This window comes from Streptomyces sp. NBC_00341 (assembly GCF_041435055.1).
Taxonomy (GTDB): domain Bacteria; phylum Actinomycetota; class Actinomycetes; order Streptomycetales; family Streptomycetaceae; genus Streptomyces.
Window position 1 is genome coordinate 798,945 of record NZ_CP108002.1, and the last position, 57,671, is coordinate 856,615.

The 57,671-nt window shown below is 69.9% G+C and carries 43 protein-coding genes and 1 pseudogene (2 of these 44 cut by a window edge); 26 read left to right on the plus strand and 18 right to left on the minus strand.

What is annotated here, in order from left to right:
* Positions 1-1,233, minus strand: partial view of an RICIN domain-containing protein gene (locus OG892_RS03545; protein WP_328867944.1) — the 5' portion only. It extends 213 nt beyond the left edge of the window; the window shows 1,233 of its 1,446 coding nt (coding positions 1-1,233); it begins with the start codon at positions 1,231-1,233; its stop codon lies beyond the left edge, outside the window.
* A gap of 388 nt (positions 1,234-1,621) precedes the next feature.
* Between OG892_RS03545 and OG892_RS03550 the strand changes: the two genes are divergently transcribed.
* The 7 genes from OG892_RS03550 (at position 1,622) to OG892_RS03580 (ending at position 10,427) form a co-directional block, all read left to right on the plus strand.
* Positions 1,622-2,605: a LacI family DNA-binding transcriptional regulator gene (locus tag OG892_RS03550; RefSeq protein WP_327340481.1), complete on the plus strand. Its 984-nt coding sequence runs from the start codon at positions 1,622-1,624 to the stop codon at positions 2,603-2,605.
* A gap of 414 nt (positions 2,606-3,019) precedes the next feature.
* A complete protein-coding gene (locus OG892_RS03555; protein ID WP_073736132.1) occupies positions 3,020-3,946 on the plus strand; it encodes a carbohydrate ABC transporter permease in 927 nt (308 codons plus the stop codon).
* A 3-nt stretch (positions 3,947-3,949) separates the two neighbouring features.
* Positions 3,950-4,939, plus strand: a complete 990-nt coding sequence (locus OG892_RS03560) for a carbohydrate ABC transporter permease (protein ID WP_371628432.1) — start codon at positions 3,950-3,952, stop codon at positions 4,937-4,939.
* Between the two features lie 62 nt (positions 4,940-5,001).
* Entirely contained in the window at positions 5,002-6,333 is a 1,332-nt protein-coding gene (locus tag OG892_RS03565) for a sugar ABC transporter substrate-binding protein (protein ID WP_371628433.1), read from the plus strand.
* A gap of 332 nt (positions 6,334-6,665) precedes the next feature.
* On the plus strand, positions 6,666-7,709 hold the full coding sequence (locus OG892_RS03570; protein ID WP_073736135.1) for a substrate-binding domain-containing protein: 1,044 nt from the start codon (positions 6,666-6,668) through the stop codon (positions 7,707-7,709).
* A 97-nt stretch (positions 7,710-7,806) separates the two neighbouring features.
* Positions 7,807-9,393 (plus strand): sugar ABC transporter ATP-binding protein, encoded by a 1,587-nt coding sequence (locus OG892_RS03575; RefSeq protein WP_371628434.1) that lies wholly within the window; start codon positions 7,807-7,809, stop codon positions 9,391-9,393.
* Positions 9,390-10,427, plus strand: coding sequence for an ABC transporter permease (locus tag OG892_RS03580; RefSeq protein WP_073736136.1), 1,038 nt, complete (start codon positions 9,390-9,392; stop codon positions 10,425-10,427). Before OG892_RS03575 ends, OG892_RS03580 begins: the two co-directional genes overlap by 4 nt.
* Positions 10,428-10,510: 83 nt before the next feature.
* On the opposite strand, the gene OG892_RS03585 is transcribed toward OG892_RS03580, so the two are convergent.
* The 7 genes from OG892_RS03585 to OG892_RS03615 all read right to left on the minus strand — a co-directional run bounded on the left by OG892_RS03585 (position 10,511) and on the right by OG892_RS03615 (position 18,857).
* The gene (locus OG892_RS03585) at positions 10,511-12,499 is read right to left on the minus strand and encodes a hypothetical protein (protein ID WP_371628435.1); all 1,989 of its coding nucleotides are present in this window, start codon (positions 12,497-12,499) and stop codon (positions 10,511-10,513) included.
* Positions 12,500-12,572: 73 nt separating this feature from the next.
* A complete protein-coding gene (locus OG892_RS03590; protein ID WP_371628436.1) occupies positions 12,573-13,244 on the minus strand; it encodes a ThuA domain-containing protein in 672 nt (223 codons plus the stop codon).
* An 83-nt stretch (positions 13,245-13,327) separates the two neighbouring features.
* Entirely contained in the window at positions 13,328-14,299 is a 972-nt protein-coding gene (locus OG892_RS03595) for a hydroxyacid dehydrogenase (RefSeq protein ID WP_371631571.1), read from the minus strand.
* Positions 14,300-14,359: 60 nt separating this feature from the next.
* Positions 14,360-15,322 carry a carbohydrate ABC transporter permease gene (locus OG892_RS03600; protein WP_371631572.1) on the minus strand — a complete coding sequence of 321 codons (963 nt, stop codon included), beginning with the start codon at positions 15,320-15,322 and terminating at the stop codon, positions 14,360-14,362.
* 8 nt (positions 15,323-15,330) lie between these two features.
* On the minus strand, positions 15,331-16,227 hold the full coding sequence (locus OG892_RS03605; RefSeq protein ID WP_073736138.1) for a carbohydrate ABC transporter permease: 897 nt from the start codon (positions 16,225-16,227) through the stop codon (positions 15,331-15,333).
* Positions 16,228-16,338: 111 nt separating this feature from the next.
* Positions 16,339-17,643: an ABC transporter substrate-binding protein gene (locus tag OG892_RS03610; RefSeq protein WP_073736139.1), complete on the minus strand. Its 1,305-nt coding sequence runs from the start codon at positions 17,641-17,643 to the stop codon at positions 16,339-16,341.
* A 113-nt stretch (positions 17,644-17,756) separates the two neighbouring features.
* Positions 17,757-18,857: a substrate-binding domain-containing protein gene (locus tag OG892_RS03615; protein WP_079193456.1), complete on the minus strand. Its 1,101-nt coding sequence runs from the start codon at positions 18,855-18,857 to the stop codon at positions 17,757-17,759.
* 242 nt (positions 18,858-19,099) lie between these two features.
* On the opposite strand from OG892_RS03615, the gene OG892_RS03620 reads away from it, so the two are divergent.
* Positions 19,100-22,531 (plus strand): GH92 family glycosyl hydrolase, encoded by a 3,432-nt coding sequence (locus OG892_RS03620; RefSeq protein WP_371628437.1) that lies wholly within the window; start codon positions 19,100-19,102, stop codon positions 22,529-22,531.
* Between the two features lie 82 nt (positions 22,532-22,613).
* Here OG892_RS03620 and OG892_RS03625 read toward each other — a convergent pair whose 3' ends face one another.
* Complete coding sequence (locus OG892_RS03625; protein ID WP_328867935.1) at positions 22,614-23,219, minus strand: class I SAM-dependent methyltransferase; 606 nt, start codon at positions 23,217-23,219, stop codon at positions 22,614-22,616.
* A 224-nt stretch (positions 23,220-23,443) separates the two neighbouring features.
* Here OG892_RS03625 and recA point away from each other — a divergent pair, with 224 nt between their 5' ends.
* Together recA and OG892_RS03635 are read left to right on the plus strand one after the other, a co-directional pair.
* Entirely contained in the window at positions 23,444-24,520 is a 1,077-nt protein-coding gene (recA, locus tag OG892_RS03630) for a recombinase RecA (RefSeq protein ID WP_073736148.1), read from the plus strand.
* A gap of 42 nt (positions 24,521-24,562) precedes the next feature.
* Complete coding sequence (locus tag OG892_RS03635) at positions 24,563-25,813, plus strand: DUF6357 family protein (protein WP_371628438.1); 1,251 nt, start codon at positions 24,563-24,565, stop codon at positions 25,811-25,813.
* Between the two features lie 138 nt (positions 25,814-25,951).
* On the opposite strand, the gene OG892_RS03640 is transcribed toward OG892_RS03635, so the two are convergent.
* The gene (locus OG892_RS03640; protein ID WP_371628439.1) at positions 25,952-26,281 is read right to left on the minus strand and encodes a hypothetical protein; all 330 of its coding nucleotides are present in this window, start codon (positions 26,279-26,281) and stop codon (positions 25,952-25,954) included.
* A 154-nt stretch (positions 26,282-26,435) separates the two neighbouring features.
* Here OG892_RS03640 and OG892_RS03645 point away from each other — a divergent pair.
* Positions 26,436-27,409: pseudogene (locus OG892_RS03645) on the plus strand (IS5 family transposase).
* A 41-nt stretch (positions 27,410-27,450) separates the two neighbouring features.
* Here the strand turns inward: OG892_RS03645 and OG892_RS03650 are convergent.
* Positions 27,451-27,897 (minus strand): secondary thiamine-phosphate synthase enzyme YjbQ, encoded by a 447-nt coding sequence (locus tag OG892_RS03650; protein WP_073736152.1) that lies wholly within the window; start codon positions 27,895-27,897, stop codon positions 27,451-27,453.
* Between the two features lie 92 nt (positions 27,898-27,989).
* Here OG892_RS03650 and OG892_RS03655 point away from each other — a divergent pair, with 92 nt between their 5' ends.
* From OG892_RS03655 to OG892_RS03680, 6 genes are all read left to right on the plus strand, one after another.
* Positions 27,990-28,073 (plus strand): putative leader peptide, encoded by an 84-nt coding sequence (locus OG892_RS03655; protein WP_311307964.1) that lies wholly within the window; start codon positions 27,990-27,992, stop codon positions 28,071-28,073.
* 215 nt (positions 28,074-28,288) lie between these two features.
* Positions 28,289-29,191, plus strand: a complete 903-nt coding sequence (locus OG892_RS03660) for an ABC transporter permease (protein ID WP_371628440.1) — start codon at positions 28,289-28,291, stop codon at positions 29,189-29,191.
* Positions 29,164-29,943: an ABC transporter ATP-binding protein gene (locus tag OG892_RS03665; RefSeq protein WP_073736154.1), complete on the plus strand. Its 780-nt coding sequence runs from the start codon at positions 29,164-29,166 to the stop codon at positions 29,941-29,943. The genes OG892_RS03660 and OG892_RS03665 overlap by 28 nt, the downstream gene beginning before the upstream one ends.
* A 55-nt stretch (positions 29,944-29,998) precedes the next feature.
* Positions 29,999-31,027, plus strand: coding sequence for an ABC transporter substrate-binding protein (locus OG892_RS03670; protein ID WP_073736155.1), 1,029 nt, complete (start codon positions 29,999-30,001; stop codon positions 31,025-31,027).
* Positions 31,024-32,232 carry an LLM class flavin-dependent oxidoreductase gene (locus tag OG892_RS03675; protein ID WP_327335560.1) on the plus strand — a complete coding sequence of 403 codons (1,209 nt, stop codon included), beginning with the start codon at positions 31,024-31,026 and terminating at the stop codon, positions 32,230-32,232. The genes OG892_RS03670 and OG892_RS03675 overlap by 4 nt, the downstream gene beginning before the upstream one ends.
* Positions 32,233-32,284: 52 nt before the next feature.
* Positions 32,285-33,388: an NAD(P)-binding domain-containing protein gene (locus tag OG892_RS03680; RefSeq protein ID WP_073736157.1), complete on the plus strand. Its 1,104-nt coding sequence runs from the start codon at positions 32,285-32,287 to the stop codon at positions 33,386-33,388.
* A 70-nt stretch (positions 33,389-33,458) separates the two neighbouring features.
* Here OG892_RS03680 and mltG read toward each other — a convergent pair whose 3' ends face one another.
* The 3 genes from mltG to OG892_RS03695 all read right to left on the minus strand — a co-directional run bounded on the left by mltG (position 33,459) and on the right by OG892_RS03695 (position 37,791).
* Positions 33,459-34,298, minus strand: a complete 840-nt coding sequence (gene mltG / locus OG892_RS03685) for an endolytic transglycosylase MltG (protein WP_371628441.1) — start codon at positions 34,296-34,298, stop codon at positions 33,459-33,461.
* Between the two features lie 390 nt (positions 34,299-34,688).
* Positions 34,689-35,831 (minus strand): FAD-dependent oxidoreductase, encoded by a 1,143-nt coding sequence (locus OG892_RS03690; RefSeq protein ID WP_371628442.1) that lies wholly within the window; start codon positions 35,829-35,831, stop codon positions 34,689-34,691.
* Positions 35,832-35,985: 154 nt separating this feature from the next.
* Complete coding sequence (locus OG892_RS03695) at positions 35,986-37,791, minus strand: ABC transporter ATP-binding protein (RefSeq protein ID WP_073736160.1); 1,806 nt, start codon at positions 37,789-37,791, stop codon at positions 35,986-35,988.
* Between the two features lie 221 nt (positions 37,792-38,012).
* On the opposite strand from OG892_RS03695, the gene OG892_RS03700 reads away from it, so the two are divergent.
* The gene (locus tag OG892_RS03700) at positions 38,013-38,456 is read left to right on the plus strand and encodes a MarR family winged helix-turn-helix transcriptional regulator (protein ID WP_073736161.1); all 444 of its coding nucleotides are present in this window, start codon (positions 38,013-38,015) and stop codon (positions 38,454-38,456) included.
* A 42-nt stretch (positions 38,457-38,498) separates the two neighbouring features.
* Positions 38,499-41,438 (plus strand): FAD-binding and (Fe-S)-binding domain-containing protein, encoded by a 2,940-nt coding sequence (locus OG892_RS03705; RefSeq protein WP_073736162.1) that lies wholly within the window; start codon positions 38,499-38,501, stop codon positions 41,436-41,438.
* Here the strand turns inward: OG892_RS03705 and OG892_RS03710 are convergent.
* Complete coding sequence (locus tag OG892_RS03710; RefSeq protein ID WP_371628443.1) at positions 41,429-42,169, minus strand: hypothetical protein; 741 nt, start codon at positions 42,167-42,169, stop codon at positions 41,429-41,431. The two genes, OG892_RS03705 and OG892_RS03710, sit on opposite strands and share 10 nt — an antisense overlap.
* 263 nt (positions 42,170-42,432) lie before the next feature.
* On the opposite strand from OG892_RS03710, the gene OG892_RS03715 reads away from it, so the two are divergent.
* Genes OG892_RS03715 through OG892_RS03730 form a run of 4 tightly spaced genes read left to right on the plus strand, consistent with a single transcriptional unit; the run spans position 42,433 to position 49,650 of the window.
* The gene (locus OG892_RS03715; protein ID WP_371628444.1) at positions 42,433-44,283 is read left to right on the plus strand and encodes an ABC transporter transmembrane domain-containing protein; all 1,851 of its coding nucleotides are present in this window, start codon (positions 42,433-42,435) and stop codon (positions 44,281-44,283) included.
* A complete protein-coding gene (locus OG892_RS03720; protein WP_073736165.1) occupies positions 44,280-46,061 on the plus strand; it encodes an ABC transporter ATP-binding protein in 1,782 nt (593 codons plus the stop codon). Before OG892_RS03715 ends, OG892_RS03720 begins: the two co-directional genes overlap by 4 nt.
* A 53-nt stretch (positions 46,062-46,114) precedes the next feature.
* Entirely contained in the window at positions 46,115-47,863 is a 1,749-nt protein-coding gene (locus tag OG892_RS03725) for an ABC transporter transmembrane domain-containing protein (RefSeq protein WP_371628445.1), read from the plus strand.
* Positions 47,860-49,650 carry an ABC transporter ATP-binding protein gene (locus OG892_RS03730; RefSeq protein WP_371628446.1) on the plus strand — a complete coding sequence of 597 codons (1,791 nt, stop codon included), beginning with the start codon at positions 47,860-47,862 and terminating at the stop codon, positions 49,648-49,650. The genes OG892_RS03725 and OG892_RS03730 overlap by 4 nt, the downstream gene beginning before the upstream one ends.
* A 12-nt stretch (positions 49,651-49,662) precedes the next feature.
* On the opposite strand, the gene OG892_RS03735 is transcribed toward OG892_RS03730, so the two are convergent.
* Positions 49,663-50,535 carry a methylenetetrahydrofolate reductase gene (locus OG892_RS03735; RefSeq protein ID WP_328867923.1) on the minus strand — a complete coding sequence of 291 codons (873 nt, stop codon included), beginning with the start codon at positions 50,533-50,535 and terminating at the stop codon, positions 49,663-49,665.
* A gap of 106 nt (positions 50,536-50,641) precedes the next feature.
* On the minus strand, positions 50,642-52,231 hold the full coding sequence (locus OG892_RS03740; RefSeq protein WP_371628447.1) for an MFS transporter: 1,590 nt from the start codon (positions 52,229-52,231) through the stop codon (positions 50,642-50,644).
* Between the two features lie 163 nt (positions 52,232-52,394).
* Between OG892_RS03740 and OG892_RS03745 the strand changes: the two genes are divergently transcribed.
* On the plus strand, positions 52,395-53,387 hold the full coding sequence (locus OG892_RS03745) for an Lrp/AsnC family transcriptional regulator (protein ID WP_371631573.1): 993 nt from the start codon (positions 52,395-52,397) through the stop codon (positions 53,385-53,387).
* A gap of 9 nt (positions 53,388-53,396) precedes the next feature.
* Here OG892_RS03745 and OG892_RS03750 read toward each other — a convergent pair whose 3' ends face one another.
* A complete protein-coding gene (locus tag OG892_RS03750; protein WP_073736169.1) occupies positions 53,397-54,188 on the minus strand; it encodes a metal-dependent hydrolase in 792 nt (263 codons plus the stop codon).
* A gap of 182 nt (positions 54,189-54,370) precedes the next feature.
* Between OG892_RS03750 and OG892_RS03755 the strand changes: the two genes are divergently transcribed.
* Both OG892_RS03755 and OG892_RS03760 read left to right on the plus strand, forming a co-directional pair.
* Positions 54,371-56,884: an RNA helicase gene (locus OG892_RS03755; protein WP_073736318.1), complete on the plus strand. Its 2,514-nt coding sequence runs from the start codon at positions 54,371-54,373 to the stop codon at positions 56,882-56,884.
* 46 nt (positions 56,885-56,930) lie between these two features.
* Positions 56,931-57,671: the 5' portion of an acyl-CoA thioesterase II gene (locus OG892_RS03760; protein WP_073736170.1), read on the plus strand. The gene runs 141 nt beyond the window's last position; only the first 741 of its 882 coding nucleotides appear in the window; the start codon lies at positions 56,931-56,933; its stop codon lies off the right edge, out of view.

A 57,671-nucleotide genomic window follows, 5' to 3' on the forward strand; every position in this document is an offset into this window, starting at 1 on the left:
GTCCGCCGTCGACGCACCGGCGATGTCGAGGCACTTCCCGCTGTGCCGGGCCATGATCTGGACGTAGCCGGTGCCCAGGTCCTTCAGCCAGAAGTCCTGGTTGACGCCCGCGCCGCATCCCCACTGGATCAGTTGGGCACCGTCCGCCGAGTCGTAGTTCGACACGTCGGCGCACTTGCCGCTCTGGTACCCGGTCAGCGTCTCCCAGGTGACGTCCATACCGCCCACGGTCCCGGCGGCGGTGTCGACGGTGACCTGCGGGGAGTAGTCCATCGTCATGCTGGTGCTACTGGGGAACGTCAGCGGCAGCCAGACGTACTGGGAGTCGGAGACCGTGCCGCCCATGGCGTTGCCCCAGCGGTCCCCCATGTAGAGGTATCCGGTGCCCTCGGTGCCCTGCACCGGCAGGACGTACGCGGTCTGGCTCCGGTAGGCCGTGGCGTCGCCCACGTCCTTCAGATCGCTCCACGAGCCGGTGATGCTGGTGGCGGTGGCGTACTTCTGCTGGTTCGGGGACCAGCCGGTGGCGCCGGAGGTGAGGAGGAAGTAGACGCCGTCGCGCTCGAACATGGCGGGGGCCTCACGCGACTGCCCCGCCCAGAGCTTCTGGACCTGGGACTCGACCGCCGTGTAGTCCGCGGTCAGCCGGTACACGTGCAGGTCCGCGTTCTCGTTGGCGGCCGAGATCATGTAGCCGGTGCCGTCCTTGTCGACGAAGGTCGTGATGTCCCGTGACATGTTGCCCAGCGGCCGGAAGCTGCCGCGCCAGGTGTAGTCGCCGTCCACCGTGGAGGACACCGCGACCGCGGCTCGGGCCTCGCCGTAGTCGGAGGCGTTCTCCTTGTGCATCCACATCACGAACTGCTTGGTGGTGCTGTTGTAGACGACTTTGGGGCGCTCGATGTTGGCCTGGTCCAGTTCCGGGTCCGAGGCCTCCGTCAGGACGTTCTTGCGGAACTCCCAGTTCTTGAGGTCGGTCGAGCGGTAGGCGGAGACGTACCGGAAGGTGTTGTCGGCGTTGCGGTTCTCGCCGAACCAGTAGTAGTACGCGCCGACCTTGAGTACGCCACCGCCGTGGGCGTGCACCGGACTGTTGTCCGATCCGGTGAACTGCGTCCCGTTGGTGATGGTCACCGCGGCGGCGTGGGCGGTGCCCACGGAGCTGAGCAGAGAGAGGAGAAGGGCGGCGAGGGCGGCGAACAGAGCCGCCCTTCCGGGGATCTTGTGTCGCATGTCGCGATACCTCGTGGTGTTCGTCGGACCGGGCGCTCCGCGCGGTCTGCGAGATCTCGGACCGCGTGGGGCCCGGAGCGTGGGGGAGTCCGAAGGGCCGGCCGGTGGGGAGTTGTGGCCTGCCGATCAGGACCGTGCACGATCACCGGCCTACGCAATGTTTTCGTAAACACGATGTGTCCGGAAGTGTGTGAGGGCCGCGGGATACTGTCAAGGAGTCGGGCAGAGAAGGGCCAGGTTTTTGACCCGGCGGTGTGTTTGCGTCAACATTGCAGAGCGGGAGCACACCAGGTGCGCACTCGCGATGGGCCTCGAGAGAAGGCGGTCGGCTGTGGCGGAGAAGGCGACGAGAGCACCCCGCTCGCGCACGCCCCGGAAGTGGCCCTCGATGGCCGAGGTCGCGGCGAAGGCGGGGGTGTCCTCCCAGACCGTCTCGCGCGTGGCCAACAACCACGACAACGTGGACGCCACGACGCGCGCCAAGGTCCTCGACGCCATGCAGGCACTCGGATACCGCCCGAACGCGGCGGCTCGTGCGCTGGTCACGGGCAAGTTCGGGGCGCTGGGCGTGGTCAGCTTCGACGTCGGCGCGCACGGGAACGCCCGGACGCTCGCCGCCATCGCGGACGCGGCACGCGAGGCCGGCTTCTCCGTCAACTTCATGGGAATCCGCGCACAGACCGAAGCCGCCGTGCAGCAGGCCTTCCGCCACCTGATGCTCCAGTCCGTCGACGGGATCGTGCTGATCGAGTCGCAGATGCTCGACACACCGTCGCTGCGCCTGCCGCCGACCATGCCGATCGTCGTCGCGGACGGCGACACCGGGCACCGCTACCCCCATGTCGACTTCGACCAGGCCCGCGGCACCCGGAGCGTGGTGGCCCACCTGCTGGAGATGGGCCATCGCACGGTGCACCACGTCAGCGGCCCGCGGGACTCCTTCGCCGCCCGGCGGCGCGCGGAGACCTGGGAGCGCACCGTCGTCGCGGCCGGTGCCCCCCTGCACCCCGCCCTGTACGGGGACTGGAGCGCCGAGTCCGGCTACCTGGCCGGCCGGACGCTGGCGAAGATCCCCGATGTCACGGCCGTGTTCGCGGCCAACGACCAGATGGCACTGGGGGTGCTGCGCGCCATGCACGAGGCCGGGCGCAAGGTGCCGGAGGAGGTCAGCGTGGCCGGCTTCGACGACGTCCCAGAGGCCCGGTTCTTCGAGCCGCCGCTGACCACGGTCCACCAGGACTTCGACGTGGTGGGGCGGCATTGCGTGACCCTGCTCCTGGAGCAGATCGAGCGCCGCGCGGGCGGCCCGCACCGGCTCGCCGTCGAACCCACTCTCGTGGTCCGGGCCAGCACCGCGCCGCCGCCCGCCTGACCGGCGCACGGCCCCGCAACGGCCCGCCCGCGCATGCGCGGGCGGGCCGCACTCCGTCGCGCCCCTGAGCCCCGGCCCCGCTCACGGCGGCGACATGAACAGGGTCCGGGCTCACGGCTCCGCGCACCCCCTCGCATACCGGCGCCGCACCCCTCGTCCGGATCCGGTGTGCCGGGCGCTCGCCCATCGCCCGGCACGCCCCGCGGCACGGCCAAGCCCTCGGCTTTCGCCCAATTCCCCTTTGTTCGCTACCGCACCGTGCTTGACGCCCGTCTCGGGGTGGTGCCACCATCAGCTATCGATGATTACGTAAACATGGTTCATCGGCCCAGTCTTCTCCCGGCCCGTCGGCCCTGAGGTTCCCCCTCCCCCGCCCCGTTCCCGACCGGTCGCTCAACGACGCAAGGAACCACCATGACGCTCCTGTCGACGTCCGCCCAGGCAGTCCGGCCACCCCGGCCGAGGCGGCGCCGCCCTCTCGGGCGGTACGGCCTGACCGGATGGGGATTCGCCGGACCGTTCGTCGCGGTCTTCGCACTCGTCTTCCTCGCGCCGATCGGATACGCCGCCTATCTGAGCCTCTTCCGGGACCGGATGATCGGCGGCAGGTCGTTCGTGGGCATGGACAACTACCAACAGGCACTGACCGACCCGCAGTTCTGGGAGGGGCTGGAGCGTGTCGGCCTCTTCCTGGCCGTCCAGGTGCCGATCATGCTGGGCATCGCCCTGCTGGTCGCCCTGGCGATCGACAGCGGCAGGCTGTACGGGAGGTCGTTCTTCCGCGTCGCCGTCTTCCTGCCCTACGCAGTACCTGCCGTCGTCGCCAGCCTCATGTGGGGCTTCATCTACGGCACGCAGTTCGGGCTGGTCGGCAACATCAACGACACCTTCGGCCTGTCACTGCCCGACCCGCTCTCCCCCTCACTGGTGCTGGCCTCGATCGGCAACATCGTGACCTGGGAGTTCGTCGGCTACAACATGCTGATCTTCTACTCGGCCCTCAGGGTCGTGCCTCGCTCGCTCTACGAGGCCGCGGCCATCGACGGAGCCGGCGAATGGCGGATCATCTCCGCGGTCAAACTCCCCGCGATCCGAGGGGCCCTGGTGATCGCCACGATCTTCTCCGTCATCGGCAGCTTCCAGCTGTTCAACGAGCCCAGCATCCTGCAGAAGCTCGCGCCCAACGCGATCACCAACGACTTCACCCCGAACCTCTACACGTACTCGCTGTCCTTCGCCGGACAGCAGCACAACTACGCCGCGACCGTGGCCATCGTGATGGGCGTGATCACCGCGATCATCGCCTACGCGGTCCAGCTGCGCGGCATGCGGAAGGGCTGACCCATGACCACCTCCTTCACCACCGACTCAACCGGGTCCTCCCCTTCCTCACCCGGACACCGCGCCTCCCGTACGACGCCGCCGGCCACCGCCCGTCCCCGTACCGGCGGCTCCGCACGGAAGTCCCGGCGGCCTCCGCACACGCCGCTCAACCCACGCCCCAGCATCCCGCTGACCCTGGTCACCGGCGTCGTCGTCCTCTACACACTGGCCCCGCTGCTGTGGCTCGTCATCAACGCCACGAAGAGCCAGCGGGGGCTCTTCGACTCGTTCGGCCTCTGGTTCGCCGACGACTTCAACCTCTGGGACAACATCACCCGGACGCTCACCTACGACGACGGCGCCTTCGTCCGCTGGTTCCTCAACACGCTGCTGTACGTCACGGTCGGAGCCGGGGGCGCCACCGTCCTGGCCGTTCTCGGCGGCTACGCCCTGGCGAAGTACGACTTCCCCGGCCGGCGCGCCGTGTTCGCCGTGGTCATCGGCGCGGTGGCGGTCCCGGGTACGGCTCTCGCCGTCCCCACCTTCCTGATGTTCAGCAACATGGGCCTGACGAACACCCCCTGGGCCGTGATCATCCCGTCCCTGATCTCGCCCTTCGGGCTCTACCTCATGTGGGTCTTCGCCTTGGAGGCCGTCCCCGCCGGGCTGCTGGAGGCCGCGCGGATCGACGGATCCAGTGAGCTGCGCACCTTCTTCACGATCGCGCTGCCCCTGCTGATGCCGGGGACCATCACCGTCCTGCTGTTCTCGATGGTCGCGACGTGGAACAACTACTTCCTGCCGCTGATCATGATCAAGGACCCCGACTGGTATCCGCTGACCCTCGGCCTCAACGCCTGGAACGCCCAGGCCCAGACGGCGGGCGGCGAAGCCGTCTTCGACCTCATCATCACCGGCTCCCTGCTGACGATCGTGCCGATCGTGGCGGCCTTCCTGCTGCTCCAGCGCTACTGGCAGTCCGGACTGGCCGCGGGCAGCGTCAAGGAATGACGCCGCCTCCCGTTCCTCCCCGCCCCTCCTCTCCGCCGCATCACCGACCAGGAGCACATCCCATGAGAACGCACTCCACCCGCAGGCTGCTCGGCGCGCTCGCCGTCGCCTCCGCTCTCGCGCTGACCGCCACGGCCTGCGGCGACTCGGACTCCGACGCGGCAGACAGCTCGCCCAAGGACGTCAAGGCAGCGCTCGAGAAGGGCGGGAAGGTGACCGTGTGGGCCTGGGAGCCCACGCTCAAGAAGGTGGCGGCGGACTTCGAGAAGAAGTACCCCGAAGTCGACGTCGAACTGGTCAACGCGGGCACCGGCGACAAGCAGTACACGGCTCTGCAGAACGCGATGGCCGCCGGTTCCGGTGCCCCCGACGTCGCCCAGGTCGAGTACTACGCCCTCGGCCAGTTCGCCATCGCCAAGTCCGTCGAGGACCTGGCTCCCTACGGCGCGAAGAAGTACGACAAGACCTTCACGCCCGGCCCGTGGAACGCGGTCACGCAGGACAAGGCGGTCTACGCCCTGCCCATGGACTCCGGCCCCATGGCCTTCTTCTACAACAAGAAGGTCTTCGACAAGCACGGCGTCAAGGTGCCGACCACCTGGGACGAGTACGTCGAGGCGGCCCGCACCCTCCACAAGGCCGACCCCAAGATCTTCATCACCAATGACACCGGGGACGCCGGAGCCACCACCAGCCTCATCTGGCAGGCCGGCGGACGCCCCTACAAGGCCGACGGCACGAACGTGGGCGTCGCCTTCGACGACGCGGGCACCAAGAAGTACACCGCGACCTGGCAGAAGCTCCTCGACGAGAAGCTGGTCGCGCCGATCAGCTCGTGGAGCGACGCCTGGTACAAGGGCCTGGCCGACGGCTCCCTGGCCACCCTCTCCATCGGCGCCTGGATGCCGGCCAACCTCACCTCCGGAGTCCCGGCGGCCTCCGGCGACTGGCGGGTCGCACCGCTGCCGCAGTGGACGAAGGGCGACCGGACAAGCGCGGAGAACGGCGGCAGCTCGCTGGCCGTGCCGAAGGCCGCGAAGAACAAGGAACTCGCTTACGCCTTCACCCAGTTCGCGACCACCGGCGCCGGTGCGAGCAGCCGCGTCGCCGAGGGCGCCTTCCCGGCCACCCGCGCCGACCTGGAGTCGAAGGCGTTCCTCGACACCCCGTTCCCCTACTTCGGCGGGCAGAAGGCCAACCAGGTGTTCGCCGAGTCGGCCCGTAACGTCGGTGCGGACTGGTCCTACCTGCCCTACCAGGTCTACGCGAACTCCGTCTTCAACGACACCGCGGGCAAGGCGTACGTCTCCTCCACCACGCTCTCCGACGGACTGAAGGCCTGGCAGGACGCGAGCGTCAAGTACGGCAAGGACCAGGGCTTCACCCTCGACTAGTCCGGCCGCCGATTCCGGCTGCCTGTTTCCTCCGCGCTCTCGGAACGCCTGGGCGTGCCATCGGCATCGATGGCATGCTCAGGCGAACTGAGAGCTTTTTCCTGCCTGTTCACAGATTCGGCCAGTGAACATCACAGGCGTATTTCAACCCGTCCCGCCTCTTGACGCCGAGGTCAACGCGTTATGTTATGCAGTTAAACGTTTGAATGTGTTTGATTTCGACGATTCCGGTTCCCTCCCGAGGCACCCTCAGCTCGCAGCCTCTTTCTCTCTCGAACCGGCCTCCGCGCTTCTGTGCAGCGGCGGCCGCTGTCAGCACAAAGGAGCCCCTGATGTTCCGTTCCACCTCCAGCCGCGCGGCCGCCGCCACCGGTCTCCTCCTGACCCTCGGCCTCACCTCCGCGTGTTCCTCTGGCAAGGAGGCCACCACCGACGACCAGGGCGGCGGCAAGGTCAAGGGCGCCATCTCGCTCACGTATCTGCAGAAGCAGGGTGACCAGGAGTACTTCATCGGCGAGGCCGCGGGCGCGAAGGCGAAGGCGAAGGAACTCGGCATCGGCCTCAAGGTGGTCAACCTGGGCAACGACGCCAACAAGACGGTCAGTGAAGTGCAGTCGGCGATCGCGCAGAAGACGAGCGGCGTCATCATCGTCGTTCCGGACCCGGCCGTCGGCCCACAGGTCGTACAGACCACGAAGGAGGGCAAGGTCGCGCTGCTGACCTCCGACGACCAGATCTGCGCCACGGGACCCGACCCGGCCAAGTGCGGCAAGGACGATCTCGTCCCGCGGATCGGGTTCAGCGGCGCCCAGATGGGCGGGGAGGTCGGCAAGCGCGCCGCCGCCGAGTACAAGAAGGCCGGCTGGAAGGCCGCGGACACCCGCATCATCTCGGCCTGGAAGCAGGACGTGACCGTCTGCGGCGACCGGGTGGCAGGGGCCAAGAAGGCGTTCCAGGCCGCCGTTCCCGATGTGAAGACCATCAACGTCCCCACCGACAACACCCCCACCGGCGCACAGGACAAGATCGCCGCGACGATCACCGCGAACTCCAAGGTGAAGCACTGGGTCGTCTGGGGCTGCAACGACGAGAACGTCATGGGCGGCGTCACCGCGCTCGCCAACGCGGACGTCAGCCCGGACAACGTTATCGGTGTCGGGCTCGGCGCCTATCTCGCCTGCAAGGAGTGGGAGTCCGACAAGCCGACCGGCATGAAGGCGGCCCTCTTCATCAACGGCAAGGACGTCGGCGCCCTGGCCGTCCAGACCATGTACGACAAGCTCAAGAAGGACAAGAAGTTCCCCGCCGAGGCCTTCGCCCCCACCACCATGGTCGACCACACCTCGTGGAAGGGCGCCGGAGTCACCTGCAGCTGAGTGCTCCCGGCGGGCGGCCGCGACACGCCGCCGCCCGCCGGTGACCCCACCGCGCTTCCGACCTTGCCTGCACCACGCCATCGAGGTGAACCGACCCATGACCCCAGAGCAACACCCGGCCGCCGCACCAGAACCCCCCGGCGGCCCGGCGGCGCCGCACCCCACCCCCGTCGCCGTGTCGGGCCTCACCAAGCGCTTCGGCCCCGTGCAGGCGCTCGGCGGCGTCACACTCGACTTCCCGGCCGGACAGATCACCGCGCTGATGGGCGAGAACGGCGCCGGCAAATCCACACTGCTGAAGATCCTCACCGGTGACCACCAGCCCACCGAGGGGGGCGTGGTCATGAACGGGGAGCAGATCACCCTCGACTCCCCCGCCCGCGCACGGGCCGCCGGTATCCGGATCATCCCGCAGGAACCCGAGATCATCCCCCACATATCCGTGGCGGAGAACGTGTACGCCGGCGCCCTCCCCCGCAAGCGCGGACGGGTGCTCGACCGGGCCGAACTCAACCGGCGCATCAGGGCCGACCTGGACCGGCTGGGCTTCGCCCACGTCCTGGACCCCACCCTGCTCGGCTCCCAGCTCACACCCGCCCAACGCCAGTTGGTCGAGATCATGCGCGCCCTGACCGGTGCCACGACCGCGCGGCTGATCGCCTTTGACGAACCGACATCGTCGCTGTCGGAGCACGAGGTGGACGCCCTGTTCACGCTCATCCGGCGGCTGCGCGACGAGGGCATCGCCATCGTCTACGTCTCGCACCGCATGCAGGAGATCTTCCAGCTCGCCGACCGCATCGCCGTCCTTCGCGACGGCAGCCTCGTCGGCGTCCAGGACGCGGGCGCCACGAACGAGGGCGAGCTCGTGCGCCAGATGGTCGGCCGCGACCTGTCCGCCGCGTTCGTACGCCCGCACATCGCGACCGACCGCCTGGTCCTGGACGTCCAGCACCTCACCACCGACGACGTCACCGACATCTCGCTCCAGGTGCACGCGGGCGAGGTCGTCGGCCTCGCCGGCCTGATCGGAGCGGGCCGCTCCGAACTCGCCCTCGCGCTCGCGGGCGACCTGCCCGTCCGGGAGGGCACGGTCACCCTCGACGGCACGCCGCTGCGCAGCGGCCGGCCGGGCGACGTCATCAGCGCGGGGCTCGGGCTGGCGCCCGAGGAACGCAAGGCCCAGGCCCTGTTCCTGCAGCAGTCCATCAAGGACAACACCTCACTCGTGGTGCTGGACCGATTGCGGCGCTTCCGCTTCGTCCGGCGTACGGCCGAACGCCGCCTCGCGCAGGAGTACACCGACCGGCTCCGGGTCCGGGCCCCGTCGATCGATCACGAGGTGCGCAAACTGTCGGGCGGCAACCAACAGAAGGTGGTCCTGGCCCGCTGGCTGGCCCGCAAGCCGAAGGTGCTGGTCCTCGACGAGCCGACCCGCGGCATCGACGTCGGGGCCAAGGCGGAGATCTACCAGATCATCGCCGACCTGGCGGCCGAGGGGGTCGCGTTGCTGGTCATCTCCTCCGAGCTCCCCGAACTCCTCGGCCTCGCGGACCGCGTGATCGTGATGCAGAACGGCCGCATCACGGGCGAACTCGACCGCGGTGAAGCCACCGAAGAATCCATCCTCCAGCTCGCCATGGCCGATGACATGGTCGGCACCGCCCCCGGAGCCTCCTCATGACCCTCACCAGTTCCCCCTCTCCGTCCGTGAAGGGAACCCCCGACGACAGCCCCGCGCCGCGCCGCTCGAAGCTCCTTTCCGGCCTGGGCGGCCAGAACGTCAGCCTGATCGGTGCGCTCGCCGTCGTTCTCATCCTTTTCGGTGTCCTGAACGACAACTATCTGAGCCTGTCCAACATGCAGGTCATCGCCGAAGCGGCGACCATCACCGGACTGCTCGCGATCGTGCAGACCGTGGTCATCATCTGCGGCGGTCTGGACATCTCGGTCGGCTCGCAGGTGGGCGTGGCCTCGGTCGTCAGCGCCATGGTGTTCACCTCAGCGAGCTCGAACGCCTTCCTCGGCATGGCCGCGGCCGTCGGCGTCGGCATCCTGATCGGCGCGCTGAACGGCCTCGTGATCGTCTACGGCCGGGTCAACCCCACGATCGCCACCCTGGCGGGGCTCGCAGCCTACAAGGGCCTTGCCCAGCTCCTGTCGGACGGACGGGCCCAGGGATACGTCCTCAACAACGACTTCTTCATCTTCCTCGGGCGCGGCAAGATCGCCGGCCTGCCGGTCATGGTCTGGATCCTGATCGTGGTGGCCGTCATCGTCCACCTGCTGCTGAAGTACACCGACATCGGGCGCAACCTGTACGCGATCGGTGGCAACGACACCGCCGCCCGCCTGGCCGGCATCAACATCAACAAGTACCTGATCTGCGTCTACGCCCTCATCGGCGTCGTCGCCGCCATCGCGGGCATCCTGCTGACCGCCCGCACCGGATCCGGTCAGCCCACCTCCGGCAGCGAGGGCCTCGAACTCAAGGCCATCACCGCGGCGGCCCTGGGCGGCGCCGCGCTCAAGGGCGGCAAGGGAGGCATCGGCGGCACCCTGCTCGCCGTGGCGCTGCTCGGCTGCCTGGAGAACGGGCTCACCGTCCAGGGCATCAACACCTTCTGGCAGAACGTCGCCCAGGGCGCGCTGCTCGTCATCGCCGTCGTCATCCAGCAGCGTCGCAGCGGTGAGAGGGCTGTCGGGCTGCCTCACTGACCGCTTCGGCCGTCGCCGCGCCGGCAGGCACGGCGACGGCCGCTCAGCGCGAGGAACGCCGGACGTACGTCGTCACCGGTCGCTCAGCGACGGCCGACCTCGATCCGGATCAGGTTGCGCCCGCGGATGGCGTAGAACCTGCCACGCTCGTCCACGGCGGCCCGCGGGATGCCGTACCAGTCCGCGTCGAGCGCGACCAGGTCCGTACGGGCGAACGTCTTGCGGTCGTAGCGGACGAAGTCCGAGCTGGACGCGCCGTACACGTACCCCCGGTCGGCCAGCAGCGTCCCGTAGTTCGGCACCACCGGGCCGTGGTTGGCGGAGTGGATCACCTTTCGGGTGCGCAGGTCGATCACGAAGAAATCGCCCTTGAAGCACATGACGTACAGGTGATGGCCGAGCACGGTGAGACCGGTGATCCCGGTGGGCTTGTCCTGCGGCGTCATCCGCCACAGCTCCCGCTTGCGGACCGGGTCCCACGCGACCAGGGTTCCCGCGGTGGTGGCGACGTTCTGGCCACCGAGATAGGCCACGCCGTCGTGCGCCACGACCGCGCGGACCATCTGGTCGTCGTCGATCGGGTTGACGGCGACCGTGGTGGCACCCTTCTTCGGGTCGAACGTCATCAGCGAGCCGCCCGCGTTGTAGTCGGACTGCAGCCCCATCAGAGCCAGTTGGTGCCGGTCGTCCCAGACGATCTGGTGCGGGCGGTTCTGCTTCGGCGGCAGATCGGCGAGCTTGCGGGTCCACTCGTCGTCGGTGCGCGGGTTGTACGCCAGGAGCCCGACCGCGTTGTACTGGGCGAGGTAGGCGGTGCCCTTGTGCAGCAGGATGTCCTTGGCCTCGCTCGTCGCCAGCACCCTGCTCTGCTTACCGGTGCGCAGGTCATGCCGTGCCACGGAGTTCGTCCCGCCGACGTACACGTTGTGCGTGTCGGCGGCTATCGACATCCCCAGCTGGGGCCCGATCGGGGCGCCTGCCTCGATCAGGTCCCACGAGGTGTCCGTGCCTGCGCTCGGATCGACCTCGAAGATCAGGCCGAAGGCCGAGACGACGATGACCTTCTCCTCGCGGATCCACAGACCCCAGAGCTCGCCGAAATCGCCGTCCTTGGGCTTGATCTCGCGGAACTTGCCCGTGCTCAGGGTGAGTTCGATCAGCGCGGCGCCGTTGAAGTACATCTTGTCGCCGAGCTTGCGCGGCAGCCGGAGGAAGGACTGCTTGCTCTGCACGAGCGTGTACTGAGCCGGGTCTTCGGCGTCCATGATCGCGACCGCCGCACCGTCGGCGGTGGTCGAGCACACGTACAGCGTGCCGTCGTAGAGACCGACGTCACGCACCTCCACCTGCCCCGCGAACTCCTTCGGCAGGATCGAGGTGATCTTCTTCGTGGCGCGGTCCATGACGAACAGTCCGGCCTTGGTGCTGGTCGGAATGGCGCCGAGCGACGCGCCCGTGCCGATGTAGATCTTGTCCTGGGTGGCCAGCAGGCAGCGGATCATCGGGACGTCCGGATCGGGGATCGCGATCTCGGTGAGCTCACCGGTGGCCGGGTCGTACTGGCGCAGCTTGGGCTGGGGTTCCCGTCCGCCGAAGAAGATCTTGTTGTCGGGGGACGCGCTGATCGCGTACGGGTCGAGGCCGGGGATCGAGTGGAGGTCCTCCTTGGGCGCGTCGGCCACGGACAGGTCGAGCCGGATGAAACCCGGGCCGGGGGCGGAGTCGTACTCCCGGATCGCCGAGTACAGATACCGCCCGTCCGGGTCGACGGCGAGCAGCTGCGTGCTGATCCCGGGGCCCTCGGTGACGCTGGTGACCTTCTCCGTGCCGAAGTCGAAGCTGATGATCCGCATCGGATCGATGTTGCGCGAGGCGATGTACGCCTTGTCGCCCACCGGAATGGCGGCGGCGAGCGAGAAGTTGTTCACCCCGGGGCCGAGGTCCGTGACCCGCACCCCTGACCTCGGCGCCGCCAGGGCGTCGGTCGCGGGCAGGCCGGTGACGGCCAGTGCGCCCGCACCGACGGCCCCCCACTGCATCAGCTGACGTCGTGTGATCTGTCCGTCCTGCATGTTCAGTGCTCCTTCGTAGGGTTTCTGAGGATGCGCACGGGGGAGTTCATGGCCTTCCCCGTGGCCGGATGGATCAGGCAGCGGTCCAGCTCAGGCCGCCCAGGAGGTGGCCTCGGAAGGCCGGGTCCGTGTAGGCGTCGGACGCGTGGCCCAGCGACGTGTAAAACGAGCGGCCGGCGCCGGACTCCCTGCACCACACCAGGGGGTGGTCGGCGCCCATGCCGCCTCCCTCGTAGCCGGCTTCGTCGATGGTCGCGAGGACCTGTACGCCGGGGCGCCGCGGGTTGCTCCGGAAGTCGTACCACTCGTCGTTCCAGTCCCACCGCTGCGGCAGATGGCGAGTCGACGGATGGTTCCGGTCCTCGACCAGCACGGTGCCGGGCTGGAAGTCCGGGTGGCCGGCGAACCGGGCGCCGAGCAACTCCCCGTAGTACGGCCAGTCGTACTCGGTGCACGCGGCGGAATGGATGCCCATGAAGCCGCCGCCGTCAGAGGTCCAGCGCCGCAGCGCCAGCTGCCCCTGCGGGGTGAGCACCTCGCCGCTGGTGGACAGGAAGACCACCGCGCTGCGCCCCGCCAGCGAGGCGTCGGTGAAGACCGAGGGGTCCTCGGAGGTCTCCACGGTGAAGCCGTGCTCCTCCCCCAGCTCTCGCAGGGCCGCCTGGCCGGCGGGGATCGAGTCGTGGCGGTAGGCCGTGGTGCGGGTGAAGACGAGAACGTCCGACAGGCGGTCGGGCTGGGACATGCTGGCGCTCCTGGTTCCGGACGTACGGGGTGATCGGCAGTCTCACAGGGCGGGGCGGGACGGCGCGGCGGCCGTCCGGGTTCTCAGGCCGAGGTGGTCAGGGCCGCCCGGTTCACGGGGTACGCGAACTCCCGCCCGGCGCAGTAGCGTTCGACCTCGTCCAGGGCGCTGCGGGTGATGCGGGCGAGTTCACCGCCGAGCGATCCGGCGATGTGCGGGGTCAGCAGCACGTTCGGCAGCGCGTACAGGGGTGAGGCCGCCGGCAGCACTTCGGGCTCCGTGACGTCGAGGACGGCGTGGATGCGTCCCGACGACGCCTCCGCGGTGAGGGCCGCGGTGTCGATGAGGGAGCCGCGCCCGGTGTTGACGAGCGTGGCGCCGTCCCGCAGGAGCGACAGTCTGCGGGCGTCGAGCAGGTGGTACGTCTCGGGCAGCGCGGGTGCGTGCAGCGAGACGACGTCGGAGACGGCCAGCAGCTCGTCGAGCTCGACGAGCCGGGCACCCATCGACCTGGCCACCTCGGGGTCGAGGTGCGGGTCGGCCAGCAGGATGTCGAAGTCGTGGGGCCGGAGCAGCTCCAGTACCCGGCGTCCCACCAGGGACGCGCCGACCAGGCCGATCGTCCTGCGGTAGTTGCCGAAGCCCGGGAAGTGGGCCGCCCAGTCCAGGGCGTTGCGGTGTTCGCGGTAGAGCCCGCCGATCTCCAGGACGCGCTTGTTGGCGAAGAGGATGGCGGCGAGGGTGTATTCGGCGACGGGTACGGCGTTGGCGGCAGCGGCTGTGGAGACGTGGATGCCTCGGTCCCAGCAGGCTTCCGTCACATGGTGTTTGACGCTTCCCGCCGCGTGCACGACGGCTTTCAGCTCCGGCATGCGGGCGAGTACGGCGTCGTCGAGCGGGCGGCATCCCCAGGACGTGATCAGGATCTCGACAGCGGCCAGGTGGGGTACGTGGTCGAAGTCCTCTGCGACGAAGTCCGGTTCGATGTCGACGAGACCGGTCAGCCGGTCGGTCGCGGCACGCGGGAAGAGCGCGTCCCGGTGAGGTCGGCCCATCGCGAACAGGGCACGCGGGCGGAGCGGGGTGGATGACATGGGGATCCTCGGGACGATGGCCTACTTGACGGCGCCGGCGGTCATGCCGGACTTCCAGAACCGCTGGAGCATCAGGAAGAGAATGACCAGCGGCACCACGGACACCAGCGATCCGACGATGGCCAGGAGGTAGTCCTGTGGGTGCCCCTGGGAGAGCGCGGAGGAGTACCAGACGTACAGCCCGAGGTTGACCGGGAAGAGGTCCTTGTCGGACAGCATCACCAGGGGAAGGAAGAAGCTGTTCCAGATCTGGGTGAACTGGAAGAGGAAGATGGTCACGAAGCCCGGTGCGATCATCGGCAGGCCGATCCTGCAGAAGGTCCTGAACTCTCCCGCCCCGTCCACCCGGGCGGCCTCCAGGACCTCGTTGGGGATGTACGAGGCGCTGAAGACGCGGGCCAGGTACACCCCGAACGGGAAGACGAGGCCGGGGATGAACACGCCCCAGAAGGTGTTCACCAGCCCCGCTTTGGCAGCGAGCAGGTAGAGCGGGATCGCCATCGCCGTTCCGGGCACCATCACGCCCAGCAGGACGAAGGAGAAGAGCCTCTCCTTGCCGGGGAAGTTCAGTTTGTCGAACGTGTACCCGGCGGCCACGCTGAACACGGTCGCCAGCAGCGAGCCGACACCGGCGTACAGGACCGTGTTGAGCAGCCAGCGCAGGAAGATCCCGTTGTCGACCTGGAACAGGTACTTGAGGTTGTCGACGAGCGCGAAGTCCTTGCCCGGGGCGAAGCCGTTGGTGGCGAAGAGGTCCTGGCGGCTCTTGGTGGACGAGAGGAACAGCCAGAGCATCGGCAGAAGCGTGTAGAGGGCGGCGAGACCGAGCATGGCGGTCACACCGGCTCTGGACAGCAGGACCGAGGGGCGGTTCCCGGGGCCACGCCGCCCCGGCCCACTCCTGTCCGTCCGGCTCTTCTCCGTCCCGTTCCCGCCCGTCCGGTCCGGAGCCGGACAGGAGCCGTCGGGGGCAACGCGTGTCATGGTCTTGGTCACGGCTTGCTCCTGCTGCGCGAAAAGCGGGTGACGAGGAATGACAGCAGCGCGGCGAACAGTGCGATGAGCAGCGAGGCCGCTGCTGCCAGTCCGAAGTCGTTGTGGGTGAAGGCGGCGGTCTGGACGAACATGTTGGGGGTCCAGCTGCTGCCGATGGAGCTGGAGGCGCTGTAGATGACCTTCGGTTCGGTGAAGAGCTGGACCGATCCGATGACGGTGAACAGCACGGCCAGGGCGATGGCCGGGCGGATCATCGGGACCTTGATCGACAGGGCGGTACGGATCTGGCCGGCGCCGTCGATCTTCGCCGCGTCCAGGGCCTCGGTCGGCACCGCCTGGAGGGCTGCGTAGAAGATGACCATGTTGTACCCGATCCACTCCCAGACGGCGATGTTCGCCGCGGAGAAGACCGCGTTGTCGGCCGACAGGAAGTCGATGTCGAGGCCGCCGGAGTTGAGGAAGTCGATCACCGGGCTGAGTCCGGGCGTGTACAGGTAGACCCAGATGAGTGCCGCGATCAGACCGGGCACCGCGTGCGGGAGGAACAGGGCCAGCTGGAAGAAGGTCCGCGCCCTGGTCAGTGCGGAGTCCAGCAGCAGGGCGAGGACGAGCGCGCCGCCGATCATGATCGGGATGTAGATCGCGACGTACGCGGCGATGGTGAGGAATCCGCCGCGGAAGCCCGGGTCCGACAACGCGTGTACGTAGTTGTCCAGTCCGGCGAAGACCTCTTCCGTCCCGCCGAAGCCGAGGCCGGAGGTGTGGGTGGTGAACAGGCTCATCCAGCCCGCGTAGACCAGCGGAGCGAGGGTGACGGCGGCGAAGAGGATGAAGAAGGGGGCCAGGAGCAGCGTGGCGGTGCGGCGCTGGGCGCGGGCTGACGGAGTTGTCATACCGGGCCTTTCTCGAAAGGGGAGCGGGAAGCGTCGGGGCGGGAGCCGATGCCGGCCTCGGCCTTGGGGGCCGGGCACCGGCTCACCGGGGTTCGCGAACTGCTTCGCGTCCTACGGGGCGACCTTCATCCCGCGCCGCTTCATGTCCTGGACGGTCGCCTGCTGGGCGCCGGTGAGGACGTCGAAGAGCTTCACCTTGCCCTGGGCGACCTTCGGAAGCTGGTCGACGACGGCCGTGTTCGTGGTTCCCATGACGGGGCCCCACGTCCAGCCGGGCCGGACCGCCGCGTAGGACTTGTTGCCCAGGGCGTACACGTCCTGTCCGCCGAAGTAGTCGGTGGGGAACGCGGCCTTGGTGACCGGCACGAGCTTGGGGTCGGCGGGGAACATGCTGCTGGTCCCGGAGGAGACCCACGCCTTCATGCCCTCGGGGTCCGTGGTGATCCACTTGATGAACTCCGCAGCGGCAGCGCTGTTCTTGGCGCCCTTCGGTATGACGAAGGAGGAGCCGCCGTACATGGCAGAGGCCGGTTTGCCGTCCCAGGTGGGCACCGGGGCAACCGACCACTTGCCCTTCTGGTCGGCGACGGTCGCCTGCTGGGACCCCGCGCACCAGCTCGCGCAGACGTAGGCGACGGTGCGGTTCTGCTGGACGCTCGTCCAGAACGGGTCGAGCGAGCTGACCGAGCTGATGAGGTCCTTGCTGGCGAGGTCACCCCAGTAGTCGGCGACCTTCCGGGAGGGGGCGTCGTCCAGCGAGACCTTCCAGGAGTCCTTCTCCGTGCCGAACCACTGCGAGCCGGCCTGCCAGGCCAGGGCGGTCAGCAGTCCCGGGTTGTCCGTGTAGAGAACCCCGCCGCGGGCCTTCGGGTCCGCCTTCTTCACCTGCTCGGTCATGTTCCGGTACGCGTCCCACGTCTTGGGGACGCCGATCTTGTGGCTCTTGAAGAAGTCGTTGCGGTAGTACAGCATCAGCGGAGCCGCGTCGCGGGGAACGCCCCACGTCTGGCCCCCCAGCTCGACCAACTGCCTGACGGACTTCGGGAAATGGTCCTTGACCAGCGGCCCGAGCGAATCGCTCAGCGTCTCCAGCTTGCCCTGGGTGGCGAACTCGGGCAGCTGCGGGTACTCGACGACCGCGGCATCCGGGGCGGTGCCGGCCTTCACGGCGTTGGTGAGTTTGGAGTAGTACTCCTGGCCCGAGGGCACCGCCTCGAAGGTCACCTTGATGTCCGGGTGGGTCCGGTTGAACGCCTTCGCCACTTCGTCGGAGCCCTTGACGAAGGACCAGAAGGTGACCTTTCCGGTGCCCTTGTCCGCCGTGGAGGTCCCGCTGTCCGAGTCTCCACACCCCGTGGCGAGAAGGCCTACTGCTGCGACGGAGCCGACCAGTGCTGTCAGTCGTCTACGAAACATGATGTGCCACCGATCGTTTGCTTGGGTGTCACCGCAATCATTCGTTACGTACGACAGCGAGTCAATGCATCTGATTTCGTTTTTTGATAACGAAACCATTTGGCATCACTTGGCTACGCTTCGCTCCGGCGGCTGGCTCCGCAGGACGCGCGGACCCGCAGTTCCGGGCGGAGCAGGATCTCCGCCAGCGGGGTGGCCGGGTCGGACAGCCGGCGTACCGCCAGGTCGAGCGCCCATGACCCCACGGCCTGCTTGGGGGGCGCGACGGCGGTCAGCGGGACGTCGCTCAGCTCCGCGACCTCGTCGTCATAGGTGACCACAGCCAGGTCTTCCGGCACACGCATACCTCGTGCGCGCAGGATGCCGACGAGAGCGATGGCATCGATGTCGTTGTGCACCAGTGCGGCCCGGACCTCGCCGGACTCCACGGCTCTGACCACTTCCTCGAAGCGGGCGTCGGCCGGAACCGCGTCCCCGGTGGTGCTGATGAGGAACTCCGGCCCCGGCGTCAGCCCCATGGCCTTCACGGCGTCGCCGTGCCCCGCGCTGAGAAGCGCCGTGTTGGGGCTCTCGATCCTGGCGACGAGGGCCACCTTGTCGTGCCCGAGCCCGGCGAGATGGCGCACCGCGAGGGCCGCGCCGTATGCGTGGTCGGACGCCACCTGCTCCAGCCGCCCGGCCTGGATCCCGGCCCGGCGCTCCACCAGCACGGCCGGCACATCGAGGGTGCTCAGCCACTGCTCGGCCTCCTCCAGCGGGCGCAGGCCCGGGTGCAGCATGAGCAGCAGGCTGTTGATCCCGCCGGCCACCAGCTGGCGGACCTGCTCCTGGTTCTCCGCCAGCGACTCCCCGGAGACGGCCAGCACGACGCGGACGCCCCGCGCGCGGGCCGCGTTCTGGACGCCCCGGATCACCTCCGCGTAGTAGTAACCGCCCGGCGGCACCACCAGCCCGACGGCGTACTTCTCCCCCGCGGGAGCCGGGGCGGGGGCCGGGGCTTCGACGGACGCGGAAACGGGAACTGGAACGTCCGGCGCCAGCGCCGTGGCCCCGCCGTGCACACGGTTCAGCAGCCCCTGACCGGCCAGCTCCCGCACGTCCTGGCGCAACGTGACGGCGGAGACCCCCATCTCCTCGGCCAGCACCTTCACGGTGATCGAACCCTGGCGCTCCACCGCGCGCAGGATCGCTTCCCGCCGCTCGTTAGCCAACACCTTCAGTCCCCTCTCGGTAACGAGTGACCCAACTACCTTCACTCGACAACCGAAAGATATCAATCAAAGGTCAACGATGGCCTGGAGCGGCGAATCGGGGAGCTCTCGGTCGGCCGAGGCCGCTGCCGTCACCTCAGCCAAGTGACGCAGCAGTAACCCCTTGCCGGGGTGGAGGAGACGATCTAGCGTCACGTGCGGTGCATGACAACGATGTCTACGAGCAGGCGCAGGACGGGAGTGGTATGCAATCAACGCGATACGCACCGACCCGGAACGGGTCGACGGCGCGGCGTCTGAGGAACCGGCTGGGGGTAGCTGCGCTCTGTATCGCCCTCGGTGCCGCGGGATCTGTCACCGGGACCGCTGCGAGCGCGGTTGCCGCCACGCGGTCGGCGGCGTCCGACGCGGCACCGGGCGCGGGGACCGATCTGACGGAGCTGGTCAATCCGTTCATCGGGACCGAGAACGAGGGGCTGACCTTCCCTGCCGCTGGTGCGCCGTTCGGCCTGGTGCAGGAGAGTCCGTTGATGAAGACGGCCGGTGGCACGGGGTGTGACAAGGAGTCGTCCGACACGGTCATCGGGTTCAGTCAGACGACGATCAACGGGTGCCGGTTCAACTATCTGCCGATGATGCCCACGACCGGCGCGGTGACTTCGACCGATCCGGCACAGTACGCGTCGGCCTTCAGCCATGAGAACGAGACGACGGGACCCGACTACTACCGGACGAAGCTCGACAAGTACGGCGTGACCGCCGCCTTGACGGCGACCGAACGGACCGGGTGGCAGCAGTACGAGTTCCCGCGGACGAGTCGGGCCAACGTGATGTTCAACGCCGGTGCCGGTGTCTCCGGTTCCGAGATCCACGTCGTCGGCGACCGGACGGTCGAGGGGTGGGTCGAGGATTCCAAGAAGACCTACTTCGTCGCACAGCTCAGCCGGCCGTTCTCGTCGTACGGCACGTGGAAGGGCACCGACCGGAGCCCGGGGTCCCGTACATCGGCCGCCAAGGGTTCCAACGGGGCGTGGGTGTCGTTCGACACGAGGAAGAACGACGCTCCTGTGGTCGCGAAGGTGGGGCTCTCCTTCACCGGGCTCGACGGCGCCCGCAAGAACCTCTCGACGGAGACGGGGAAGTTCGGCTTCGACTTCGACGCCGTGCACAAGGCGTCGAACACCAAGTGGAACTCGATGCTGCACAAGGCCGCGATCGGTGGTGGTTCGCATGACCAGCAGGTCGCGTACTACACGGCGCTGTACCACTCCATGGTTGATCCGAACATCATCGGTGACGTCGACGGACGCTACGTCGGAGCCGACAAGAAGATCCACACCGCCAGGGACTACACCCCGTACAGCAACCTCTCGCTGTGGGACACTTACCGGACGCAGAACAAGCTCCTCGAGATGCTCGTTCCCGAGGTCGCCCACGACATCGATATGTCGATCCTGGCGATCGCACGGGAGGGCGGCGCGCTTCCACGCTGGTATCTGGAGGACGAAGAAGGCAACATCATGACCGGCGACCCGGTCACCCCGTTCCTGGTCGAGGGCTGGTCAAAAGGGCTGCTGACCGGAGCGGACGCCCAGGAGGCGTACACGTACCTCCGGGCGAACGCGACCGAGGTGCCGCCCGCCGACGTCCGTGAGAACGGGCGTGCCGGAGCCGCGTACTACGCGGAACGCGGGTACATCCCCTACGGCCTCAACGTGAAGTCGAGCGCCGACTGCGACGGAGGGACGGGCGGCAACTGCTGCCCGACCAAGTCGAACGACAACGACTGCTACTACGGCACGTCGGCCACGTTGGAGTACGCGGCGGCCGACGCGTCGTTGGCCCTGATGGCGAAGGGCCTGGGCCACACGGCCGACGCCACGATGTTCGCCAGGCGCGGCCAGTCGTACAAGAACGTCTTCGACACACGGACCAGCCAGTTCCGGCCGCGCACCGCGGCCGACGGCACCTGGCTGACCCCGTACGACCCGGTCACCAGCGACCACGCGTTCCACGAGCAGAACGCGAGCCAGTACCAGTGGTCGGTGCCCCAGGACCCGGCGGGACTCATCAGCATGCTGGGCGGCAGCGCCGCGACGAACAGCCGGCTGAACGACTTCTTCGCCTACGACGACCTCCTCACCGATCCGGCGGGGACCGCGCGCACGGCGTGGGTCAGCGACCCGTACGACTACTACGGCTCCACGAAGTACAACCCGAACAACGAGCCGAACCTCATCGCGCCGTTCCTCTACGCGTGGACGGGGCAGCCCGGCAGCACCGCGACCGTGGTCAAGGCGCAGGAGACCCTGTTCACGAACAGCCCCGGCGGCATCCCCGGCAATGACGACATGGGCGAGATGTCCGCCTGGTACGTGATGTCGTCGCTGGGGCTCTACCCCACGACCAGCGGCGGCAACTTCGACGTCATCACCACGCCGCAGTTCCCCAACGCCCAGGTGCGGATCGGTGAGTACGGGAGGACGCAGGGCGGGACTCTGACGATCTCCGCGCCCGGCACCAGCATGGCCAACCGCTACATCGCGTCCGCGACGGTGAACGGCAGGGACTGGGGCAAGGCATGGGTCGACCAGGCCGACATCGCCCACGGCGGGCGCATCGACTACGCCCTGAGCACCGAGCCCACCGCGTGGGCGACAGCCGCGAAGGACGCCCCGCCGTCGATCAACACGACGCCGAATCCGCAGCATCAGCTCAGCGCCGACGTCGGGCCCGACCAGGTCGTCATGGAGTCCACGGCGGACCACGCCTCGCGGCAACAGGCCGAACTGACGCTGCTGGCCACGGCTCCGCACACCGCGCGGGTCACCGTGACCGCGAAGGCGCCGAAGGGGTGGGCTGTGTCGCCGTCCCGCGCGACGGCGACGGCCGACTCGAACGGGCTCCCCGCCCAGCTGAACAAGCGATTGCGGATCACCACGCCGGCCGGAACCGAGCCGGGCACCTACCGGGTGACGGTCACCGCCGAGCTCCCCGGAGCCGCGCCGGTCAGGAAGACAGTGAGCGTCGTTGTCGAGAAGGCCGGCAACTGCGCCATCAAGACGGCCACTTCATGCGCCGTCGACCTTGACGACACCTACAACAACGACGGCGTCGCCACGCTCGCCGCACCGGGCCAGGGAGACTTCGACGGCACGGGTACGAGCTTCGCCGCCGACCAACTGCCCGCGCCGGGACCGGTCACCTTCGATGGGGTCACCTACCGGGCACCCAAGACCTCCGGCACCAGCAAGAACTTCGTCAAGTCCACCGGGCAGGCAATCGCCCTGCCCTCCGGCAACTACCACAGCCTCCACATCGTGGGCGCTTCCGACAACGGCAGTACCGGCGCCGCGTCGGCCACCGCCGTCGTCACCTACACCGACGGCAGCACCGCGACCGTTCCGCTGGAACTCACCGGCTGGGCGAACAAGACTCCGGACTTCGGCAACGCCGTCGCGCTGACGACCGCGTACCAGCTCAAGGCCGGAACCGGGAAGACCACCACCAAGGCATCGCTCTACGAAACGACCGTCCCACTGGAATCCGGGAAGAAGGTCCGGTCCCTCTCCCTGGCAACACCATCCGTGCCGGCATGGGTCGCACCCGGGTCCGGAGGACTCGACTGGCAACGCAACAGCGACCTGGAGATCTACGCGATGACCCTGGAGCACTGACCGTCGCAGTCACCCCCGCAACACGGGAGGCCCGGTGCTCACCAGCACCGGGCCTCCCGTGATCACGGCGTCCGGCACGTCCTCATCGACGGTGAACGCTTACGGCATAGCCGCCACCGTCGTAAGGGGCGGCATCCCAGGTGGCGAAGTGGTCGACGAGGGTCAGGCCGGACGCGGCACAGCAGTCGTCGTAGTCCGACAGCGTGAGGCCGGGCGCCACCGGCAGGTGGGCTTCGTCGAGGCCGAAACCGGCGACCAGCAGACCACCCGGGCGCAGGGCCGCGGAGAGATGCTTCACCACCGCCGCCTCGGTGCCGGGGGCGAGCAACGGGAAGATATTGCCCGCGGCAACGACAAGGTCGAAGCCTCCCGTGATACCGAGCCGGGCCGGCTCGAACTCGGCCAGATCGGTCTGGAACCACGGCAGCCCCGGCGCCTGCTTCCGCGCCACTGCCAGCATCGACGCGTCAAGATCCACCCCGACGCAGTCGTACCCCAGTTCCGCGAGCCGGATCATGACCCGCCCGGTACCGCACCCGGCGTCCAGCACCCGCGCTCCGGCCGGCAGGAGAGCGGCGCAGAACCGCGCCTCACCGTGCACGTCCTTGCCGCTACGGGCCAGGGTCGCAAACCGTGCGGCGTAGTCCTCCCCGGACGCCTCCCCGGCGAAATCCGTCCAACGACTCATAAGGCCCAGCATAGGGTGCCGCTCGCCGACGGGATCCGAACACCGGAGCGGTCCGGAGCGGTCCGGCGCGCAACCTGTTCCGCTTCCCTCCGTTTGGTACCTTTCACTGACACGTAAATCGATCGGATGTTCGTTTTCTGGACTTCCGACACGTCCGTTGTCGGCAGCAGACGCCCACGTTCTCCGACGTGCGGCGGGCCACTCAATCGGACCGGGTGAAGCTCATGGCAGGAACCGACCAGGAGAAGGCGCTGGACACCGCGCTCGCGCAGATCGAGCGGAAGTTCGGCAAGGGCGCGGTCATGCGCCTCGGCGAGCGGCCCAACGAGCCCATCGAGGTGATCCCCACCGGGTCCACCGCGCTGGACGTGGCGCTCGGTGTGGGCGGTCTGCCACGCGGCCGCGTGGTGGAGGTGTACGGGCCGGAGTCCTCCGGCAAGACGACGCTGACGCTGCACGCGGTGGCGAACGCGCAGAAGGCCGGCGGCACGGTGGCGTTCATCGACGCCGAGCACGCCCTGGACCCGGAGTACGCCAAAAAGCTCGGCGTCGACACCGACAACCTCATCCTGTCCCAGCCGGACAACGGTGAGCAGGCGCTGGAGATCGTCGACATCCTGATCCGCTCCGGCGCGATCGACCTGATCGTGATCGACTCCGTCGCGGCCCTGGTTCCACGTGCCGAGATCGAGGGCGCCATGGGTGACTCCCACATGGGTCTGCAGGCCCGCCTGATGAGCCAGGCGCTCCGCAAGATCACCAGTGCGCTCAGCCAGACGAGGACGACGGCGATCTTCATCAACCAGCTGCGCGAGAAGATCGGCGTGATGTTCGGCTCGCCGGAGACCACGACCGGTGGCCGGGCGCTGAAGTTCTACGCTTCGGTGCGTCTGGACATCCGACGGATCGAGACGTTGAAGGACGGCACCGACGCGGTCGGCAACCGCACCCGCGTCAAGGTCGTCAAGAACAAGGTCGCGCCGCCCTTCAAACAGGCGGAGTTCGACATCCTCTACGGCCAGGGGATCAGCCGTGAGGGCGGGCTGATCGACATGGGCGTGGAGCATGCGTTCGTACAGAAGGCCGGCGCCTGGTACACGTACGAGGGCGGCCAGCTCGGCCAGGGCAAGGAGAACGCCCGCACCTTCCTCAAGAACAACCCTCATCTCACCGACGAGATCGAGAAGAAGATCCTGGAGAAGCTCGGAATCGGGGTACCGGCGAAGGCCGCGGTCGCAGACGACACCGCCCCTGTCCCCGTCCCTGATGCCACCGGGGCCTCGGCGGGAAGAGCCGCGTGACAGACTCGCCGCCGGTCTCGTCCGGTGGGGAAGACTGAGTCCATGAGAGACATCGTTTTCACGCGGCAGAGCGGCTGGATACCGAACGTGATCCGCGAGGACGGTGAGCTGAAGCTGATGCTCGGTGCCGGGGCCGACGCCAACCATGAGCCCCGCACGTTCACGTTCCCGATAAGGGAAGCCCATCTCGCGGTGATCCAGGAGGACCTGGCCAGACACCTGCTGCTGTGGAGTGCGGTCCTTCCGCTGTGCGACGCCGCCGGAACCCGGGGCCGGCTCGACGAGAACGCTGCCATCACGCTCCTGGACCCGGTCCTCCTCTCCACGCCCGCAGACGTCGACGCGCTCTTCCGGCGCATCCGGTGGGACAGGAGCCGGCTCATCGCCCATGGGGCCGACATCGAACTGCTCGGACGCGGCCAGGTCTGCGCGGCGATGCGCGCGGCGACAGAGACGCCCAACGAGAAACGAGCTCGGGAGCACCACGTGAACCGCCGTCGCGCCGACCGCGGAGCAGTACTCGGTCCCCTCGACACCGCGATTCTGAAGTACACCGGCCAGTACCTGCACGGCTCGACGGTTCCGAGACGGATGCCCGATGCGGTCGCCCCCGCTCTGCTCCCCGAGGTCATACGTGTGATCGCCACGGCGGAACAGGCATGCGCCGGGATGCGGATCGGCCGCGATCCGCGGCGCGGAAAACGCGCCACGGACAAACAGGACTGGGAACGGATGGCAGCAACGGTCGACGCGGCCGTGCGCCGTGGACACCCTGAGCTCGTCGATGAGGCGGTGCGCACCGTGGGCTTCCTGATGTGCTCGGAGGCCGCGGACCGCTCCAGGAGTGCCCCTATGGAGGACGACGCGGAGACTGCCGGCGGGGGTGCGAGGAAGAGGGTCCTGTCGTTCACCGACGACAAGGGCGTCGAGAAGAAGTCGCTCCCGGGTAGTCCCCGCTCTGCCGGCGCCGAGTTCTGGGAGTTCGTCGGAGATCGCTCTGCCGCGGACAACGAGGTGTTCACCATCGAGGACGAGGAAATGGGCGAAGGGATCCAGCTCCACTTCTACGCGGACTCCATCGCACGGGTCACGACCGTGCGCGAGGGAGCAGGCGGTGGGTCGGATCCGGAGTACCGGGTCGAGTACAGCCTGGTCGACGGGATCGGTGGGTACCGGAACCTGGTGAGTGCCTTCGTGCGGGGCGGTTGCGCCGCACTCGACCACCACGGCCCTTGGATGTCGGATGCCGCCGAGTTCGAGCGGGCCCGCCGACGGCGGCGTGGCGCCCAGTAGCCCGCGCGCGCTCCGCCGGAAGGGTCTGCACAGGAGCGGGTACGGGAGTCCGACGAAGGCCCCCCTCTACGATCCATCGACGCATGGCTTCGGATCGGGACCGACGGACTGGCCCAGGAGCTCCACGGAAAGCAGGCCCTACTCCAGTTCCGCCGCGCGCCTTTTGAGGTCCTCGGCGAACACGTCCCAGTCGGGTCCGAAGCACAACAGGTCCGCGGCCGCTTCCCGGAGCAGTCGCGGGTCGTCAGGACGTTGCAGGCAGGCCAGGCGGTAGGCGAGATTCCGGGCCCAGGGCGGCAGCGCCATCCAGTCCTCGGCGAGGATCTCCCGAAGCATGGCGAGGATCTCGTCGGCCGTTGCGAAGGTGAGCTTCTCGATAAAATCACGGCCCGCTTCGCTGATCTGCTGGCTTTCGGCGCTGTCGATCGCCTGGCTCAGGCTCCTGGCGGCGAGGGTCGGATCGGGCATCTCACGCTTCTCCTGACAAGTATTCTTCCGGCGCTCCGGAGGGCAGCGGAGTTCGTTGACGGCATGGGCGCCCAGACCCTAGGGCGTGTGTGGAGTTGTGATCTCGTGGGCCCCCGGCCCGGGAGGGTCGGGGGCCTTGGAGTAAAACGGTGGGGTGTCTCGACTTCAACTTTCAGATACCGAGTGGGAGTTCATCTCCCCGTTCCTGCCGGTCGGTGAGTACGGGCCGTACCCGGAGAACCTACGGGCGCACTTCGAGGGCGTCGTGTGGCGGTTCAGGAACGGTGCGAAATGGCGGGAGTTGCCCGAACGATTCCGGCACTGATCCACCGTTTACGGCCGGTTTCGACAGTGGCGGGATGCCGGGGTGTTCACCGCGGTGTTCCAGGGCGCGATCGCCGAGGCGGCGAAGCAGGGCCTGGTGGACTTGTCGCTGGTCAGCGTGGACTCGACCACGGTCCGGGCCCATCATGATGCTGCCGGGATGATCGTGGAGCCCGAGATCCTGGACGCGGTGGAGAAGGCCGCCGCGGAAAAAGGGGCGCCAGCCAGGAACAAGACGGGCAACTGGACCCGGAGCGGGAAGAACGACGACGCGTGAGGCGTCGCCGCAGGGCCCGGCTCGCCGCTGCTGACCTGGGACGTTCCCGCGGCGGACTGACCACCAAGACGCATCTGTCCTGTGTGCCGCAATGCCTGCCCCTCTCACTCAAGCTCACTGCGGGGCAAGCCGGGGACAGTCCGCAGTTCATCCCCGTCCTGAACAAGATCCGCGTCCCGGGCCCGGTCGGGCGGCCCCGCACCCGGCCCGACGCAGTCGCGGGCGATAAGGCGTACTCGTCCCGCCAGAATCGTTCCCACCTGCGCAAACGTGGGATCAAAGCGGTCATTCCCGAGAAGAAGGATCAGGCCACCCACCGCAAGAACCGCGGCTCACGCGGCGGACGGCCCGTCACCTGGGACAAGCAGCTGTACAAGCTCCGCAACAGCGTCGAACGCACCATCAACAAGATCAAGGACTGGCGCGGTCTCGCTGTCCGCTACGACAAAAATCCTGAAAGCTACCAGGCCGGACTCGAATTATGCGCCGACCTCCTCTGGATCCGACACCTCGGATCACAGCCTTGATCACAACTCCACACAGGCCCTAGTGCGGCCGGAAGTCGCTCCTACAGTGACGGGGAACTTTGCCCCAAACCGAGGAACGACAACCGCACCTGACGGTTGCGGTTCGAGACGTTCGTATCGACCAGGCACACCGACTGCCAAGTCCCCAGCTCCAGCCGCCCCGCGATCACCGGGAGTGTCGCGTGCGGCGGGACGAGGGCCGGCAGTACGTGGTCGCGGCCGTGGCCGGGGCTGCCGTGGCGGTGCTGCCAGCGGTCGTCGGCGGGAAGCAGGGTGTGCAGGGCGGAGAGGAGGTCGTCGTCGCTGCCCGCGCCGGTTTCGAGGACCGCGATCCCCGCTGTCGCGTGCGGTACGAAGATGTTGAGGAGTCCGTCCCGGCCGGCGGCCGCCCGGGTGAGGAACTGTTCGCAGTCGGACGTCAGATCGGTGACGGTCTCCGTGGTTCCTGTGGTGATGTGCAGGACGCTGGTGGTGAAGGCGGTGGACATGGGGTCATTCTCCTGCCCGTGCCGCGCGATCGCGCGTCCACGTGCCGAGACACCATTGACCGTTTCATTGAGGGATCGCTACGTTCAGCGCCATGTTCCGATCAGCTCTGCTCACTTCGCGCGGTCACATCGACCTGCTGCGGGTGGCCTCCGCCGCTTGTTGTCGCGGCTGCTGACGTTCTCTCAACACTTTCCCGTCAGTGACCGGGCGCGAGGCGCCCGACCGCTCCTGACGTAGTACGCGTCCAGCCCCGCCCCTCCCGTGCCGCTCGGCCCTGCCGGATGCTCGCGGTGGTTCCTCGTGACCCCCGCCGGTACCGCACGGCCGTCGCCTGCCCGGGTGCCCGGTGCCGGGGCACCTCCATCGCCATGAACCGTTCGTGGAGCCCACATGACTCTCGATCACGCTCTCGCCCCACCTGATATATCAGCCGAAATGGCAAAATCCGGCCAGGCGGAAGGTGCGGTTCGGCCCCGGTCGCTCGACCTGGAGCCCGTGACGCCGGCCACCGCCCGCGGGGTGCGGCTGCGGAACGTACCGCGGTGGCTTCGGCGCACCGCCGGTCCGCTGTTGCTGCTGGCCCTGTGGCAGGTGTTCAGCGCCACAGGTGTGCTGCATCCGGACGTACTGGCCTCGCCCGGCACCATCGCCCGCGCGGGATGGGATCTGATCGCGGACGGGACCCTCACCTCCGCGATGGCCGTCTCCCTCCAGCGGGTGGCGGTGGGGCTGGTGCTCGGCGGCGCTGTCGGGACGGCGCTCGCGCTGGTCTCGGGGCTCTCCCGGCTGGGTGAGGATCTGGTCGACGCGAGCGTCCAGATGCTGCGCACCGTTCCGTGGGTCGGGCTGATCCCGCTGTTCATCATCTGGCTGGGAATCGGTGAGGCCCCCAAGGTGGCGCTGATCGCGCTGGGTGTGGCCTTCCATCTGTATCTCAACGTGTATGCGGGCATTCGCGGTGTGGATCCCCAACTCATCGAGGCAGGTGAGTCGTTGGGGCTCGGGCGCTGGGGGCTGGTGCGGCATGTGGTGCTGCCGGGGGCGTTGCCCGGGGCCATGACGGGGCTGCGCTACTCGCTGGCGACCGCGTGGCTGGCTCTGGTGTTCGGCGAGTCGGTCAACGCCGATGCCGGAATCGGCTTCCTGATGAACCAGGCCAGGGAGTTCTTCCGTACCGACGTCATCGTCGTCTGCCTGGTGGTCTACGCCTTCCTCGGCCTCGCCGCCGATGTCATCGTCCGCATTCTCGAAAGGCTGCTGCTGCAATGGCGACCGACCTTCACGGGCCAGTGACCAACCACTCCCCCGCCCAGGCCGGCACGCTGCCGGAAGCCGCCGTACGGGTCGAGGGGCTGTCCCGTTCCTTCGACGGCCGGGACGTCATCGACGGGCTCGATCTGACCCTGCGCGCCGGGGAGTTCACCGTGCTGCTCGGGCGCAGCGGCTGCGGCAAGTCGACCCTGCTGCGGGTGCTCGCCGGCCTCGACCGGGAGATCCGGGGGACGGTGCTGGTGCCCCGGCGCCGGGCCGTGGCGTTCCAGGCGCCGCGGCTGATGCCCTGGAAGCGGGTCTGGCGCAACGTACTGCTCGGGCTGCCCGGGAAGCCGGAACGGGACGTCGCCGAGAAGGCGTTGGCGGAGGTCGGGCTCAGCGAGCGGTCAGGGGCCTGGCCCAGGACCCTCTCGGGCGGTGAGGCACAGCGCGCCTCGCTCGCTCGGGCGCTGGTCCGCGAGCCCGATCTGCTGCTGCTCGACGAGCCGTTCGGCGCACTCGACGCGCTGACCAGGATCAAGGCCCAGCAGCTGGTGGCCGAGCTCTGGCAGCGCCGGGGCTGCGCCGTACTGCTCGTCACGCACGACGTGGACGAGGCACTGCTCCTCGCCGATCGCGCGCTGGTCATGCGGGACGGCGCCATCGCCTACGAGACGTCGGTGGGCCTGGACCGGCCGCGTAACCCCGGTACACCGGAGTTCGCCGCGCTGCGCACCCGGCTGCTCACCGAACTCGGCGTGGAGACAGCCCCCGCGCCCACCGGCACCTCCTGAATCACCGATCCCCGCAGCTTCTGAACCTCCCCTGTCCGGACCGGAGAGAGACGATATGAATCGCCGTACCCTGCCCGCGCTCCTGCTCCCCCTTGCCCTGCTGCTCACCGCCTGCGGTGGCGCGAGCTCCGCCTCCACGGCGGGCAGCACCGACGGCAAGGGCAGCGTCACGCTCAACATCGGTGATCAGAAGGGTGGTTACGAGGCCATCCTGCGCGCCTCCGGCGAGCTGGACGACCTCGGTTACCGCATCAAATGGTCCACCTTCACCTCCGGTCCGCCACTACTTGAGGCGGTCAACGCCGGGGCCGTGGACATCGGCGGGGTCGGCAACACCCCGCCGGTGTTCGCCGCAGGTGCCGGTTCCAAGGTCGTGGTGGTGGGCGCCACGCACGGTTCCTCGGCCGGTGAGGCGATCGTGGTCCCCAAGGACTCACCGCTGCGGAGTCCGGCCCAGCTCAAGGGCAGGTCGATCGCTGTGGCCCAGGGCAGCTCCGCCCACTTCCAGCTCATCAGTTCTCTGAAGAAGGCGGGGCTCAGCCTCTCGGACGTGAAGCTGAAGTACCTCCAGCCGGCCGACGCCCTGGCCGCGTTCACCCGGGGCAAGGTCGACGCCTGGGCGATCTGGGACCCGTACACCTCGCAGGTGCTGCGCGGCGGGAAGGCGCGGGTCCTGACGACGGGTGAAGGGGTCGTCAACGGTCTCGGGTTCCAGGTCGCCTCACCCGCCGCGCTCAAGGATGCCGGGAAGTCCAAGGCCATCGGTGATCTGCTCGTCCGGCTGAACCGGGCGCAGGGCTGGGTGTTCAAACACCCCGACGCGTGGGCGAAGGTCTGGGCGAAGGAGACCGGGCTGCCGTACGAGGTGGCACTGGACGCGGTGAAGCTGACGGCCGGTACCCGGGTCCCCGTCGCCATCGACCCGGCCGCGATCGCCTCCGAGCAGGAGATCGCGGACACCTTCGCGGATCTGAAGCTCATCCCGCGCCGCTTCGTCTTCAAGGACTTCGTCGACACCCGCTTCAACCGCGACCTCCCCGCGTCCTCCGCGACCCCGCGCTCGTACGGAAAGGCCTCCTCATGAACGTCCACCTGCACTGGTTCCTGCCCACGGGCGGCGACGGGCGCACGCTCGTCGACCGGCACGCGTACACCGACGGCGGGATCAAGCGGGACCGGATCACTCCGGTCAGCGGGGTGCGCGCACCCGACATCGAGTACCTGGCGCAGATCGCCAAGGCCGCCGAGCAGTTGGGGTTCGAGGCGGTGCTGACGCCGACCGGGACCTGGTGCGAGGACGCCTGGCTCACGACCGTGGCGCTGGCCCAGCACACCGAGCGGCTGAAGTTCCTGGTGGCGTTCCGGCCGGGCGTGATCTCGCCGGTCCTGGCCGCGCAGATGGCCGCGACGTATCAGCGGATCACCCGGGGGCGGCTGCTGCTCAATGTCGTGACGGGCGGTGACTCCACGGAGCAGCGTAGGTTCGGTGACCATCTGGACCATGACCGGCGCTACGCGAGGACCGCGGAGTTCCTGTCGGTGGTGCGGGGTGCGTGGAGCGGCCGGCCGTTCGACTTCGACGGTGAGCACTACCAGGTGGAGGGCGGGCTGACGGCGCTGCCGCCGGATCCGCTGCCGGAGATCTTCTTCGGGGGTTCGTCGGCCGCCGCCGGGCCGGTCGCGGCCGCGCACGCCGATGTCTACCTGACCTGGGGCGAGCCGCCCGCCGACGTGAAGAAGAAGATCGACTGGATCCGGGGGCTCGCCGAGGAGCAGGGCCGCACTGTCCGGTTCGGGATCCGGCTGCACACCATCTCGCGCGATTCGTCGCGCGAGGCGTGGGCGACCGCCGACCGGCTGCTGGGCGATCTCGACGCCGACACGGTCGCCGCGGCCCAGCAGGCGCTGGGGCGGAGCGAGTCCGTGGGGCAGCAGCGGATGCTGGCGCTGCACGGGGGCTCGCGCGACAAGCTGGAGATCGCGCCCAACCTGTGGGCCGGTGTCGGCCTGGTACGGGGCGGCGCCGGCACCGCGCTGGTCGGCAGCCACGCCGAGGTCGCGGACCGGATCGAGGAGTACCACGCCCTGGGGGTGGAGCACTTCGTGCTCTCCGGATACCCGCATCTGGAGGAGGCGTACTGGTTCGGCGAGGGCGTCGCTCCGGAGCTGGCGGCCCGGGGGCTGCTGTCGACGGTCCCGTCGTCCCCGCTCTCGGCGGTCCCCGCGGCGAACGGCCGTCCGGCCTCCGCTCCGGGTGGTGCGCCGCTGCTGATCGCCGGGGGGCGCTGAGCCCCGCGACGGGCCCGGGAAGATCCACGCACCCCGCGTAGTTGGTAGAAGCGTGAACAACATCGGGGCGCAGCCAGTGGATGTCGTGGTGGTGGGTGCCGGGCAGGCGGGTCTGTCCGCCGCCTACCACCTGCGCCGTACGGGCCTGGAGCCGGACCGCGATTTCGTGGTGCTCGACCACGCCCCGCGCCCGGGTGGCGCCTGGCAGTTCCGCTGGCCGTCGCTGACGTACGGCAAGGTGCACGGCATGCACGCGCTGCCCGGCATGGAGCTGACCGGCGCCGATGACAGCAGGCCCTCCTCCGAGGTGATCGGGGAGTACTTCGACTCGTACGAGCGCGCCTTCGGTCTCCGGGTGCACCGGCCGGTGGAGGTGAGCGCGGTGCGCGAGGGCGACGGCGGGCGGCTGCTCGTGGAGACCTCCGAGGGGACGTACGCGACGCGCGCGCTGATCAACGCGACGGGGACCTGGGACCGGCCGTTCTGGCCGCGCTACCCGGGCCAGGACACCTTCCGGGGCCGCCAGCTGCACACGGCGAACTATCCGGGGCCCGCCGAGTTCGCCGGACTGCGGGTCGTCGTGGTGGGCGGCGGGGCCTCCGGTACCCAGCACCTGATGGAGATCGCCGAGGTGGCCGCGGACACCCACTGGGTGACGCGTCGGCCGCCGGTCTTCCGCGAGGGCCCGTTCGACGCGGACCGGGGACGGGCAGCGGTCGCCATGGTGGCGGACCGGGTGCGGCGCGGGCTGCCGCCGCAGAGCGTGGTGAGCGTGACCGGGCTGCCGGTCACCGACGCCGTCCGGCGCGCCCGCGAGTCGGGGGTGCTCGACCGCCTGCCGATGTTCGACCGGATCACTCCGGACGGTGTCGCCTGGGACGACGGCCACACCGTCGAGGCGGATGTGATCCTCTGGGCGACCGGATTCCGGCCCGCCGTCGACCACCTCGCCCCGCTGAGGCTGCGCGAGCCGGGCGGCGGCATCCGGGTCGAGGGGACCCAGGCGGTACGCGACGAGCGCGTCCAGCTCGTCGGCTACGGTCCGTCCGCCAGCACGATCGGCGCCAACCGGGCGGGGCGGGCCGCCGCACGGGCGGTCGGACGGCTGCTGGAGCGCACCGGGCCGGCCGCCGAACCTGCGGAGTCCGCGGCGTGAATGAACCCGCCGCACCACGGAGGAGAGCTTGAGCGCTCCCCCCGCACCACGGCGGAGACCCGGATGCGGCTCAGCCGCCGCGGCGGTTGCGGTTGAACTCCGCGACGTTGCGCTGCTGCTCCGCGTAGTCGGCGGTGAAACGGGTGTCGCCCGGCGCGACGGTGACGAAGTAGAGCCAGGGGCCCGGCGTGGGGCTGACCGCGGCGACCATCGCCTGCTCCCCAGGATTGCCGATGGGGGTCGGCGGCAGCCCCTTGCGCTCATAACTGTTGTACGGGCTGTCGATCTTCGTGTCGCCCGTGGTGGTGTCCAGGGTGCTGCGGTTCAGCGCGTAGTTGAGCGTGGAGTCCATCTGGAGCGGCATGTCACGCGCGAGCCGGTTGTGCACGACCCGGGCCACCTTGCCCATGTCCGGCTCGGTGTCCGCCTCCGCCTGCACGATGCTGGCGAGCGTCACCGTCTGGTAGACCGTGACGCCGTTGCGCTGCGCCCCGGCCGTGATGTGGTCCGCGCCGAACCGCTTGGCCGCGGTGTCCACCATGTAGCGCAGCAGGCTCTCCGGGGTCGTGCCGGAGGTGACGGGGTACGTCGCCGGGAAGAGGTAGCCCTCGGGGTTGCCCTTCGCCGCCGCCGGGAGGGGCAGGTCGGCCGTGGCGACAGCCTTCTCCGTGGTGCCGGACGGCTCATCGAGCACCTTGTCCACGGCCGCGTACACCTGAGAGGCCCGCCACCCCTCGGGGACCAGGAGCGAACGGGTCCGCTCGGTTGACTGCTCCCGCGTCAGCAACGGTACGAGCACGGCGGCGGCCACCACGAGGACGAGCACGGCGCCGACGAGCAGCGCCAGCCGGCCGCGCCGGGTCGGGCGGAGCTTGCGAGGGGGCGGGGTGTCCGGGGACTCGTTCACCATGCGGGCACGCTATCCCGCACCCGTCCGCTCCTTGGGCACCCCGCCTCCGGCGACACGCGCCCCGCTCCTCAACGTGCAGCACCGGAGGCGAACGTACGAACAGGGGATCGGGTGTTCGCTGGAACGCGTGGTCGTATCGGTATTCGTTGCTCAGCTGCCGTGCGGCACATGATGATTACAGGGCGCAAGCGACGGGCTGCAGACCGCGACTGTGCTGTCCCGGAGAATCACCATGCACAAGGAGAAACACCAGATGAACTTCCTCACCAACCTGCTGGCCGGTGTCGTCCACTTCGTGGGTTGGCTCATCTGACCAAGGCTCGATCAGGCGCCGCCGCTCCCCGTCCCACGGGAGCGGCGGCGCCGTCGTGTGGGGTCCCGGGCCGGGGTTCACCCTGCGGCGAACGAGGTGAACATGTCCACGAGCGGCTGCGGCGCCCGGTCATTGAAGATCATTTCCAGGCCCTCGGCGGACTCCTGGGCGCTCTTCGCGCTGCGCACGAAGAGGGGTTCCTCGTAGGCGGTCAGCGCCGCTTCGATGTCTCCCGGGTGAGCCGCGAGCGCCAGGCCCAGATCTGCGCCGTCGATCATGGCGAGGTTGGCGCCTTCGCCCGCGAAGGGCGACATCAGGTGTGCGGCGTCACCGAGCAGGGTGACGCCCGGAGTGCGCTTCCAGTGGTGCCCTGCGGGAAGCGCGTGGATGAGGCGCGGCACCAGCGGGCCGTCGGCGTCGGTGATCAGCCGCCGGAGGCCGGGCGCCCAGTCCGCGAAGCGCTGGGCGATGGCGGCCTTGGAGGCTTCGGCGTCGGTGAAGTCGATCGCCGACAGCCCGTCCTCGGCGGCGCGCAGCCCGGCGTAGACGTGAAGGCTGCCGTCGGATTCGCTGTGTGCGAGGAGTCCCTTGTTGTCACCGAGCGCGAAGAACATCCCGCCGCCGATGAGCTCGGCGCACTCGGGATGGTCGGCATCGGCCTCGAAGAGGTCCATTTCCACGAAGGAGACGCCGGTGTAGGCGGGGACGGCATCGGAGAGCAGCGGACGGATGCGGGACCAGGCTCCGTCCGCCCCGACGAGCAGTCCGGCCGTGAAGGAAGTGCCGTCCGCGAGCGCCACCTCGTGCTGCCCGTCGGCGGTGGGCGCGGCGCCGGTGATCCTGCTGCCCCAGCGCACGGTGCCCTCGGGCAGCGAGTCGAGCAGCAGATCGCGGAGGTCTCCTCGGTCGATCTCGGGACGGTCACCCGAACCGTCGTCCGCCTCCTCATGCAGCACCCGGGCGCGCTTGTCCAGGACCCGCATGGCTTCGCCGCCGGGATGGACCTTCTCCCGGAACAGCTCGTGCAGGCCGGCGGCGCGCAGGGCCGCCTGGCCGGAATCCTCGTGGATGTCGAGCATGCCGCCCTGGGTACGGGCGCTCCGGTCGGCCTCCAGGTCGAAGACCGCCGCCTCGATCCCGTTCACATGCAGTACGCGGGCGAGCGTGAGGCCGCCGAGGCCGGCGCCGATGATCGCGATGGGGTGGCGCACGGTGCTCATGGTGGTACCTCCGGCTCGTCGGAAATGCCGGCCGCAGGATTCCCGGAGGGCCGGCGCCCTCGGCAGCGACAGAACAGCCAGGGCACATCCCACCATAACGAACGCGTTCGTAACGAACAAGTTCGTTCGCGCGCTCGGCGTGTCCGGCGGCCCGTCAGCCCGCCGCCGGGGCGAGCTGGGTGTCCCTGCGGACGAGAGCCGCATAGCGACCGCCCTGGTCGAGCAGTTCCTCGTGACTGCCGCGCTCGGCGGTCCGCCCTCCGTCCAGAACGACGATCTGGTCCGCGTCGCGCACGGTGGACAGCCGGTGCGCGATGGTGAGGGTGGTGCGCCCGGCGGAGAGCGCGTCGATCGCCTCCTGCACGGCGAATTCGGTACGGGTGTCGAGGGCGCTCGTCGCCTCGTCGAGGATCAGCACCGGCGGGTCGCGCAGGATCGTGCGGGCGATGGCCAGGCGCTGCTTCTCGCCACCGGAGAACCGGTAGCCGCGTTCACCGACCAGGGTGTCGTAGCCGTCGGGCAGCGACGCGATGTGGTCATGGATCTGTGCCGCGCGGGCAGCCGCCTCGATCTCGTCATCGGTGGCGTCCGGCTTGGCGAAGCGCAGGTTCTCCGCGACCGAGGCGTGGAAGAGGTACGTCTCCTGGGAGACCACCCCGATGGCCCTGGCGAGGGTGTCGAAGTCCAGATCCCGTACGTCGACGCCGTCGAGCGTGACCCGTCCGCCGGATACGTCGTACAGCCGGGGCACCAGGTAGCTGAGAGTGGACTTGCCGGAGCCGGTGGGGCCCACGACGGCCAGGCTGCCGCCGGCGGGCACGGCCACGTCGACGCCGCTGAGCGTGGGCGCGCCCTTCTCGTCGTAGCTGAAGTCGACGTTCTCGAAGCGGATCTCGCCGCGGATCTTCTCCAGCCGGACCGGGTTCTCCGGCTCCGTGATGTCGACCGTGAGGTCGAGGTATTCGAAGATCCGCTGGAAGAGCGCGAGGGACGTCTGCATCTGCACGCCGGTGGAGAGCAGGCTCACGGCGGGCCGGAACAGGCCCTGCTGGAGAGAGACGAAGGCGACGAGCGTGCCGATGGAGACGGCGGGTCCGCTGGACTGGAGGGTGATGCCCGCCGCCCAGTAGATGACGGCCGGCATGGCGGCCATGACGATGCCGATCGTCGACATCCGCCAGCGTCCGGCCATGCTGGAGCGCACTTCGAGGTCGACCAGCCGCTCGGACTCCTCGGTGAAGCCCTTGGTGAGCGAATCGGAGCGGCCCATCGTGCGGCCGAGCAGGATGCCGCTGACGGAGAGCGATTCGGTGACGGTGGCCGCCATGGCGGCCATCTGCTTCTGCCGTTGGGTGGTGATCCTCTTGCGCTCGCGGCCGACCCGGCGGCTGATCCAGACGAAGACCGGCAGCAGGAGCAGCGAGACGATGGTCAGCCGCCAGTCGAGCGCGATCATGGCGACGACGGTGGCGATGACCGCGGTGAGGTTGGAGACCAGCGAGGTCGCCGTCGAGGTGACGGTGGCCTGCATGCCTCCGATGTCGTTGGCGATCCGGGACTGGACCTCGCCCGTGCGGGTCTTGGTGAAGAAGGCGAGCGGCATCCGCTGGAGCTGGGTGTAGACCGCGGTGCGCAGATCGTGCATCACACGCTGGCCCACAGTGGTGGAGATGAGGGTCTGCAGCACACCGAAGACGCTGTTCATCACGGCGGTGAGGATCATGCCGAGCGCGAGCAGCGACAGGAGTCCGGTCCGCCCCTGCGGAATGGCGGTGTCGAGGATCTCGCGCAGCAGGAACGGCGAGGCGACCGACACCAGCGACGAGGCGCCGACGAGCAGTCCGACCACCGCGAGGCGGCCGCGGTACGGATGGAAGAGGCGGAGGATGCGGCGCAGTTCGGCGGGTGGCTGCTCGGCATCCGGGGGCGGGGGTGTCCACGTGGGTTCGTCGGGTTTCATGGGCTCCTTCGTCAGGCGTGCGGCAACAGGGAGAGGAGGGCTGCGACCGCCTGCGACGCCGTGCGCGTCAGCGGTCCGGGGCGGTCCGGGTCGGCGGCCCGTACGGATCTACGGCCTGCCGGGATTTCCGGGATTGACGGCCCTGAGCAGTCCAGCAGATAGGAGCATAGCTCATTGTTACCTCTACTCACAATGAACAGGGTCCTGATATTGTTCCTCCTATGGATTCCCCCGACCCCGACGGCCTGCTCGCCGAACAGCTGCTGCGGCTGACCCGCAGGCTCCAGCGCATTCAGAGCCGTCAGCTGGAGCCGGCCGGCATCACTCCCGCGCAGTTCCGGCTGCTGCGCACCGTCGCCCAGTACGACCGTGCGCCACGGATGGCGGATCTCGCGCAGCGCCTCGATGTGGTCCCGCGCGCCGTCACCACCCTGGTGGACGGCCTGGAGGCCAGCGGCCGGGTGCGTCGGGTCCCCGATCCGGACAGCCGCAGGGTCGTCCGGATCGAGATCACCGACGAGGGCACCGCCACGCTCCGCTCGCTGCGCAACGGGCGCCGGGCGGCCGCAGAGGAGATCCTGGCTCCATTGACCGCCGATCAGCGTGACGTGCTCGGCGGCCTGCTGACCGCTCTGGTCGACGGAATGCCGGAGCGCCGCTGCTGACCGGGGGCGAAGCACCCCACCGAGCCGCCGAGGGGACCTCGAATGCCGCTGCTGGAGCCGAAGCCGGAAGCCCTGAGCCCCGGGGCGATGCGCAGCCCCGCCCACGACCGGGTGCCCGACGAGCAGGCACCGGGCACACCCGAGCCGATGCGGAGCGAGCTGACCGCCCTGCTGGGGCCCCGGAAAGTGCTGTGGAAGATCTCCGACCTGGTGCGGTACGCCTCCGATGCCAGCCCCTACCGGTTCGTGCCCCAGGTCGTGCTCGTCCCCGAGGACATCGACGACGTCTCGGCGATCCTGTCGTACGCGCACGGCAAGGGCCGCAACGTCGTCTTCCGGGCCGCGGGCACCAGCCTGAACGGCCAGGCGCAGGGCGAGGACATCCTCGTCGACGTACGGCACCACTGGGCGGGCATCGAGGTCCTGGACGGCGGGGCGCGGGCCCGCATCCGGCCGGGGACGACGATCATGCGGGCCAACGCGACCCTCGCCCGGCACGGCCGGCTGCTCGGACCCGACCCGGCCAGCGCGATCGCCTGCACGATCGGCGGGGTCGTCGCCAACAACGCCTCAGGGATGACGGCGGGCACCAGCCGCAATTCGTACCGGACGGTGTCCTCGCTCACCTTCGTGCTGCCCGGCGGCACGGTGGTGGACACCGGCGATCCCGCTGCGGACGAGGACCTGGCGCACGCGGAGCCGCAGCTCTGCGCGGGGCTCCTCGCGTTGAAGGCCGAGATCGAGGCCGATGCCGGGCTCACCGCCCGGATCCGGGCCAAGTACGAGATCAAGAACACCAACGGCTACCGGCTCGACGCGTTCCTCGACGGCACGACGCCCGTGGAGATCCTGCGCGGGCTCATGGTCGGCTCGGAGGGGACCTTCGGCTTCATCTCCGAGGTCGTCTTCGACACACTGCCGCTGGACCGCCGGGTCTCCACCGCGCTGCTCTTCTTCCCGTCCCTGACCGCGGCGGCGGCCGCCGTCCCGCTGTTCAACGAAGCGGGCGCCATCGCCGTCGAGCTGATGGACGGGAACACCCTGCGGGCCTCCGTCAGCGTCCAGGGGGTACCCGCCGACTGGGCCGGGCTGCCGAAGGAGACCGCCGCGCTGCTGGTGGAGTTCCGCGCGCCGGACGACGCGGGCCAGGAGGCGTACGAGCGGGCGGCGGCCGGTGTGGTGCGGCGGCTGGAGCTGGTGCGGCCCGTCACCTCGGTCACCAATGAGTTCACCCGGGACGCGAAGACCATCTCCGGCTACTGGAAGGCCCGCAAGGCCTTCGTCACCGCGGTGGGCGGCTCCCGGCCGTCCGGTACGACCCTGATCACGGAGGACTTCGCCGTACCGCCCTCCCGGCTGGCCGACGCGTGCGAGGCGTTGCTGGCGCTCCAGGCCGAGCACGGTTTCGACGCCGCCGTGGCGGGCCACGCGGCCCACGGCAACCTGCACTTCCTGCTCGCCTTCGACGCGGCGAAGCCGTCCGACGTCGACCGGTACGCCGCGTTCATGGCGGACTTCTGCCGGCTGACCGTGGAGCGGTTCGACGGATCGCTCAAGGCGGAACACGCCACCGGCCGCAATATCGCGCCCTTCCTGGAGCTGGAGTGGGGACCGCGGGCGACCGAACTGATGTGGCGGACCAAGCAGCTCATCGACCCCGACGGCGTGCTGGCGCCCCGGATCGTCCTGGACCGCGACCCCAGGGCCCATCTGCGCGGACTGAAGACCATCCCGCGCGTCGAGCCGGTGGCCGACCCCTGCATCGAGTGCGGATTCTGCGAACCGACCTGCCCCAGCCACGATCTGACCACGTCACCGCGCCAGCGCATCGTGCTGCGCCGGGAGATGATGCGGCAGCCGGACGGCTCTCCGGTGGAGACCGGACTCCTCGACTCCTACGGCTACGACGCCGTCGACACCTGCGCGGGCGACTCCACCTGCAAGCTCGCCTGTCCGGTCGGCATCGACACGGGCGCCATGATGAAGGGCTTCCGCCACCAGCGGCACTCCCCGCGCGAGGAACGGATCGCCGCGCTCACGGCGAAGAACTTCCGTGCCGTGGAGACGGCGGCCCGGCTCGCCGTCGCCGCGGCGAGCCGGATCGACGACCGGCTCCTCGAAGGCGTCACCGGTCTCGCCCGCCGGGCCGTGCGCCCCGATCTGATGCCCGCGTGGCTGCCGGAGATCCCCGGAGCCGCCGCCCGCAAACTGCCGCCCACATCGAGGGCGGGAGCGAGCGCCGTCTACTACCCGGCCTGCGTCAACCGCATCTTCGGCGGCCCGGAGGGGCAGCACCTCCCGTCGCTGCCGCAGGCCGTGGTCGCCGTCTCCGCGCGGGCCGGAAAGCCGGTCTGGATCCCCGAGGACGTCGCCGGAACGTGTTGCGCGACGATCTGGCACTCCAAGGGGTACGACACCGCGAACGCCGTGATGGCCAACCGGATCGTGGAGGCCGCCTGGGGCTGGACCGCGGGCGGGAAGCTGCCGCTCGTCGTCGACGCCTCGTCCTGCACGCTGGGCATCGCCCATGAGGTGGTGCCGTATCTGACCGAGGACAACCGGGCGTTGCACCGCGAGCTGACCGTCGTCGACTCACTGGTCTGGGCCGCCGACGAGCTCCTGCCGGAGCTGACGGTGCTGCGCCGGACCGGCTCCGCGGTCCTGCACCCGACGTGCTCGATGGAGCATCTGGGCGATGTGGCCCACCTGCGCGCGGTCGCGGAGGCCTGCGCCCGGGAGGTCGTCGTACCGGACGACGCCGCGTGCTGCGGATTCGCCGGCGACCGAGGCATGCTGCACGAGGAGCTGACGGCCTCCGCGACCGCGAAGGAGGCCGCAGAGGTGAACACCCGGGAGTACGACACGTATCTCTCGGCCAACCGGATGTGCGAGATCGGCATGGACCGGGCGACGGGCCGTTCGTACTACTCGGTGCTGATGGAGCTGGAGCGGGCGACCAGGCCCGGTCCCGGTCAGGCCTGAAGGGCCGCCCGGTCGCCCATGACGACGACCGGGTGCTGCTTCGGGTCGAGGGTGCGCAGGAGCTTCTCCATGGCCGTCTTCGGCAGGCTCACACAGGCCGAGGTGCCGCTGCCGTGATCCATGTGCAGCCAGATGCTGCCGCCCTTGGTCTGACCCTCGGGCCGCGTCGGGTCGTTGGGCGGGGTGCCCTTGACGCGGTTGTAGTCGATGGCGATGACGTAGTCGAAGTCGTGCCAGTGGGACTTGGCCCAGTAGTGCGGGGCCTGGATGGACGCCGACTGCGTGTACGGGAGCCGGGCGCCCGGGTCGGGCAGTACGCCGGCCGCGTCGGTGAGGGTGAAGACACCGACTGGGCTGCGCTTGTCGTCCTCGTGGTGGTTGTCGGCCCAGCCCTTCTTCCCGTTGTGGGCCTTCCAATCGGCGGCCTTGTCCCAGGTGGAACCTGACTTGGTGTAGAGCACGACCGTGGAGTCCGCGGAGTTCTTGCCCTCGCCGTACACGGTGACGACCTGACGGGAGTTGCCCGGGATCTTCGACTGCCAACGGTCGCCGACGTCCGGAATGCGCTTCAGGTCGGTGGTCTGCGCCTTGTCCTTCGGCTTCCGGGCATCGGCGGACGGCGCGTCGTCCTTCTTCGCGTCCTGGTCCCCGCCGCATGACGTCAGGGTCGTGAGCAGGACTCCGCAGGCGGCCGCCGAGACCACCACTCGTACCGCACCGGCTATATGCATCCGTCCATGGTCGCATCCGACGGCGTCCGGCCCCGCCCACCCGTGCGGGCCGCGGCGAATGCGTGCCGAATCTTTACCCCCCGACACCCCCCGACCGGCGTCGGTGCGCGCGGTCCCCCGTACGTAAAAGGGTTTGCCGCGCCCACGGCCGGACGCGAGGATTGGACGGTTTGGTCCCCCCACATGCTCCTGCCCACACGCTCCTGCCCACGTGATTCTAGAGGTCCTCGCGGACCTCAGCTCCTTCCGATCTTTGGGACGTCATGCAAATTCGCGATCTTCCGTACCCGGATCCCGGCGATCCCGATGTCCGGTCGGGTCCTCGCTTTCTGATCTGGCTCGGCCGCAACCAGATCCGCGGACAGCTCAAGGCCATGTCCTGGGGCCTGCTCCACCAGTGCGCCCTCGCCGGGCTGCCGCTCGCCGTCGGGTTCGCCGTGCAGGCGGTCGTCGACCGGTCCGGCGGGCGGCTCGCACTGGCCGGCGGGCTGATCGCGGTGCTCGGCGTGCTGATCTCGGTGGGCGACACCATGCTGCACAGGACCGCCGTCACCAACTGGATCACCGCGGCCGCCCGGATCCAGCAACTGCTGGCCCGCAAAACCGCGGAGCTCGGCTCGGCGCTGACCCGACGGGTCGCCGCGGGCGAGGTCGTAGCGGTGTCGACAGGTGATGTGGAGAAGATCGGCTGGTTCGTCGAGGCGCTCTCCCGGTTCGTGGCAGCCGCTGCCGCCCTGGTCATCATCTGTGTCGGTCTCGTGCTGTATCTGCCCTCGCTGGGCGTGCTGGTGGCGCTGGCCATGCCGGTGCTCGCGCTGGGCGTGCTGCCGCTCCTCCCCCGCGCCACCCGCCGCGCCGACCTCCAGCGCGAGAAGGCCGGAAAGGCCACCGAACTGGCCTCCGACACCGTGGCCGGGCTGCGGGTGCTGCGCGGTATCGGCGGTGAGGAACTGTTCCTCGGCCGCTACCGGCAGGCCTCGCAGGAGGTCCGCAAGGCCGCCGTTCGCAGTGCGCGGATGTGGTCGCTGATCTCCGCGATCCAGGTTCTGCTGCCGGGCGTCCTGCTGATCGCGCTGGTCACGTACGGCGCCGCGCTGGCCCGTGACGGGAAGATCGACGTCGGTCAGTTGGTGACCGTGTACAGCACGGCGACGCTGCTGCTGTTCCCGCTGCGCCACTTCGAGGAGATCGCCATGGCGTACTCCTTCTCGCGGCCGTCCGCACAGCGCGCGGTCCGGGTGCTGTCGCTGAACCGGGTCGCCCGCCCCTCGACGCTCGACACCGCACCGGCCGGGGACCTGTACGACCCGGTCACCGGACTGATGGCGCCCGAGGGCCTGTTCACCGCGGTGGTCTGCGGCGATCCGGACGAGGCCGGACGGCTCGCGGACCGGCTCGGCGGCCACGCCCAGCCCGAGGTGGCCAGGGACGGCGCCGTCGAGAGCGGGACGGCGGACCAGGAGGTGCCGTCCGTGCTGCTCGGCGGAGTCCCCCTGGACGAACTGGAACTGGGCGCGGCCCGGACCGCCGTACTGGTCCAGGACAAGGACCCGGTGCTGCTCTCCGGCACCCTGCGCGAACTGCTGGACGTGCCGTCGTCCGGCCGGGTGACCGCCGGGGACGCGCTGTCGGCCGCCCAGTGCGACGACGTCCTGAGCGCCCTGGCGCACGCGTCCGTCGACTCGGACGGAGACCCGATGAACACCCGGATCACCGAACGCGGCCGGTCGCTCTCCGGCGGCCAGCGCCAACGGCTCGCCCTGGCGCGTTCGTTGGTGACCGACCCGGAGGCGCTGGTGCTCGACGAGCCGACCTCCGCGGTCGACTCGCACACGGAGGCGCGGGTCGCCGCGGGGATCAAGGCGCTGCGCAAGGACCGTACGACGGTGGCCTTCGCCTCGTCGCCGCTGCTGCTCGACCTGGCGGACCGGGTGGCGCTGGTCCACCGGGGCACGGTGGTGGCCGTCGGCACCCACCGTGAACTGCTGCACGGCGAACCGCTGTACCGGGCGGTCGTCACCCGCGAGACCGACGACGAGATCCCGGCCCCGCCGGGCGGGGACGGCGCGGTCCACCCGATCGACACCCACGAGGAAATCGAGGAGAGGGCATGACCGGCCTCGCACCACCGGCCTACGACCCGGCCGCACCCGAGTCGGCCACCACCCTGCCGGTCGGCACCCCCGCGACCGTACGGAGTTACGTCGGGGAGCTGATGCGGCGCCATCGGCGGCCGTTCCTCGTGGTCACCCTGCTCAACACGGTCGCGGTGGTCGCCTCGATCGCCGGGCCCTACCTGCTGGGCGGGCTCGTCGAGGACCTGTCCGACGGGGTCACCGACCTCCATCTGGAGCGCACCGCCGCGGTGTTCGCCGTCGCGCTGGTCATCCAGACCGTGGTCACCCGGATGATGCGGCTGCGCAGCGCGATGCTCGGCGAGGAGATGCTGGCCGATCTGCGCGAGGACTTCCTCGTGCGCTCCGTCCGGCTGCCTCCGGGTGTGCTGGAGCGGGCCGGGACGGGTGATCTGCTCTCGCGGATCACCACGGACATCGACCGGCTCGCCAACGCCATGCGCGAGGCGGTGCCGCAACTGGCCATCGGTGTGGTGTGGGCGGGTCTGCTGCTCGCCGCGCTCGCGGTCACCGCTCCCCCGCTGGCGCTCTCGGTGCTCATCGCGCTGCCGGTGCTGATCATCGGCTGCCGCTGGTACTTCCGCCGGGCGCCGTCCGCGTACCGCTCGGAGGCCGCAGGTTACGCGGCGGTCGCGGCCATGCTCGCGGAGACGGTGGACGCCGGGCGGACCGTGGAGGCGCACCGGCTGGGTGCGCGCCGGGTCGCGCTGTCGGACCAGCGGGTCAAGGAGTGGACGGCCTGGGAGCGGTACACGCTGTTCCTTCGGTCCGTGCTCTTTCCCGTCATCAACGCCACGTACGTGACGATCCTGGGCGCGGTCCTGATGCTCGGGGGCTGGTTCGTGATCGAGGGCTGGCTCACGGTGGGGCAGCTGACGACGGGCGCCCTGCTCGCCCAGATGATGGTCGACCCGATCGGCCTGATCCTGCGCTGGTACGACGAGTTGCAGGTCGCCCAGGTGTCACTGGCGCGCCTGGTGGGGGTCCGCGAGATCGAGCCGGACGCGGGCGACGCGTCGGTGGCCCCGGACGGCCGGGACGTGCGCGCCGACGAGGTGCGCTTCGGTTACCGGGCCGGGCTCGACGTCCTGCACAAGGTGTCGCTGGACGTCGCTCCGGGCACCCGGCTGGCGCTCGTCGGCCCGTCCGGTGCGGGCAAGTCGACGCTGGGGCGGCTGCTGGCCGGTATCTACGCGCCGCGCACGGGTGAGGTCTCGCTGGGCGGTGCGCAGTTGTCGCGGATGACCGCGGAGCACGTGCGTACGCATGTCGCACTGGTGAACCAGGAGCACCATGTGTTCGTGGGGACCCTGCGGGACAACCTGTTGCTGGCCCGTGCCGGTGCGAAGGACGCGGAGCTGTGGGCGTCGCTGGCCGCGGTGGACGCGGACGGCTGGGCCAGGGCCCTGGACGAGGGGCTGGACCGTGAGGTCGGCTCGGGCGGTCTGGTGCTCACTCCCGCACAGGCGCAGCAGATCGCGCTGGCCCGACTGGTGCTGGCCGATCCGCACACGCTGGTGCTGGACGAGGCGACGTCGCTGCTGGACCCGCGCGCGGCCCGTCATCTGGAGCGCTCGCTGGCCCGGGTGCTGGACGGCCGTACGGTCGTGGCCATCGCGCACCGGCTGCACACGGCGCACGACGCGGATGTGATCGCGGTCGTCGAGGAGGGCCGGATCAGCGAGCTGGGCAGCCATGACGAGCTGGTGGCGGCGGACGGCGCCTACGCGGCGCTGTGGCGGTCCTGGCACGGCTGAGCTGGGAGGTCCCCCGGATCCACCGGCCATCCGGGGATCGTTAATGTCGGTACATGACAGATTCCTATGCGGATCCGGGGACGCCCGACTGTCGCAGCGCACTGCGCTACCTGTGGTGGCTGGTCACCAGCCAGCGCCACCGGATCGCCGCCGGTGCGCTGCTCGGCAGTGCCTGGATGGTCTGTCTGACATTGCCGCCGTACCTGCTGTCGCGCGCCATCGACGACGGGCTCGAACCGGGGCGGTGGTCCGCGCTGGCGGGCTGGGTCGCTGCGTTGCTGGGTGTGGGGGTGCTCAACGCGTGGCTGGCGATCATGCGGCACCGCACGATGACCAGGGTGCGCATGGACGCCGCGTTCCGGTCCGTGGCGGTCGTGGTCAGGCAGGCGACCGTGCTGGGTGCGGAGCTGCCGCGCCGGGTCACGGGCGGGGAGGTCGTCACGATCGGGTTCCGCGATGTCGCCGTGATGGCCGCGACGCTGACCATCACCGGCCCCGGGGTCGGCGCGGTCCTCGCCTATGTCGTGGTGGCCGTGCTCCTGCTGACCGTCTCGCCGCTGCTCGCGGTGGTGGTGCTGCTCGGCGTGCCGCTGCTCGCGGTGCTGGCCGGCCCGCTGCTGTGGCGGCTGCAGGGCGTCGAGGCGGCGTACCGGGAGCAGGAGGGCACGCTCGCCGCCCGTTTCGAGGACATCGTCGGGGGCCTGCGCGTCCTCAACGGGATCGGCGGCAAGGAGGTGTACGGCGAGCGCTACCGGCGGGGTTCGCGGGAGCTGACGGCGGAGGGGTACCGGGTCGGTACGGTGACCAGCTGGATCCAGGCCCTCGGTGTCGGGCTGCCGACCCTGTTCCTCGGCGTCGTGACCTGGCTGGCGGCCCGGATGGCCGCTCAGGGGACCCTCACCGTGGGCGAGCTGGTCGCGGTGTACGGGTACACGGCGGTGCTGGTGGTGCCCGTCTCGTTCTTCATCGAGGGCGGCTACTCCCTCAGCCGGGGGCTGGTCGCCGCCCGCAGGATCATCCGGTTCCTGGCTCTGGAGCCCGCTTCCCCGGGCACGGAGGCCACCTCGGACGGGCCCTCCGAGCCGTCCGCGCTGCGTGATCCGGAATCCGGCGTCGAGGTGGAGCCGGGCAGGTTGACCGCGCTCGTCAGCGCCCGCCCTTCGGACTCGGCGGCGGTGGTCGACCGTCTCGGCCGGTTCGCGGAGTCGGCCGCGACCTGGGGCGGGATCCGCCTCGACGAGATCGACCTGACGCGGGTCCGCCGCCGGATCCTGGTGGCGGACAACGAGGCCGATCTGTTCGCCGGACCGCTGCGCGAGGTGATCTGCGGCGCGCGGGACCGGGACGAGGAGGCCATCGGCCGCAGCGTCCGCGCGGCCATGGCGCAGGACATCGTGCGCGGTCTGCCGGACGGGCTCGACTCGCCGGTCGACGCACAGGGCCGCAACCTCTCCGGGGGACAGCGCCAGCGCGTCCGGCTGGTCCGGGCCCTGCTGGCCGATCCCGAGGTGCTCCTGGCGGTCGAGCCCACCTCGGCGGTCGACGCCCACACCGAGGCGGCCGTCGCGGCACGGCTGCACACCGCGCGGTCCGGCCGCACCACGGTCGTCACCAGCACGTCGCCGCTCCTGCTGGACCGGGCGGACACCGTGTACTACCTGGTCGACGGCTCCGTCGCAGCGGTCGGAAGCCATCGCGAGCTCCTGGACGGGCAGCCCGGATACCGCGGGCTGGTGTCCCGCGGCGCGGACGACGACGCCCCCGGCACAACCGTCCCGGCGTCCCGGGAGTCCGGGCGATGACGGCCGGCTCCGGGACGGCGGACCGGGCCCTGCCCGTCGCCGGACCACGCCTGGTCCGCCTGGCCGCGCTCCGGCTGATCCGGCTGGACGGCCGCGCCTTCGCCGCCATGACCGCGCTCAACGCCCTCGCCGCGGCTGCCGGGCTCGTCGGCCCGTGGCTGCTCGGGCGCATCATCGACGAGGTCCGGGCGGGCGGCGGGGTGGCCGAGGTGGACCGCCTCGCGCTGACCATCCTCGTCTTCGCCGTGGCGCAGCTGCTGCTGGTCCGCTACGCCGGGCTCGTCGCGCACCGCTTCGGTGAACGGACCCTGGCCCGTATCCGGGAACAGTTCGCCGAACGGGCGCTCGCACTGCCCGCCACGGCCGTCGAGCGGGCCGGCACCGGAGACCTGATGACCCGCGGCACCACGGATGTCGCCGCGGTCGGCGCCACCCTCCGGAACTCCGGTCCTGAGGTCCTCGTCGCGGGGGTCCAGGCGCTGTTCATCCTCGGCGCGGTCTTCGTCCTCGATCCGCTGCTCGGCGCCTGCGGGGTGCTGGGCCTGCTCGGCATCCGGTTCGCCGCCCGCTGGTACCTGCGCCGGGCGCTCACCGCGTACCTGGCGGAGGGAGCCGCCAACTCGGAGCTCGCGGAGCAGCTCGCCGCCACCGCCGCGGGCGCCCGCACCGTCGAGGCCCTGGGGCTTCAGCGGCGCCGGATCGCGGAATGCCGGGAGAGCACCGAGAAGTGCCGGCGCACCCGGACCCGGACGCTGTTCCTGCGCAGTGTGCTCTTCCCTGCCGTGGACATCTCCTACGTCATCCCGGTGGCCGGTGTCCTGCTGATCGGCGGCGTACTGCACGACCACGGGGCGATGAGCCTCGGCGCGGTCGTCGCCTCCGCGCTGTACCTGCGTCAGCTGTCCCAGCCCCTGGACGTCATCCTCCAGCAGATGGAGCAGCTCCAGAGCAGCGGCGCCTCGTTCGCGCGGGTGGAGGGGATCGGCACGGCGGCACAGGCCCTGTCGGCCGTCTCTCCCGCACCGGCTGCCTCTCCCGCACCGGTCCACGACGTGATCGAGGTGGCCGGGGCGCGCTACGCCTACGACGACGGGGACGACGTCCTGCACGGAGTCGACCTGACGGTCAGGCCCGGCGAGCGACTGGTGATCGTCGGCCCCTCCGGCGCGGGCAAGACCACCCTGGGCAGACTCCTGGCGGGCATGGACGCACCGCACACCGGCTCGGTGACGGTGGGCCGGGTCCCGGTGGCCGGTCTGGACCCCGGCCGGCTGCGCCGGCACGTCGTCCTGGTCGCCCAGGAGCACCACGTGTTCCTGGGCACGGTCCGGGAGAACCTGCGGATCGCCGCGGCCGACGCCACCGACGCGGAGCTGCGCGCGGCGCTCGCCGCCGTCGGCGCCGAGTGGGCCGAGGAGCTGCCGGACGGCCTGGACACCGATCTGGGCCACGGCGGGCACCGGCCGGACGGGGCCAGGGCGCAGCAGCTCGCCCTGGCGCGGGTGGTACTGGCCGACCCGCACACACTGATCCTCGACGAGGCCACCGCGCTGCTGGACCCGAGGACGGCCCGGCACACGGAGCGCGCGCTGGCCGCCGTGCTGGAGGGCCGGACGGTCGTGGCCATCGCGCACCGGCTGCAGTCGGCCCACGACGCGGACCGGGTGGCGGTGATGGAGGACGGCCGGATCACCGAGCTCGGCACCCACGACGATCTCGTCGCGGCCGGCGGCGCGTACGCCGCGCTCTGGCGTTCGTGGCACGGCGGGCGGCCGCCCTCGTCCTGAAACGGACGGTGGTCAGCCGCCCGCGCCGGCCCGGAATTCGGTGACCCACCGCGACGTGGCCCCGATCCCGCCGAAGGTGTAGAAGTGCAGCTTGAGGACGCCGTGGCGGCGGGCGTCGTACCCCTCGGCCAGGGCACGGATGAAGCGGTCGGGGCCGGCCGTGCCCATCAGGTTGGTGAGCGAGAATCCGTACTTCTTCGCGATGGACGTGCTCGTGCCGACGCCGAAGCGCGTGGCGTACGTCATCAGCCGCTTGATTCCGGCGGGGCCCGGGATCCCGACGCGCACGGGTGCGTCGATGCCCCGTTTCCGTACCGCCTCGACCCAGGCGAGGACCGGGTCGGCGTCGAAGCCGAACTGGGTGATGACGTCGCCGGACAGGCCCTGCCGGGCGAGGGCGGTGGTCTTGTCCTCGATCGCGGACCAGAGCGCGGGGCCCGCGATGGCCGGGTGGCCCTCGGGGTATCCGCCGATGCCGACGTGCCGTACGCCGTAGGACTGGAGCAGCCCGGACCGGATGAGCGCGAGGGAGTCGTCGTAGGGGCCGTGGGGCGTGGCCGGGTCGCCGCCGATGACCAGGACGTTGTCGGCCGTGCCGTCGGAGCGGAGGGCTGCGAGGAGTTCTTCCAGTTCCGGCCGGGAGCGCAGCCGGCGGGCCGCTACGTGCGGGACCGGGACGTAGCCGAGCCGCCGGACGGCGCGGGCCGCGGACAGCCGGGTGTCCAGGTCCTCGCTGCCGAGGAAGGTGATGTTGATCCGGGTGCCGGCCGGGATGCGGTCGCGGGCCGCTTCGAGATTGGGGACGTCCTTGCCGGTCATCTCCAGGGAGAAGTCGTCGAGCAGCGGGGCGACGGCTGGGGCGGTGGCCGTGGAGAGGGAATCCATCGTGCTCCTCGTTCGTGCGGTTCTCCCTTGACCACAAGTCTGCCGGTAGCGCCCGACGCGCCACCGGGAGGCCCCCGGTGGCGCGTCGGGCGTGGGCGCCCGTCCGTCAGCCCACGTGGGCCTGCGCGACGGCGGGCGCGCCGCTGGAGGAGGCCGCGACGGTGGAGGCCCCGCGCGGGCGGCGCAGGAGGACCGCGGAGACCAGGGCGGCCAGCAGGGTGAGGGCGGCGGCGACGATCAGGCAGAGGCGTAGGCCGTCGAGGAAGGCGTCGCCCACGGCGCTCAGGGCCGGGCCCGTGGCGGCGCCCAGGTGCATTCCGGCGACCGCGCCGAGTCCGCCCGAGCGGGCGGTCTCGGTGATGCCCTGACCGGCGGCCCCGGTGATCCCGGCGTCCGCGAGGTGCGCGGGGAAGGTGTCGAGGGCGCGGGCGGTGAGGAGGGCGCCCAGGACGGCGGGGCCGAGTGCCCCTCCGACCTGCCGGAAGGCGTTGTTGCCGGCTGCGGCCATGCCCGCCAGGTGACCGGGCACGGAGGCGACGGCGGTGGCGGTCATGGGTGTCAGGACGCCGCCCATGCCCAGGCCCAGCAGCGCCAGCCGCCAGGCGATGGAGGCGAACGAGGTGTCGGCGTCGACGGTGGTCAGCGAGAGCAGGGAGCCGGTGACGACGAGCAGTCCGGCGGTGATCAGGACGCGGGCGGGCACCCGGTGCATCAGCCGGCCGACGGGAGCGCCCGCGACGATGGCGGTGCCGGTGACCATGAGGAGCCGCCAGCCCGCCTGGAGGGTGTCGAGCTGCTGCACCAGGCCGAAGTAGAGGCTCAGGAGGAAGAAGAAGCCGATCAGCGCCAGGAAGGTGATCATCGCGACGAGGGTGGTCGCGGTGAACGCGGGGCTGCGAAACAGCGCCAGGTCCAGCATCGGGCTGTCGCTGCGACGCTCTGCCAGGACGAAGGCGACGGCGCCGGCCACCGCGACGAGCAGCGCCACCAGGACCCGGGTGTCGGTGAACGATCCGGCGCCGCCCTCGATCACGCCGTATACCAGCGCGGTGATCGCGGACGCGGCGGTGATCTGGCCCGGCCAGTCCAGCCGCCGCCCGTGCGGGGCGCGCGAGTCGGTCAGCAGCCGCGCGGCGACCGCCATCGCGACGAGCGAGACGGGGATGACCAGGAGATAGATCCACCGCCAGGCGGCGTGCTCCAGGACGACTCCGGCGATCAGCGGTCCGACGGCCAGCGCCAGCAGGAGCGAGGTGGCCCAGAGGCCGATGAACTTGCCGCGCTCCCGGTGGTCGGGCACCGCGTGGCTGATCAGGGCCAGTGTGGTGGGCAGCAGCGCGGCCGCGCCGAGTCCGGCGAGTGCCTGACCGGCCCACAGCAGCTCGATCGACGGGGCGGTCAGGGCGACGGCGGCACCGACGGCGGAGGACGCCAGCCCCGCCTGGAAGACCTTCTTGCGCCCGTGGACCTCTCCGAACACTCCGGCGGTCAGGATGAACGCGGCCATCGGCAGGACGAACGCGTCCTGGACCCACGCCAGCTGGGCCGTCGACGCGCCGAGTGCCGCCTGGATGGCGGGCAGGCTCACGGAGACGGTGGTCACCGGCAAGTAGGCGACGAATACGCCCAGGCAGGCCATGGCGAGCGTGGCCGCCCGCCGGTCGGCCGGCCCGCTCGCCGAGGGTGTGACGTTCACGGATGTACTCCTTGGCGGCGCTCGGCGCCGCGGTTGATGTTCAGCGGGGCCCGTCCGCCCCGGTCGCCAGCATCGGTGACATCGGCCGGAATCAACGAAGCGCATGCTCGGACCGGACCGAAACCTCCACCCTCTCGGCGCCTCATGGCAGACTTCCACCGTGATGGACGCATTGGACATGCAGATCCTCCGCACACTCCAGTGCGCGCCGAGGGCCCCGTTCCGGCTCATCGGTGAGGTGAACGGGGTGTCGGAGCAGACCGCGGCCCGCCGCTACCACGCCCTGCGCCGCAGCGGGGTGATGCGGGTCGTGGGCCTGGTCGACCCCGCCGTGTACGGGGAGGCGCGGTGGGTCGCGCGCATCCGCTGCCGCCCCGACCGGGTCGGTCCGCTGGCCGACTCCCTCACCCGGCGTCCCGACATCGCCTACGCGAGCATCGCCTCGGGCGGTTCGGAGATCATCTGCGTCATCCGCTCGCCGCTGGACACCCAGCGCGAGGACATGCTGCTCCAGCAGCTGCCCAGGTCAGCGGCCGTGCTCGACCTGAGTATCGATCTGCTCATCCACCCCTTCGACACCCCCGGCACGTCCGGGTGGACCGGCTACGGCGGGCATCTCACGCCCGAGCAGGAGGAACGGCTGACCGGCGGCCCGTCCCCCGCCCCGGCCGGCCCTCCGCTGCCCCCGGACGCCGAGGACGCCCCGCTGCTCGCCGCTCTCGCGGAGGACGGCCGTACCTCGCACACGCGGCTGGCCGAGGTCACCGGCTGGTCCAAGGGCCGCGTCGCACGCCGCCTGGAGTCCCTGGAGTCGTCCGGCGCCCTGTCGTACGACATCGATCTGCTGCCCGAGCGCCTCGGCTATCGCCTCAACGCGACTCTGTGGCTGCGCGTCGCCCCGGCCCGCCTGGAACGGACCGGACACGAGATCGCCGGGCACGAGGAGGTCGCGTTCGCCGGTGCCACCAGCGGCGACCACAACGTGATGGCCATCGTCACCTGCCGGGACGCCCAGGACTTCTACCGCTATCTGACCACCCGCCTCGCGGCGGTGCCGGGCGTCGACGCCTACGGGGTCAGCATCCGGGCCCGGCGCCTCAAGCAGGCCGCCTCACTGATCTCCCACGGCCGCCTGGTGCATCCCGTGCCCGGATAGAGCCGGGCGTCAGATGACGTTCATCGCGGCCGCTGCGCCCACTCCCCCGAGCACCATGAACACCGGCATCAGCACCTTCAGTTCCACCCAGCTGCCGGCCCGGAAGCGCATGAACTTCGGCGGGCCGATCGGGTACCAGCGCTTGCGGCCCACCGGTATCGGCCAGAGGATCGGGCAGCCGGAGACGGTCAGCGCGTCCCCGATGTCGTGGACGAGAGCGCCCAGCACGATCGGCAGCCCCAGCCACAGGTACTCCTGGCCGGGGGCCTCGAAGAGCCAGCCCGCCCCGTTGCCCGGCTTGTCCAGGACGCCGGCGAGAATCCACGCGCTGGTCGCGCCGAGCAGCCACACCAGGACGTCGCTGGAGACCCGGGCGGCCCGCCAGAGCAGCCCCTCGACGGCGAGCACCAGGTGGACGAAGAGGATCGCCAGCACCGCCCAGCGGCCGCCGGTGATGGCGGCGGCGGAGGCGCCGGCACCTATCAGCACCGCCCACAGCCAGGTGTGGGTGAGGGTCCGGTGGCCGCCGTTGCGGTTCGAGTCGCCCCGCATCTTCGTCGCCTTGTAGACGGCGTGCGACAGCTTGTCGACGATCTCGCAGAGGCCGCGGGAGACCGGCCCGAAGGCGCGTGAGATGGTCGCGGACTTGTGGTCCAGGTCCGGTGCCAGCGCGGCGCCGGCGGTGATCAGCGCGCCGACGACCAGGACTGGCCACGGCATGGTGTGTCCCGCGGCTGCCGCAGCCGCGCCCACCCCCAGCCAGGCCGCCGCCCCTGACAGAGAGTGTGCCGGTCCCATCATGTCTGTTGCCGCCCCCGTAGGTATTGACCAGTGATGGACAACGCGTGAACGGGTGTCGCCCTGTCCGGGCGCGGAGCACCGCCGTTGCGCTGTCGTCGAGTTGAGGGGGAAGCGTATCGTCCGTGATCTTCGTGCTGTCGTCCGGTTCCCTCATCCGGGCGGAAGGCAGGCAAGATGGGGGCGTGACCCTAATCGATCAGCTGCCCCCGACCGACGACCCCGACGCCCTCTTCGAGGCATTCTCGTCATGGACCGAGACGCAGGGCATCACCCTCTATCCGGCTCAGGAGGAGGCGCTGATCGAGGTGGTCTCCGGGGCCAACGTGATCCTGTCCACCCCCACGGGCTCCGGCAAGAGCCTGGTCGCGGCCGGTGCGCACTTCGCGGCCCTGGCCCAGGACAAGGTCACCTTCTACACCGCGCCGATCAAGGCGCTGGTCTCGGAAAAGTTCTTCGACCTGTGCAAGCTGTTCGGCACGGAGAACGTCGGCATGCTCACCGGCGACGCCTCGGTCAACGCCGACGCCCCGGTGATCTGCTGCACGGCCGAGGTGCTGGCCGCCATCGCCCTGCGTGACGGGAAGTACGCAGACATCGGCCAGGTCGTGATGGACGAGTTCCACTTCTACGCGGAGCAGGACCGCGGCTGGGCCTGGCAGATCCCGATCCTGGAGCTGCCGCAGGCGCAGTTCGTCCTGATGTCCGCCACCCTCGGTGACGTCAGGATGTTCGAGGAGGACCTGACCCGCCGCACCGGCCGCCCCACCTCCGTGGTGCGGTCCGCGACGCGTCCGGTCCCGCTCAGTTACGAGTACCGGCTGACGCCCATCACCGAGACCATCACCGAACTGCTCGACACCCGGCAGTCGCCGGTCTACATCGTGCACTTCACCCAGGCGTCGGCCGTCGAGCGGGCGCAGTCGCTGATGAGCATCAACATGTGCACCAAGGAGGAGAAGGAGAAGATCGCCGATCTGATCGGCAACTTCCGCTTCACCACCAAGTTCGGCCAGAACCTCTCCCGTTATGTGCGGCACGGCATCGGGGTGCATCACGCGGGCATGCTGCCGAAGTACCGCAGGCTCGTGGAGAAGCTCGCGCAGGCGGGTCTGCTCAAGGTCATCTGCGGTACGGACACGCTCGGCGTCGGCGTCAACGTCCCCATTCGCACCGTGCTGTTCACCGCGCTCACCAAGTACGACGGCACCCGGGTGCGTACGCTGCGCGCCCGTGAGTTCCACCAGATCGCCGGCCGCGCCGGGCGGGCGGGCTTCGACACGGCGGGCTTCGTCGTCGCACAGGCCCCCGAGCACGTCGTCGAGAACGAGAAGCTGGTCAAGAAGGCGGGCGACGACCCGAAGAAGAAGCGCAAGGTCGTCCGCAAGAAGGCCCCCGAGGGCTTCGTGGCCTGGTCGGAGACGACGTTCGACAAGCTGATCCAGTCCGACCCGGAGCCGCTGACCTCCCGTTTCCGGGTCACCCACACCATGCTGTTGTCCGTCATCGCGCGTCCCGGCAACGCCTTCGAGGCGATGCGGCACCTGCTGGAGGACAACCACGAGCCGCGCAAGGCGCAGCTGCGCCACATCCGCCAGGCGATCGCCATCTACCGCTCGCTGCTGGACGGCGGCGTGGTGGAGCGGCTCGAAACCCCGGACGCGGAGGGCCGCATCGTGCGGCTCACCGTCGATCTCCAGCAGAACTTCGCGCTGAACCAGCCGCTGTCCACGTTCGCGCTCGCCGCGTTCGAGCTGCTGGACGCCGACTCCCCCTCGTACGCGCTGGACATGGTCTCGGTGGTCGAGTCGACGCTCGACGACCCGCGTCAGATCCTCGCCGCCCAGCAGAACAAGGCGCGCGGCGAGGCGATCGGGCAGATGAAGGCCGACGGCATCGAGTACGAGGAGCGGATGGAGCTCCTCCAGGACGTCACGTACCCGAAACCGCTGAGCGAGCTGCTGTGGCACGCGTACGACGTCTACCGGCAGAGCCACCCGTGGGTCGGTGACCACCCGGTGTCGCCCAAGACGGTGGTCCGTGACATGTACGAACGCGCCATGACGTTCACGGAGTTCACCTCTAACTACGAGCTGGCCCGCACCGAGGGCATCGTGCTGCGGTATCTCGCGGGCGCGTACAAGGCGCTGGAGCACACCATCCCGGACGACCTCAAGTCCGAGGACCTGGAGGACCTGATCGCCTGGCTCGGTGAGATGGTGCGGCAGGTGGACTCCAGTCTGCTCGACGAGTGGGAGCAGCTCGCCAACCCCGAGGTGGAGACGGCCGAGCAGGCGCAGGAGCGGGCCGACGAGCTCAAGCCGGTCACGGCGAACGCCCGCGCCTTCCGGGTGCTGGTGCGCAACGCGATGTTCCGCCGGGTCGAGCTGGCCGCGCTTGACCGGGTCCGCGATCTCGGTGAGCTGGACGGCGACGCGGGCTGGGACGAGGACGCGTGGGGCGAGGCGATGGACGCGTACTGGGACGAGCACGAGGAGCTGGGTACCGGTCCCGACGCCCGCGGCCCGAAGCTGCTGAAGATCGACGAGGACGCCGAGCACGGTCTGTGGCGGGTCCGGCAGACGTTCGCGGACCCGAGCGGCGACCACGACTGGGGCATCAGCGCCGAGGTCGATCTCGCCGCGTCCGACGAGGAGGGCCGGGCGGTGCTCCGGGTCACCTCCGTGGGCCAGTTGTGAGCGCGTCCGTACCGCGGGCGGCGTCGCGAGAGTGGAGACGAACAGCATGACGAACCCCGCAGAGCGCCTGGTCGACCTGCTCGACCTGGAGCGGATCGAGGTCAACATCTTCCGCGGCCGCAGCCCGCACGAGTCCCTGCAGCGGGTCTTCGGCGGACAGGTCGCCGGGCAGGCCCTGGTGGCGGCCGGCCGCACCACCGACGGGGACCGGCCGGTCCATTCCCTGCACGCCTACTTCCTGCGGCCAGGCCGGCCGGGAGTGCCGATCGTCTACCAGGTCGAGCGGGTCAGGGACGGCCGGTCCTTCACCACCCGCCGGGTGACGGCCGTGCAGCAGGGGCGCACCATCTTCGATCTGACGGCGTCCTTTCACCGTCCCGAGGAGGCGGGCATCGCGCACCAGCTGCCTCCGGCGCGCGTCGTCCCGGATCCGGAGGAGCTGCCGACGGTCGCGGAGGAGGTACGTGATCACCTCGGCGCGCTTCCCGAGGCGCTGGAGCGGATGGCGCGGCGCCAGCCGTTCGACATCCGTTACGTCGACCGGCTGCGCTGGACGCGGGAGGAGATCACGGACGCGGACCCGCGCAGCGCGGTCTGGATGCGTGCGGTCGGCCCGCTCGGCGACGACCCGCTCGTGCACACCTGTGCGCTGACGTACGCGAGTGACATGACGCTGCTGGACGCGGTACGGATCCCGGTGGAGCCGCTGTGGGGGCCGCGCGGCTTCGATATGGCGAGCCTGGATCACGCCATGTGGTTCCACCGTCCGTTCCGGGCCGACGAGTGG

What these genes read in the sequence shown, in the direction of transcription:
- OG892_RS03620 (WP_371628437.1), top strand. Translation starts at nt 19,100, where the DNA reads ATGCAATCAACGCGATACGCACCGACCCGGAACGGGTCGACGGCGCGG.
- OG892_RS03575 (WP_371628434.1), top strand. Translation starts at nt 7,807, where the DNA reads ATGACCCCAGAGCAACACCCGGCCGCCGCACCAGAACCCCCCGGCGGC.
- OG892_RS03610 (WP_073736139.1), bottom strand. Translation starts at nt 17,643, where the DNA reads ATGTTTCGTAGACGACTGACAGCACTGGTCGGCTCCGTCGCAGCAGTA.
- OG892_RS03600 (WP_371631572.1), bottom strand. Translation starts at nt 15,322, where the DNA reads ATGACACGCGTTGCCCCCGACGGCTCCTGTCCGGCTCCGGACCGGACG.
- OG892_RS03720 (WP_073736165.1), top strand. Translation starts at nt 44,280, where the DNA reads ATGACCGGCCTCGCACCACCGGCCTACGACCCGGCCGCACCCGAGTCG.
- OG892_RS03690 (WP_371628442.1), bottom strand. Translation starts at nt 35,831, where the DNA reads ATGAGCACCGTGCGCCACCCCATCGCGATCATCGGCGCCGGCCTCGGC.
- OG892_RS03655 (WP_311307964.1), top strand. Translation starts at nt 27,990, where the DNA reads ATGTTCCGATCAGCTCTGCTCACTTCGCGCGGTCACATCGACCTGCTG.
- OG892_RS03640 (WP_371628439.1), bottom strand. Translation starts at nt 26,281, where the DNA reads ATGCCCGATCCGACCCTCGCCGCCAGGAGCCTGAGCCAGGCGATCGAC.
- OG892_RS03650 (WP_073736152.1), bottom strand. Translation starts at nt 27,897, where the DNA reads ATGTCCACCGCCTTCACCACCAGCGTCCTGCACATCACCACAGGAACC.
- OG892_RS03570 (WP_073736135.1), top strand. Translation starts at nt 6,666, where the DNA reads ATGTTCCGTTCCACCTCCAGCCGCGCGGCCGCCGCCACCGGTCTCCTC.
- OG892_RS03670 (WP_073736155.1), top strand. Translation starts at nt 29,999, where the DNA reads ATGAATCGCCGTACCCTGCCCGCGCTCCTGCTCCCCCTTGCCCTGCTG.
- OG892_RS03665 (WP_073736154.1), top strand. Translation starts at nt 29,164, where the DNA reads ATGGCGACCGACCTTCACGGGCCAGTGACCAACCACTCCCCCGCCCAG.
- OG892_RS03695 (WP_073736160.1), bottom strand. Translation starts at nt 37,791, where the DNA reads ATGAAACCCGACGAACCCACGTGGACACCCCCGCCCCCGGATGCCGAG.
- OG892_RS03730 (WP_371628446.1), top strand. Translation starts at nt 47,860, where the DNA reads ATGACGGCCGGCTCCGGGACGGCGGACCGGGCCCTGCCCGTCGCCGGA.
- OG892_RS03745 (WP_371631573.1), top strand. Translation starts at nt 52,395, where the DNA reads ATGGACGCATTGGACATGCAGATCCTCCGCACACTCCAGTGCGCGCCG.
- OG892_RS03725 (WP_371628445.1), top strand. Translation starts at nt 46,115, where the DNA reads ATGACAGATTCCTATGCGGATCCGGGGACGCCCGACTGTCGCAGCGCA.
- OG892_RS03595 (WP_371631571.1), bottom strand. Translation starts at nt 14,299, where the DNA reads ATGGGCCGACCTCACCGGGACGCGCTCTTCCCGCGTGCCGCGACCGAC.
- OG892_RS03700 (WP_073736161.1), top strand. Translation starts at nt 38,013, where the DNA reads ATGGATTCCCCCGACCCCGACGGCCTGCTCGCCGAACAGCTGCTGCGG.
- OG892_RS03715 (WP_371628444.1), top strand. Translation starts at nt 42,433, where the DNA reads ATGCAAATTCGCGATCTTCCGTACCCGGATCCCGGCGATCCCGATGTC.
- OG892_RS03750 (WP_073736169.1), bottom strand. Translation starts at nt 54,188, where the DNA reads ATGATGGGACCGGCACACTCTCTGTCAGGGGCGGCGGCCTGGCTGGGG.
- OG892_RS03675 (WP_327335560.1), top strand. Translation starts at nt 31,024, where the DNA reads ATGAACGTCCACCTGCACTGGTTCCTGCCCACGGGCGGCGACGGGCGC.
- recA (WP_073736148.1), top strand. Translation starts at nt 23,444, where the DNA reads ATGGCAGGAACCGACCAGGAGAAGGCGCTGGACACCGCGCTCGCGCAG.
- OG892_RS03550 (WP_327340481.1), top strand. Translation starts at nt 1,622, where the DNA reads ATGGCCGAGGTCGCGGCGAAGGCGGGGGTGTCCTCCCAGACCGTCTCG.
- OG892_RS03710 (WP_371628443.1), bottom strand. Translation starts at nt 42,169, where the DNA reads ATGCATATAGCCGGTGCGGTACGAGTGGTGGTCTCGGCGGCCGCCTGC.
- OG892_RS03735 (WP_328867923.1), bottom strand. Translation starts at nt 50,535, where the DNA reads ATGGATTCCCTCTCCACGGCCACCGCCCCAGCCGTCGCCCCGCTGCTC.
- OG892_RS03660 (WP_371628440.1), top strand. Translation starts at nt 28,289, where the DNA reads ATGACTCTCGATCACGCTCTCGCCCCACCTGATATATCAGCCGAAATG.
- OG892_RS03580 (WP_073736136.1), top strand. Translation starts at nt 9,390, where the DNA reads ATGACCCTCACCAGTTCCCCCTCTCCGTCCGTGAAGGGAACCCCCGAC.
- OG892_RS03560 (WP_371628432.1), top strand. Translation starts at nt 3,950, where the DNA reads ATGACCACCTCCTTCACCACCGACTCAACCGGGTCCTCCCCTTCCTCA.
- OG892_RS03705 (WP_073736162.1), top strand. Translation starts at nt 38,499, where the DNA reads ATGCCGCTGCTGGAGCCGAAGCCGGAAGCCCTGAGCCCCGGGGCGATG.
- OG892_RS03635 (WP_371628438.1), top strand. Translation starts at nt 24,563, where the DNA reads ATGAGAGACATCGTTTTCACGCGGCAGAGCGGCTGGATACCGAACGTG.
- OG892_RS03625 (WP_328867935.1), bottom strand. Translation starts at nt 23,219, where the DNA reads ATGAGTCGTTGGACGGATTTCGCCGGGGAGGCGTCCGGGGAGGACTAC.
- OG892_RS03585 (WP_371628435.1), bottom strand. Translation starts at nt 12,499, where the DNA reads ATGCAGGACGGACAGATCACACGACGTCAGCTGATGCAGTGGGGGGCC.
- OG892_RS03605 (WP_073736138.1), bottom strand. Translation starts at nt 16,227, where the DNA reads ATGACAACTCCGTCAGCCCGCGCCCAGCGCCGCACCGCCACGCTGCTC.
- OG892_RS03555 (WP_073736132.1), top strand. Translation starts at nt 3,020, where the DNA reads ATGACGCTCCTGTCGACGTCCGCCCAGGCAGTCCGGCCACCCCGGCCG.
- mltG (WP_371628441.1), bottom strand. Translation starts at nt 34,298, where the DNA reads ATGGTGAACGAGTCCCCGGACACCCCGCCCCCTCGCAAGCTCCGCCCG.
- OG892_RS03590 (WP_371628436.1), bottom strand. Translation starts at nt 13,244, where the DNA reads ATGTCCCAGCCCGACCGCCTGTCGGACGTTCTCGTCTTCACCCGCACC.
- OG892_RS03565 (WP_371628433.1), top strand. Translation starts at nt 5,002, where the DNA reads ATGAGAACGCACTCCACCCGCAGGCTGCTCGGCGCGCTCGCCGTCGCC.